General features: G+C 69.0%; 54 protein-coding genes (1 of these 54 cut by a window edge). 39 read left to right on the forward strand and 15 right to left on the reverse strand.

Annotated elements, in window-relative coordinates; all coding sequences use genetic code 11:
- Positions 1-135: 135 nt before the first annotated feature.
- Positions 136-1,230 (reverse strand): alkene reductase, encoded by a 1,095-nt coding sequence (locus VEC11_RS07055; RefSeq protein ID WP_464129935.1) that lies wholly within the window; start codon positions 1,228-1,230, stop codon positions 136-138.
- 59 nt (positions 1,231-1,289) lie between these two features.
- Here VEC11_RS07055 and VEC11_RS07060 point away from each other — a divergent pair, with 59 nt between their 5' ends.
- The 4 genes from VEC11_RS07060 (at position 1,290) to ssb (ending at position 5,535) form a co-directional block, all read left to right on the forward strand.
- Positions 1,290-2,192, forward strand: a complete 903-nt coding sequence (locus tag VEC11_RS07060) for a DMT family transporter (protein ID WP_464129936.1) — start codon at positions 1,290-1,292, stop codon at positions 2,190-2,192.
- A 24-nt stretch (positions 2,193-2,216) separates the two neighbouring features.
- On the forward strand, positions 2,217-2,858 hold the full coding sequence (locus tag VEC11_RS07065; protein ID WP_464130023.1) for a COQ9 family protein: 642 nt from the start codon (positions 2,217-2,219) through the stop codon (positions 2,856-2,858).
- Positions 2,859-3,045: 187 nt separating this feature from the next.
- Positions 3,046-4,983: an FTR1 family protein gene (locus VEC11_RS07070; protein WP_464129937.1), complete on the forward strand. Its 1,938-nt coding sequence runs from the start codon at positions 3,046-3,048 to the stop codon at positions 4,981-4,983.
- A 60-nt stretch (positions 4,984-5,043) separates the two neighbouring features.
- Positions 5,044-5,535, forward strand: a complete 492-nt coding sequence (ssb, locus tag VEC11_RS07075) for a single-stranded DNA-binding protein (RefSeq protein ID WP_464129938.1) — start codon at positions 5,044-5,046, stop codon at positions 5,533-5,535.
- Here the strand turns inward: ssb and VEC11_RS07080 are convergent.
- Positions 5,532-6,068: a YceD family protein gene (locus VEC11_RS07080; RefSeq protein WP_464129939.1), complete on the reverse strand. Its 537-nt coding sequence runs from the start codon at positions 6,066-6,068 to the stop codon at positions 5,532-5,534. The two genes, ssb and VEC11_RS07080, sit on opposite strands and share 4 nt — an antisense overlap.
- Complete coding sequence (locus VEC11_RS07085) at positions 6,065-6,580, reverse strand: ubiquinol-cytochrome C chaperone family protein (RefSeq protein ID WP_464129940.1); 516 nt, start codon at positions 6,578-6,580, stop codon at positions 6,065-6,067. Before VEC11_RS07085 ends, VEC11_RS07080 begins: the two co-directional genes overlap by 4 nt.
- A gap of 124 nt (positions 6,581-6,704) precedes the next feature.
- On the opposite strand from VEC11_RS07085, the gene VEC11_RS07090 reads away from it, so the two are divergent.
- Positions 6,705-7,187, forward strand: a complete 483-nt coding sequence (locus VEC11_RS07090) for an outer membrane protein assembly factor BamE (RefSeq protein WP_464129941.1) — start codon at positions 6,705-6,707, stop codon at positions 7,185-7,187.
- A gap of 108 nt (positions 7,188-7,295) precedes the next feature.
- Here the strand turns inward: VEC11_RS07090 and VEC11_RS07095 are convergent, their stop codons facing one another.
- Complete coding sequence (locus tag VEC11_RS07095) at positions 7,296-9,560, reverse strand: NADP-dependent malic enzyme (protein WP_464129942.1); 2,265 nt, start codon at positions 9,558-9,560, stop codon at positions 7,296-7,298.
- A 115-nt stretch (positions 9,561-9,675) separates the two neighbouring features.
- Between VEC11_RS07095 and mutS the strand changes: the two genes are divergently transcribed.
- Together mutS and VEC11_RS07105 are read left to right on the forward strand one after the other, a co-directional pair.
- Positions 9,676-12,240 (forward strand): DNA mismatch repair protein MutS, encoded by a 2,565-nt coding sequence (mutS, locus tag VEC11_RS07100; RefSeq protein ID WP_464130024.1) that lies wholly within the window; start codon positions 9,676-9,678, stop codon positions 12,238-12,240.
- Complete coding sequence (locus tag VEC11_RS07105; RefSeq protein WP_464129943.1) at positions 12,237-14,978, forward strand: [protein-PII] uridylyltransferase; 2,742 nt, start codon at positions 12,237-12,239, stop codon at positions 14,976-14,978. The genes mutS and VEC11_RS07105 overlap by 4 nt, the downstream gene beginning before the upstream one ends.
- Before the next feature lie 81 nt (positions 14,979-15,059).
- On the opposite strand, the gene VEC11_RS07110 is transcribed toward VEC11_RS07105, so the two are convergent.
- The 3 genes from VEC11_RS07110 to thrS all read right to left on the reverse strand — a co-directional run bounded on the left by VEC11_RS07110 (position 15,060) and on the right by thrS (position 20,872).
- On the reverse strand, positions 15,060-17,927 hold the full coding sequence (locus VEC11_RS07110) for a TonB-dependent receptor (protein WP_464129944.1): 2,868 nt from the start codon (positions 17,925-17,927) through the stop codon (positions 15,060-15,062).
- A gap of 276 nt (positions 17,928-18,203) precedes the next feature.
- Positions 18,204-18,746: a translation initiation factor IF-3 gene (gene infC, locus VEC11_RS07115; protein ID WP_464130026.1), complete on the reverse strand. Its 543-nt coding sequence runs from the start codon at positions 18,744-18,746 to the stop codon at positions 18,204-18,206.
- Positions 18,747-18,865: 119 nt separating this feature from the next.
- Positions 18,866-20,872 (reverse strand): threonine--tRNA ligase, encoded by a 2,007-nt coding sequence (gene thrS / locus VEC11_RS07120; RefSeq protein WP_464130028.1) that lies wholly within the window; start codon positions 20,870-20,872, stop codon positions 18,866-18,868.
- 439 nt (positions 20,873-21,311) lie between these two features.
- On the opposite strand from thrS, the gene VEC11_RS07125 reads away from it, so the two are divergent.
- From VEC11_RS07125 to VEC11_RS07140, 4 genes are read left to right on the forward strand one after another with little or no spacing between them, the layout of a single operon-like run.
- Positions 21,312-21,782: a hypothetical protein gene (locus tag VEC11_RS07125; RefSeq protein ID WP_464129945.1), complete on the forward strand. Its 471-nt coding sequence runs from the start codon at positions 21,312-21,314 to the stop codon at positions 21,780-21,782.
- Between the two features lie 10 nt (positions 21,783-21,792).
- Positions 21,793-22,398 (forward strand): hypothetical protein, encoded by a 606-nt coding sequence (locus VEC11_RS07130; RefSeq protein WP_464129946.1) that lies wholly within the window; start codon positions 21,793-21,795, stop codon positions 22,396-22,398.
- 47 nt (positions 22,399-22,445) lie between these two features.
- On the forward strand, positions 22,446-23,183 hold the full coding sequence (locus VEC11_RS07135; RefSeq protein ID WP_464129947.1) for an alpha/beta hydrolase: 738 nt from the start codon (positions 22,446-22,448) through the stop codon (positions 23,181-23,183).
- Position 23,184: 1 nt separating this feature from the next.
- The gene (locus tag VEC11_RS07140; RefSeq protein ID WP_464129948.1) at positions 23,185-24,015 is read left to right on the forward strand and encodes a tetratricopeptide repeat protein; all 831 of its coding nucleotides are present in this window, start codon (positions 23,185-23,187) and stop codon (positions 24,013-24,015) included.
- 9 nt (positions 24,016-24,024) lie between these two features.
- On the opposite strand, the gene VEC11_RS07145 is transcribed toward VEC11_RS07140, so the two are convergent.
- Entirely contained in the window at positions 24,025-24,768 is a 744-nt protein-coding gene (locus tag VEC11_RS07145) for an SIMPL domain-containing protein (RefSeq protein WP_464129949.1), read from the reverse strand.
- Between the two features lie 96 nt (positions 24,769-24,864).
- A complete protein-coding gene (locus tag VEC11_RS07150; RefSeq protein WP_464129950.1) occupies positions 24,865-25,956 on the reverse strand; it encodes a lysozyme inhibitor LprI family protein in 1,092 nt (363 codons plus the stop codon).
- A gap of 125 nt (positions 25,957-26,081) precedes the next feature.
- Here VEC11_RS07150 and VEC11_RS07155 point away from each other — a divergent pair, with 125 nt between their 5' ends.
- Genes VEC11_RS07155 through gloB form a run of 3 tightly spaced genes read left to right on the forward strand, consistent with a single transcriptional unit; the run spans position 26,082 to position 28,268 of the window.
- A complete protein-coding gene (locus tag VEC11_RS07155) occupies positions 26,082-26,495 on the forward strand; it encodes a VOC family protein (protein ID WP_464129951.1) in 414 nt (137 codons plus the stop codon).
- A complete protein-coding gene (locus VEC11_RS07160) occupies positions 26,492-27,532 on the forward strand; it encodes an NAD(P)H-dependent flavin oxidoreductase (RefSeq protein ID WP_464129952.1) in 1,041 nt (346 codons plus the stop codon). The genes VEC11_RS07155 and VEC11_RS07160 overlap by 4 nt, the downstream gene beginning before the upstream one ends.
- 10 nt (positions 27,533-27,542) lie before the next feature.
- Positions 27,543-28,268: a hydroxyacylglutathione hydrolase gene (gloB, locus tag VEC11_RS07165; protein WP_464129953.1), complete on the forward strand. Its 726-nt coding sequence runs from the start codon at positions 27,543-27,545 to the stop codon at positions 28,266-28,268.
- A 93-nt stretch (positions 28,269-28,361) separates the two neighbouring features.
- Here the strand turns inward: gloB and VEC11_RS07170 are convergent, their stop codons facing one another.
- Positions 28,362-30,152, reverse strand: coding sequence for an AMP-dependent synthetase/ligase (locus tag VEC11_RS07170; protein ID WP_464129954.1), 1,791 nt, complete (start codon positions 30,150-30,152; stop codon positions 28,362-28,364).
- Positions 30,153-30,299: 147 nt separating this feature from the next.
- On the opposite strand from VEC11_RS07170, the gene VEC11_RS07175 reads away from it, so the two are divergent.
- Positions 30,300-32,015: a gamma-glutamyltransferase family protein gene (locus VEC11_RS07175; protein ID WP_464129955.1), complete on the forward strand. Its 1,716-nt coding sequence runs from the start codon at positions 30,300-30,302 to the stop codon at positions 32,013-32,015.
- Here VEC11_RS07175 and VEC11_RS07180 read toward each other — a convergent pair.
- Positions 32,012-33,097 carry a quinone-dependent dihydroorotate dehydrogenase gene (locus tag VEC11_RS07180; RefSeq protein WP_464129956.1) on the reverse strand — a complete coding sequence of 362 codons (1,086 nt, stop codon included), beginning with the start codon at positions 33,095-33,097 and terminating at the stop codon, positions 32,012-32,014. The two genes, VEC11_RS07175 and VEC11_RS07180, sit on opposite strands and share 4 nt — an antisense overlap.
- A 168-nt stretch (positions 33,098-33,265) precedes the next feature.
- Here VEC11_RS07180 and VEC11_RS07185 point away from each other — a divergent pair, with 168 nt between their 5' ends.
- The 13 genes from VEC11_RS07185 to dapD all read left to right on the forward strand — a co-directional run bounded on the left by VEC11_RS07185 (position 33,266) and on the right by dapD (position 43,454).
- Complete coding sequence (locus VEC11_RS07185) at positions 33,266-33,679, forward strand: RrF2 family transcriptional regulator (protein WP_464129957.1); 414 nt, start codon at positions 33,266-33,268, stop codon at positions 33,677-33,679.
- The gene (gene sufB / locus VEC11_RS07190) at positions 33,676-35,148 is read left to right on the forward strand and encodes a Fe-S cluster assembly protein SufB (RefSeq protein WP_464129958.1); all 1,473 of its coding nucleotides are present in this window, start codon (positions 33,676-33,678) and stop codon (positions 35,146-35,148) included. The genes VEC11_RS07185 and sufB overlap by 4 nt, the downstream gene beginning before the upstream one ends.
- Positions 35,145-35,540 (forward strand): hypothetical protein, encoded by a 396-nt coding sequence (locus tag VEC11_RS07195; protein WP_464129959.1) that lies wholly within the window; start codon positions 35,145-35,147, stop codon positions 35,538-35,540. Before sufB ends, VEC11_RS07195 begins: the two co-directional genes overlap by 4 nt.
- Before the next feature lie 13 nt (positions 35,541-35,553).
- A complete protein-coding gene (gene sufC, locus VEC11_RS07200; RefSeq protein ID WP_464129960.1) occupies positions 35,554-36,390 on the forward strand; it encodes a Fe-S cluster assembly ATPase SufC in 837 nt (278 codons plus the stop codon).
- Positions 36,387-37,448, forward strand: coding sequence for a SufB/SufD family protein (locus VEC11_RS07205; protein WP_464129961.1), 1,062 nt, complete (start codon positions 36,387-36,389; stop codon positions 37,446-37,448). Before sufC ends, VEC11_RS07205 begins: the two co-directional genes overlap by 4 nt.
- A complete protein-coding gene (locus tag VEC11_RS07210; protein ID WP_464129962.1) occupies positions 37,436-38,650 on the forward strand; it encodes a cysteine desulfurase in 1,215 nt (404 codons plus the stop codon). Before VEC11_RS07205 ends, VEC11_RS07210 begins: the two co-directional genes overlap by 13 nt.
- A gap of 10 nt (positions 38,651-38,660) precedes the next feature.
- Positions 38,661-39,122 carry an SUF system Fe-S cluster assembly protein gene (locus VEC11_RS07215; RefSeq protein ID WP_464129963.1) on the forward strand — a complete coding sequence of 154 codons (462 nt, stop codon included), beginning with the start codon at positions 38,661-38,663 and terminating at the stop codon, positions 39,120-39,122.
- Entirely contained in the window at positions 39,119-39,478 is a 360-nt protein-coding gene (locus tag VEC11_RS07220) for a HesB/IscA family protein (protein ID WP_464129964.1), read from the forward strand. Before VEC11_RS07215 ends, VEC11_RS07220 begins: the two co-directional genes overlap by 4 nt.
- Before the next feature lie 66 nt (positions 39,479-39,544).
- On the forward strand, positions 39,545-39,823 hold the full coding sequence (locus VEC11_RS07225; RefSeq protein WP_464129965.1) for a hypothetical protein: 279 nt from the start codon (positions 39,545-39,547) through the stop codon (positions 39,821-39,823).
- Positions 39,824-39,892: 69 nt separating this feature from the next.
- Positions 39,893-40,897, forward strand: a complete 1,005-nt coding sequence (locus VEC11_RS07230; RefSeq protein WP_464129966.1) for a DUF4424 domain-containing protein — start codon at positions 39,893-39,895, stop codon at positions 40,895-40,897.
- Between the two features lie 11 nt (positions 40,898-40,908).
- Positions 40,909-41,886: a DUF4424 domain-containing protein gene (locus VEC11_RS07235; protein ID WP_464129967.1), complete on the forward strand. Its 978-nt coding sequence runs from the start codon at positions 40,909-40,911 to the stop codon at positions 41,884-41,886.
- Between the two features lie 66 nt (positions 41,887-41,952).
- Positions 41,953-42,636 carry a pyrimidine 5'-nucleotidase gene (locus tag VEC11_RS07240; RefSeq protein ID WP_464129968.1) on the forward strand — a complete coding sequence of 228 codons (684 nt, stop codon included), beginning with the start codon at positions 41,953-41,955 and terminating at the stop codon, positions 42,634-42,636.
- On the forward strand, positions 42,633-43,454 hold the full coding sequence (gene dapD / locus VEC11_RS07245; protein ID WP_464129969.1) for a 2,3,4,5-tetrahydropyridine-2,6-dicarboxylate N-succinyltransferase: 822 nt from the start codon (positions 42,633-42,635) through the stop codon (positions 43,452-43,454). The genes VEC11_RS07240 and dapD overlap by 4 nt, the downstream gene beginning before the upstream one ends.
- Here dapD and VEC11_RS07250 read toward each other — a convergent pair.
- Positions 43,432-43,932, reverse strand: coding sequence for a MarR family winged helix-turn-helix transcriptional regulator (locus VEC11_RS07250; RefSeq protein ID WP_464129970.1), 501 nt, complete (start codon positions 43,930-43,932; stop codon positions 43,432-43,434). The two genes, dapD and VEC11_RS07250, sit on opposite strands and share 23 nt — an antisense overlap.
- 81 nt (positions 43,933-44,013) lie before the next feature.
- Here VEC11_RS07250 and VEC11_RS07255 point away from each other — a divergent pair, with 81 nt between their 5' ends.
- A complete protein-coding gene (locus VEC11_RS07255; protein WP_464129971.1) occupies positions 44,014-45,063 on the forward strand; it encodes a S41 family peptidase in 1,050 nt (349 codons plus the stop codon).
- Between the two features lie 102 nt (positions 45,064-45,165).
- Positions 45,166-46,110: a DMT family transporter gene (locus VEC11_RS07260; RefSeq protein WP_464129972.1), complete on the forward strand. Its 945-nt coding sequence runs from the start codon at positions 45,166-45,168 to the stop codon at positions 46,108-46,110.
- A gap of 155 nt (positions 46,111-46,265) precedes the next feature.
- Here VEC11_RS07260 and VEC11_RS07265 read toward each other — a convergent pair whose 3' ends face one another.
- Positions 46,266-46,550: an ASCH domain-containing protein gene (locus VEC11_RS07265; RefSeq protein WP_464129973.1), complete on the reverse strand. Its 285-nt coding sequence runs from the start codon at positions 46,548-46,550 to the stop codon at positions 46,266-46,268.
- Complete coding sequence (locus VEC11_RS07270; RefSeq protein WP_464129974.1) at positions 46,550-47,176, reverse strand: TlpA family protein disulfide reductase; 627 nt, start codon at positions 47,174-47,176, stop codon at positions 46,550-46,552. Before VEC11_RS07270 ends, VEC11_RS07265 begins: the two co-directional genes overlap by 1 nt.
- A gap of 28 nt (positions 47,177-47,204) precedes the next feature.
- Between VEC11_RS07270 and argH the strand changes: the two genes are divergently transcribed.
- From argH to VEC11_RS07290, 4 genes are read left to right on the forward strand one after another with little or no spacing between them, the layout of a single operon-like run.
- Complete coding sequence (argH, locus tag VEC11_RS07275; RefSeq protein WP_464130030.1) at positions 47,205-48,581, forward strand: argininosuccinate lyase; 1,377 nt, start codon at positions 47,205-47,207, stop codon at positions 48,579-48,581.
- Positions 48,578-48,877, forward strand: a complete 300-nt coding sequence (locus tag VEC11_RS07280; protein WP_464129975.1) for a hypothetical protein — start codon at positions 48,578-48,580, stop codon at positions 48,875-48,877. The genes argH and VEC11_RS07280 overlap by 4 nt, the downstream gene beginning before the upstream one ends.
- Entirely contained in the window at positions 48,874-49,740 is an 867-nt protein-coding gene (galU, locus tag VEC11_RS07285) for a UTP--glucose-1-phosphate uridylyltransferase GalU (RefSeq protein ID WP_464129976.1), read from the forward strand. The genes VEC11_RS07280 and galU overlap by 4 nt, the downstream gene beginning before the upstream one ends.
- Positions 49,740-50,693 carry a zinc transporter ZntB gene (locus tag VEC11_RS07290; protein ID WP_464129977.1) on the forward strand — a complete coding sequence of 318 codons (954 nt, stop codon included), beginning with the start codon at positions 49,740-49,742 and terminating at the stop codon, positions 50,691-50,693. The genes galU and VEC11_RS07290 overlap by 1 nt, the downstream gene beginning before the upstream one ends.
- Positions 50,694-50,699: 6 nt before the next feature.
- Here VEC11_RS07290 and VEC11_RS07295 read toward each other — a convergent pair whose 3' ends face one another.
- Positions 50,700-51,266 (reverse strand): HNH endonuclease, encoded by a 567-nt coding sequence (locus tag VEC11_RS07295; RefSeq protein ID WP_464129978.1) that lies wholly within the window; start codon positions 51,264-51,266, stop codon positions 50,700-50,702.
- Between the two features lie 178 nt (positions 51,267-51,444).
- On the opposite strand from VEC11_RS07295, the gene gluQRS reads away from it, so the two are divergent.
- The 5 genes from gluQRS to egtD form a co-directional block, all read left to right on the forward strand.
- Entirely contained in the window at positions 51,445-52,308 is an 864-nt protein-coding gene (gene gluQRS, locus VEC11_RS07300) for a tRNA glutamyl-Q(34) synthetase GluQRS (protein WP_464129979.1), read from the forward strand.
- 10 nt (positions 52,309-52,318) lie between these two features.
- On the forward strand, positions 52,319-52,528 hold the full coding sequence (locus tag VEC11_RS07305; protein ID WP_464129980.1) for an HIG1 domain-containing protein: 210 nt from the start codon (positions 52,319-52,321) through the stop codon (positions 52,526-52,528).
- A gap of 10 nt (positions 52,529-52,538) precedes the next feature.
- Positions 52,539-53,096: a cob(I)yrinic acid a,c-diamide adenosyltransferase gene (locus VEC11_RS07310; protein WP_464129981.1), complete on the forward strand. Its 558-nt coding sequence runs from the start codon at positions 52,539-52,541 to the stop codon at positions 53,094-53,096.
- Between the two features lie 71 nt (positions 53,097-53,167).
- Positions 53,168-54,412 (forward strand): ergothioneine biosynthesis protein EgtB, encoded by a 1,245-nt coding sequence (gene egtB / locus VEC11_RS07315; protein WP_464129982.1) that lies wholly within the window; start codon positions 53,168-53,170, stop codon positions 54,410-54,412.
- On the forward strand, positions 54,412-55,111 hold the 5' portion of the coding sequence (gene egtD, locus VEC11_RS07320; RefSeq protein ID WP_464129983.1) for an L-histidine N(alpha)-methyltransferase. The gene runs 269 nt beyond the window's last position; 700 of the gene's 969 nt are visible here — the first part of the coding sequence; its start codon is at positions 54,412-54,414; its stop codon lies off the right edge, out of view. Before egtB ends, egtD begins: the two co-directional genes overlap by 1 nt.

Genomic DNA, 55,111 nt, shown 5'->3' on the forward strand with positions numbered 1-55,111 from the left:
CGCGGCTTGTCCGGAAGCAACGGCGCAATCAGCCGCCACTCCGCCTCGCTCAAATCATAGCGTCCCATCCAAGGCTCCTCCCAGCAACCTTGAATCAAGCCTCAAACAAATCAGCAAGCTTTATGAGTACAGACTCTAGGCGGCCTCGCTGGCCTCGTTCGCAAGCGCCGGATAGTCGACATAGCCTTCCGGTCCCTGGCTGTACCAGGTCGCCATGACGTCGGGCGCGAGGTCCGCCCCGCGCCGCAGCCGGTCGACCAGGTCCGGGTTGGAGATATAGGGCCGGCCGAAGGCGATCGCGTCCGCCTCGCCGGCGTCGAGCGCCTGCTGCGCGCGGGCGCGCGTGTAGTCCGAGTTCAGCACCAGCGGGCCCTTGAAGACCTTGCGGATATGGGGATGGACCGGGTCGACCTCGGCCTTGCCGAACGTGCCGTCCGGGGCAGGTTCTCGCAGCTCGAGGAAGGCGATGCCGATCTCCGAGAGCGCGGCGGCGGCGGCCGGGAACAGGCTGAACGGATCGCTGTCGTTCACGCCCTGCGACTCGCCATTGGGGGAGAGGCGCACGGCGGTGCGGTCGGCGCCGACCGTGTCGGCCACGGCCTGCGTCACCTGGCGGAGCAGGCGGATGCGGTTCTCGACCGGGCCGCCATAATCGTCGTCCCGGAGGTTGGTGCCGTCGCGCAGGAACTGGTCGATCAGATAGCCGTTCGCCGCGTGGATCTGGACGCCGTCGAAGCCCGCCTCGATCGCATTGGCCGCGGCATGCTCATAATCGCCGATCAGATCGGGGATCTCGTCGAGGCGAAGCGCGCGCGCCTCCTCATAAGGCTGGCGGCCGTCATAGGTATGCGCCTTGTGCGGCGCTATGGTCGCCGAGGCGGAGACGGCCTGGCCGCCGCCCAGGCTGGAATGGACGAGCCGGCCCATATGCCAGAGCTGGGCGAAGATCCGCCCGCCCGCCGCGTGCACGGCGCCGACCACCGGCTTCCACCCCTCGACCTGCTCCCGGGTCCAGAGCCCCGGGGCATAGGGCCAGCCGAGCCCCTGACGGCTGATCCCGGTCGCCTCGGTAATGATCAGGCCGGCGGCGGCGCGCTGGCTGTAATAGGTCTGCATCAACGCGGTGGGCACATGCTCCCGGGTCGAGCGGCCACGGGTCAGCGGCGCCATCAATATGCGGTTGGGCGCCTCCACGGCGCCGAGCTTGATCGGATCGAAGAGCGAGGGCATGGGCGAAACCTATCGGATTATGCTGCGGGTGCGAAAGGATATAAGGGTTGCAAAGTGAAATGCATCACCCCGCGCGCCGCCTCGCTTTCCCTGCGCTCATCTTGGCAAATCTGTTCCTCTCGGCGGGCCCCTGGATGGTTCGTCTTGCTCAGGATGTGGGCCATATCGGGCCGGTTTCTGCCGGCTTCTGGCGGTTGGCGCTGGCCGTGCCCTTCCTCTTTTTCCTCGCTTTGCGGCAGGGCAAAGGCGAGCCCTTCCCGCGCCGGGCCCTGATCGGCGCCGTGGCCGCGGGCGGCATCTTCTTCGCCGCCGACCTCGCCGCCTGGCATGAGGGCATCCTCATCACCAAGCTCGCCAATGCGACCCTGTTCGGCAATTTCGCAAGCTTCCTGTTCGCGATCTACGGCTTCTTCCTGCTCCGCCGCCTGCCGCGCGCCCCGCAGGCGCTCGCCCTCGGTCTGGCGGCGATCGGCACGATCCTGCTGCTCGGCAGCAGCTACGAGCTCTCGCCCGAGCATTTCGCCGGCGACCTGCTCGCCTTGCTCGCCGGCCTCTTCTACACCTTCTACCTGATCGCGGTGGACCGGGCGCGGCGGGCGATGAAGCCCTGGCCGGTGCTCGCCATCGCCACCGCCGCGGGTGCGCTGCCCCTGCTCGGCTTTGCCCTGCTGCAGGGCGAGACGGTGACCCCGACCGACTGGACCCCGGTGATTGCCCTCTCGATTTCCAGCCAGCTCGTCGGGCAGGGCCTGCTTGTCTACGCGATGGGCCACCTCTCGCCGGTGCTCGTCGGCCTCTGCTTCCTGACCCAGCCCATCGCCTCGGCCGCGATCGGCTGGCTCGTCTATGGCGAGGCGCTCGGCGCCGGCGACCTGCTCGGCGCCCTTCTGGTCTGCGCGGCCCTTGTCCTGATCCGCCTCCCCGACCGCAGGCTTGCCAGCCTGCCCGTCGAGGGCCAATGAGGGCCGATGGTCGAGCCACTCGACATGAACCTGGACGAGCTGAAGGCGGCCCTGGCCCCCCGGCTCGGCGCACATGCCGCCTTTGACGGCTGGGGCGAAGCCGCGCTGGCCATGGCGGCAGGCGAGCTGGGCGTGCCGGCCGACCGGGCAAGGCTGGCCTTTCCGGGCGGCGCCGCGGAGATGATCGACGCCTGGTTCGACTGGGTCGACAAGGCGATGCTGACCGCCTTCCCGCCGGAGAAGATCGCGGCGATGAAGATCCGCGACCGGATTCGCAACCTGCTCCTCTTCCGACTGCAGACGCTTGCGCCCTATCGCGAGGCGCTGCGCCGCGCGCTTGCCATCCTCGCCATGCCGCGCAACGCCCCCAACGGCGCCGCTCTGGCCTGGCGAAGCGCCGACCGCATCTGGCGCCTCGCCGGCGATACGGCGACCGACTTCAACCATTATTCGAAGCGCCTCATCCTGATCGGCGTCTACGGCTCGACGACGATGGTCTTCCTCGACGATGCCAGCGACGACCTCGCCGACACCAGGGTCTTTCTCGACCGGCGGATCGAGGACGTGATGCGTTTCGAGAAGACCAAGGCGCGCTGGAAGGGCGCGGCCGGCCAGCATTTTTCGCCGAGCCGCTTCCTCGGGCGGCTGCGCTATCCGGCCATATAGCGGCTCCGTTTCGCTACCGAGGCGCCCGATCAAGGCTTAGACCTCGCCTTTAGAGCCCCGCGCGAAAAGGTGGGGAAAGCGAAGTGAAACTCGAAACCGGCGGCTCGTTGCCGCCGCCGCCTGAGCACGCTATTGATAATCAGTCGCAGCGCCGCTAGGCCGAAACCCCAAACCTGCGTGGGGGATCATGCGTCTGAATCCCGGTGTCGTTCGACGGCTGCTTGTGCCGCTCCTCCTCCTGCTGATCGCCTTGCCGGCCCCGGCCCGCGCGGACACGGCAGCGGTGCAGACCACCTGGCGGCTGCTCGACTATATCGCGGTCGACTATCGCGGCGCGGTCGCCGACGGACGGGTCATCTCGCCGGGCGAGTATGCCGAGATGCGCGAATTCTCGGCCTCCGTCACGCAAAGGCTCGAAGCGCTCCCCGCCCATCCGGCCAGGACACAGCTCGTGACCGGCGCGCGGGCGCTGCAGGCGGCGATTGCGCGCATGGCGCCGCCGGGGGAGATCGATCGCATGGCCCGCGATCTTGGCCGGCGCCTGCTTGGCGCCTATCCGGTGCCGCTCGCCCCCGCTGCGACGCCCGATCTCGCCCGCGGCGCCCGGCTCTATGCCGAGCAATGCGCCTCCTGCCACGGCGCCACCGGAGCGGCCGACACACCCATGGCGCGCCAGCTCGATCCGCCGCCGATCGCCTTTACCGACCGCGAGCGGGCGAACGAGCGCAGCCTGTTCGGCCTTTACCAGGTGATCGAGCAGGGGCTCGAGGGCACGGCGATGGCCAGCTTCGCCTCTCTGCCGCCGGCCGACCGATGGGCGCTGGCCTTCTACGTCGGCACGATCGCCTGGCGGGGCGAGCTCGCTGCGGAAGGCGAGCGCCTGTGGGCTGCCGATCCCGCATTGCGGGCGCGCATCCCGGATCTGGAGCGGCTGGTGTCGCTGACCCCGTCGGCGCTCGCGGCCGAACTCGGCACGTCGCGCGCGGCGGCGCTCACCGCCTGGTTGCGCGCGCATCCCGAGGCCCTGAACCGCGGCGAGGGCGCGCAGTCGCTGGCGGTCGCGCACGAACTGCTCCGTCAGGCTGTCGCCGCCTACCGGGCCGGGGACCGGTCGCGCGGCGCCGAGCTGGCTCTGAACGCCTATCTCGACGGCTTTGAACCGGTCGAGGCCGTGCTCAACGCCCGCGACGGCGGCCTCGTTGCGGAGGTCGAAACCGCAATGGGCCGACTGCGCGCCGCCATGGCCCGCGGCGCACCCGCCGACGAGGTCGCGCGGGAAGCGGAGGCGGTGCAGGCGCTCTTCACCCGGGCGGAGAGCGCGCTGGCGCCGGAGTCGGCAAGCGCCGCCTCGACTTTCCTCGGCGCGCTCGCCATCCTGCTGCGCGAAGGTCTCGAGGCGCTGCTGATCGTCATCGCGATGATCGGCTTCCTCAGGAAGGCTGACCGCCGCGATCAGCTTCGTTATGTCCATGCCGGATGGGCCGGCGCGCTCGTTGCCGGGTTCGCCACCTGGTGGGCAGCGACCAGCTTCATCACGATCAGCGGCGCGAGCCGGGAGCTAACCGAGGGCTTCGGCTCGGTCCTTGCGGCGGCGATCCTGCTCTTTGTCGGTGTCTGGCTGCACGGCAAGGCGCAGGCGGGCGCCTGGCAGGCTTATGTCCGCGACAAGCTGGATGCGGCCCTGTCGAAAGGCTCCTCCTGGTTCCTCTTCTTCCTCGCTTTCATCGCCGTCTATCGCGAGGTGTTTGAGACGATCATCTTCTTCGCGGCCATGGGCGCGGAGGGGAATGGCGCGGCGCTCGCGGCCGGCATTGCGGTGGGCACCGCCCTGCTGGCCCTGATCGCCTGGGCGATGTTGCGCCTGTCCGCCCGCCTGCCGATCGCGAAGTTCTTCCAATATTCGGCCGCGCTCATTGCAGTCCTCGCGGTGGTGCTGGCCGGCAAGGGCGTGGCGGCGCTGCAGGAGGCGGGCATGATCGGCGTGAACCCGCTCGCCGGCTGGCCGCGCAGCCCGCTGCTCGGCATCTATCCGACGGTGGAAAGCATGACGGCGCAAGGGGCGATGATCCTGCTGCTTGTCGCGGGTTTCCTCTGGAGCAACCGCCGCCGGCCGGCCGCCGCCTGAGCCGCTTGGCGGCAGGGCACCATTGTCCTATGCCGAAGCCGATTCTTCGGGAGATTGACGATGGCGGGCGTGAACAAGGTGATCCTGGTGGGCAATCTCGGCGACGAGCCCGAGGTGCGCTCCCTCAACAATGGCGGCGAGGTCGTGAACCTGCGCGTCGCTACCTCGGAGAATTGGAAGGACCGCGACGGTAACCGCCAGGAGCGGACCGAATGGCACCGCGTCGTCATCTTCAACGAGAATCTCGGCCGGGTCGCCAAATCCTATCTGCACAAGGGCTCGAAGGTCTATCTGGAGGGCCAGCTGCAGACCCGCAAATGGACCGACCAGTCGGGCGCCGACCGTTATTCCACCGAGGTCGTGCTGCAGCGTTTCCGCGGCGAACTCGTGCTGCTCGATTCGCGCGGCTCCGGCGGTGGCGGCGGCGGCGGCGACGATTATGGCGACAGCTTCGGCGGCGGCAGCGATTTCGGCTCGACCGCGCCGCGCCAGCAACAGCGCCCGGCCCCGGCCACGTTCGACAACGACCTGGACGACGACGTGCCGTTCTAGGGCTTGAGCTTGTCCTTCAGCCCCGCCAGCGCGGCGAAGGGATTTTCCTTCTCCTCCTCGCCCTCGCGCTGCACGCCCGCCGCGCGCAGCACCGCGTCGGCCTCGGGCGCCCGCGGATAGGGGTCGAGGTTCAGCGACAGAGTCTCGGCCACCGCCTCGCCGAGGTCGATCTCCGCCTTGTCGTAGAAGACAACGTCCATCTCGCTCTCGCTGAGCTCGACCTCCTCGTCGGGACGGCCGTCGGCGGGCTGCGGGCGGAAGAGGATCTCGAAGGGCACGATCAAAGCCGCCGGCACCGGCGCGCCGCTGGCGACGCAGGCTTGGGCCAGCTCGGCCTGCAAGGTGCCGCCGACGGCGATCTCCTCGCCTTTGCGCGAGAGGACGAGCGCCGCCTCCAGCCGGTCGAGGCCGAGCAGGCCGAAGCGCCGGGCAAGCGCCGCGCGCTCCGCCGGTTCGGCCGCGACCTCGATCTCCCTCGGCTGCTCGCCAAGCGTGTCGATGCGGACCCGCCGGCTGAATTCGGGCCCTGTCACGGTAATTCGCCGGCCAGGATGGTCTCGGCGGACAGGCCGTCCAGCGCCGCGGCGAACCGCTCCAGGCCTTGGGCGACGAGGGCCAGGGCCTCGTCGGAAGGCGGCGCCTCGTGGAAGATGTTGCGCTCCACGGCCGGCGCCAGCGCGCCGTCCGCCAGGCCCTGGCGGAAGGCGGTCAGCCGGCCGCCGACCGCGCCCATCATTCGCCCGACATGCTTGCCGACCACATAGTCGCCGATGCCGAGCTGGCGGAGGGTGCCGTCCATATCCTCGATGAAGATTTCGGTGAGCAGGACGGACGGCCCCTTGCCGCTCTCGCCCTCCCGTTCGAGGCGGAGCAGCACCAGCGACAGGATCGCCGCGATCATGTCGAAGCGCCCGTTCAGCGTGTCCGGCACCTGCCCGTCGCGATACCAGGCCGGCGCGCGGCCCCTGGCGACGATGGCGGCATAGAGCGGCTGCAGCGGCGCGCGCTGCTTCGTCTCGCCGAAAATCCGCTGAAAGAGGGACAAGGATCGTCTTCCAAGAATAAGCCTGCGGCTTGCGCCGGTTAGCCGATGTTCATATTGGAGGGGCTAGTCAAGGCCGGCGCCCCGCTCCGAGGTGGCTGTCCCGGCGTTCAGGAGTTCCAAATTCATGACCTTCCGTCCCGGATCACGCGCCCTGTTGGCGCTCAGCCTGGGGGCCGCGCTCACCGCCGGCTGTTCCTCGATCCGCGAGCATCAGGGCTATTTGGTCGACGAGCAGCTGGTCGCCGCGATCCAGCCCGGCGTCGACAACAAGGAATCGGTCGCCGGCACGCTCGGCCGCCCGAGCTTCACCGGCCAGTTCGACCGCGAGCAGCGCGACTGGTATTATGTCTCCCGCCAGACCCGGGCCGCCGCCTTCACCATGCCGCGGCCGCACACGCAGACCGTGCTGCACGTCCGCTTCGACGATGCGGGCAACGTCCAGTCGGTGCAGCGCACCGGCGTCGAGCTCGCGGTCAACGTCCAGCCTGACAGCCGCGAGACGCCGACCCTGGGCCGCGACCGCAGCCTGCTGCAGGAGCTGTTCGGCAATATCGGCGCCGTCGGCCAGCGCGGCCAGAGCGCGCCGACCGCGGACAATCCGGGCTAGGCGGCCGGATCAACCCAGGTCGTCGTTGCGAAAGTAGCGAAGCAATCCAGTGCGGCCTCCACGGCCCACTGGCGTGCTTCGTCGCCCTGCTCCTCGCACTGACGAGACCTAACGGACGATCCGGCCCGCGCCGAGCACGGCGAGCGTCACCAGGTCCGAGGCGCTCGCGCTCATCGGGGCGATCTGCACCTGCTGCTTCATGCCGACCAGCATCGGCCCGATCACCGAATCGCCGCCGAGCTCGCGCAGCAGCTTGGCCGAGATGTTGGCGGTCTGCAGGCCGGGCATGACGAGCACGTTGGCAGGGCCGGTCAGGCGCATGAACGGGTAGAGCTTCTGCAGCTCGGGATCGAGCGCCGTGTCGGGCGACATCTCGCCCTCATATTCGAAATCGACGTCGTCGCGCCGGTCCATGACCTTCACGGCGTCGCGGATCCGCTCGAGGAAGCTGCCCTCGGGATTGCCGAAATTGGAGTAGGAGAGGAAGGCCACGCGCGGGTCGTGACCCATGCGCCGGGCGACCTGCGCGGTCTGGATGGCGATCTCGGCGAGCTGCTCCCCGCTCGGCCGCTCGGTCACCGTCGTGTCGGCGATGAACACCGTATGGGTCTGGCCGACCATCAGGTGGATGCCGAAGGGCGTGACCCCGTCCTGCGGGTCGAGCACCCGGCGGATCTGGCGGAAGCTCTGCGCATAGGGGCGGGTGACGCCGGTGATCATCACGTCCGCCTCGTCCATGGCGAGGAGCAGGGCGGCGAAGATGTTGCGGTCCTGGTTGACCAGCCGCTCCAGCTCGCGGTGCATGTAGCCGCGCCGCTGCAGCCGGTCGTACAGATAGTCGACCATCTCGGGCACACGCGCATAGTTTCGGCTGTTGAACACCTCGAAGTTCTGCGGGTCCTCCACGCCGAGCTCGCGCAGCCGGTCGTAGACGTCGTCGCGGCCGACCAGCAGGGGAATGCCGTAGCCGCCGTCGCGGAATGCGATCGCGGCGCGCAGCACGACATCCTCCTCGCCCTCGGCGAACAGGACTCGGCGCGGATTGGCGCGCGCCGCCTCGTAGGCGAGGGTGAGGACCGAGGTGGTCGGGTTGAGCCGGGCGCGGAGGCTCTGGCGATAGGCGAGCATATCCTCGATCGGCCGCTGCGCGACGCCCGAATCCATCGCCGCCTGCGCGACGGCGGCGGGGACGATCTCCATCAGCCGCGGATCGAATGGGGCGGGAATGATATAATCGGGGCCGAACGTATGCGCCATGCCGCCATAGGCCGCGGCGACCTCCTCGGGGACCTGCTGCCGGGCGAGCTCGGCCAGTGCCTGGGCGGCGGCGATCTTCATCTCCTCGTTGATCGCCGTCGCCCGGACGTCGAGCGCACCGCGGAAGATGAAGGGGAAGCCGAGCACGTTGTTGACCTGGTTGGGGTAGTCGGAGCGGCCGGTAGCGACGATCGCGTCCGGCCGCGCCGCCTTGGCCTCGGGCGGGGTGATCTCCGGATCGGGGTTGGCCATCGCGAAGATGATCGGCTTCGGCGCCATCTCGTCGACCCATTCGGCCTTGAGCGCGCCCGCGGCAGAGAGGCCGAGAAACACGTCGGCGCCCTTCAGCGCCTCTTCCAGGCTCCGCGCCTCGGTCGGCACCGCATGGGCACTCTTCCATTGGTCGACGCCCTCGCGTCCGGGATAGATCGGCCCCTTGCGGTCGCAGACGATGACATTCTCGTGGCGGACGCCCATCGCCTTGATCAGGGCGGTGCAGGCGAGCGCCGAGGCGCCGGCGCCGTTTACGACCATCTTCACGTCCTTCATCTCGCGCCCGGTCAGGTAGCAGGCGTTGATCAGGCCGGCGGCGCTGATGATCGCCGTGCCGTGCTGGTCGTCGTGCATCACCGGGATGTTCATCCGCTCGCGCAGGGCCTGCTCGATGATGAAGCATTCGGGCGCGGCGATGTCCTCGAGGTTGATGCCGCCGAAGCTCGGCTCGAGCAGGGCCACGGCCTCGATGAACTTGTCCGGATCCTCGGTGGCGACCTCGAGGTCGATCGAATCGACGTCGGCGAAGCGCTTGAACAGCACCGCCTTGCCCTCCATCACCGGCTTGGAGGCGAGCGCGCCCAGATTGCCCAGGCCGAGAATGGCGGTGCCGTTGGAGATGACCGCGACCAGATTGCCCTTGGCGGTATAATCATAGGCCTTCGCCGGATCCTCGGCGATCGCGCGGACCGGCACCGCCACACCGGGCGAATAAGCGAGGCTGAGGTCGCGCTGGGTCGCCAACGGCTTGGAGGCGACGATCTCGATCTTGCCGGGGCGCCCCATGGAATGGAATTCCAGGGCCTCGGCCTCCGAGAATTTGACGTTGCTGCCTTCGCTCACGGCGCTCTCCCTGTTTGTCGTTCGCTCTAGGGCTTCACTGGTGACGGAGGCAAGGCAAAGCCTTAACGTGCCGACCATGGCCACACAGGCGAAGACAGGCGGGGAGCCGACCCCGATGATGGCGCAATATCTGGCGCTCAAGGCGGAGGCCGAGGGGTCCCTGCTCTTCTACCGGATGGGCGACTTCTTCGAATTGTTCTTCGACGACGCCAGGGTGGCCGCCCAATGCCTGGACATCGCGCTGACCGCGCGGGGCGAGCATGACGGCGCCCCCATCCCGATGTGCGGCGTGCCGATCCATGCGGCGGAGGCCTATCTCGCCCGCCTGATCAGGGCCGGCCATCGGGTGGCCATCGCCGAGCAGATAGAAAGCCCGGCCGAGGCCAGGAAGCGCGGCTCCAAGGCGGTGGTGAACCGCGCGATCGTCCGGGTGGTGACGGCGGGCACCCTGACCGAGGAAGCCCTGCTCGATTCCCGCGCGGCCAACTGGCTCGTCGCCGCGGCGAGGGTCGGCGAGCGCTACGGCCTGGCCGCGGCCGACGTCTCCACTGGCCGGTTCGAGCTGGCCTCGATCCTGCCGGGCGCGCTCGATGCGGAGCTGGCCCGGCTCGACGCGGCGGAGCTGATTGCGAACGAGCCGCTGGACGGCGCGGGTCTGTGGAAGACCGGCTTCGATTCGATCGCCGCGGAGCGTCGGCTGAAGGAAAGGTTCGAGGTCGCGACCCTGGACGGCTTCGGCCAGTTCGACCGCGCCGCGCTCTGCGCCGCCGGCGGCCTGCTCGCCTATCTGGACGAGGTGGCGCGAGACTCGCTGCCTTTCCTCAGGCCGCCCGTCGCCCGGTCGTCTGGCGACCATATGATGATCGACGCGGCGACGCGCGAGAGCCTGGAGCTGACCGTCTCGGCCTCGGGGACGCGCGCGGGCAGCCTGCTCGCGACCGTCGACCGCAGCGTCACCGGCGCCGGCGCGCGTTTGCTCGCGGCCGATCTCGGCGCGCCTCTGCTCGACCGCGCGGCGATCGAGGCGCGGCTCGATCTGGTCGCCCTGTTCGCCGAGGATGCGGGCCTGCGCGACTCGCTCCGCCGCCAGCTCCGCGCCCTCCCCGATGTCGGGCGGGCGCTCGGCCGGCTGGTCGCGGGCCGCGGCAGTCCGCGCGATCTCGGCCAGCTTCGCGACGGGCTGGACGAGGCGCGGCGGCTGCACGACCGCCTTGCCCGCCTTCCCGAGCCGCCGGCCCTGCTGGCCCGCCTGCTGCCCGCGCTGGTCGGCCATGGCGCGCTCGTCGACCTGCTGTCGCGTGCGCTCGTCCCCGCGCCGCCGATCGACACGGCGCAGGGGGGGTATATTGCGGAGGGATATGATGCTGCGCTGGATGCTCTGCGGGCGACGGGGGGCGAGGGGCGGCGGGCGATCGCGGCGCTGGAGGCGCGCTACAGGAGCCAGACCGGCATCGCGACGCTGAAGATCCGGCACAACAATGTGCTCGGCTTCCATATCGAGGTGCCCGCGCGCAACGCGGACAAGCTCATGGTTGCGGATTCGGGCTTCACCCACCGCCAGACGCTCGCCGGCGTCGTCCGCTTCAACGCTCCCGATCTGCACGAGCAGGCGATGCGCGTCGGCCAGGCCGGCGCCCATGCTTTGGCCGCCGAGGCCGCGCATTTTGCAGAGCTGACCGGCGCGGCGCTGGCCCGGGCCGAGGCGATCGCCGCCAGCGCCGACGCGCTCGCCCGGCTCGACGTCGCCGCGGGCCTGGCCGAACGCGCGGCCGAGGGCGGCTGGTGCCGGCCGGGCTTCGAGGACCATGCCTGCTTCGAGGTCGAGGGCGGCCGCCATCCCGTGGTCGAGGAGGCGCTGAAGGCGAGCGGCACACGGTTCGTCGCCAATGACTGCAAGCTCTCCGAGGAGTCCCGGCTCTGGCTGGTCACCGGCCCGAACATGGGCGGCAAGTCGACCTTCCTCCGCCAGAATGCGCTGATCATCCTGCTCGCCCAGGCCGGCTCCTTCGTCCCCGCCGTCCGCGCCAGGCTCGGGCTGGTCGACCGGCTGTTCAGCCGGGTCGGCGCCTCGGACAATCTCGCGCGCGGCCGCTCGACCTTCATGGTCGAGATGGTCGAGACCGCCGCCATCCTCGCCCAGGCGGGACCGCAGAGCTTCGTCATCCTCGACGAGGTCGGCCGCGGCACTTCCACCTATGACGGGCTCGCCATCGCCTGGGCGGTGGTCGAGGCGATCCATGACCGGGCAAAATGCCGCTGCCTGTTCGCCACCCATTATCATGAGCTGACCCGGTTGGCCGAGCGGCTGGACGCGCTGACCCTGCACCATGTCCGCGCCCGCGAATGGAAGGGGGACCTGGTGCTGCTGCACGAAGTCGCCACCGGCCCGGCCGACCGCTCCTACGGCATCGCCGTCGCCAAGCTGGCCGGCCTGCCGCCGCCGGTCCTCGCCCGCGCCAGGGCGGTGCTCGGCAAGCTGGAGGAGGGCAGGGCGGCGACCGGGGGCATCGCCGCGGGCCTGGACGACCTCCCGCTCTTCGCCGCCGCGGTGCAGGAGGAGGTTGCGCCCGACGCCCTCCGTGCCGCCCTTGCCGAAGTGGAGCCCGATGCGCTCGCCCCGCGCGAGGCGCTGGAGCTGGTCTATCGGCTGAAGCGGCTGGCCGAGGACAAGGCCGGATGACCGCCCGCGTCCACGCTGTGCCGCACCAGCGCGAGATCATCGACCGGCGCGCGGTCATGGCCCGGCTGGAGGGCGCGGACCGGGCGGGCTGCGCGGCGATCCTCAAGGAAGCGCTCGGCGAAGGGCGCGCCGAGATCGCGCGGCGGCTCGAGAGCAAGCCCTATGCCGGCATGGAAGCGGCCGCGGCCTATGCCTTCCTGACCGACCAGATCCTGCGCCTCGCCCATGATTTCGTGACGGCGCGGCTCCACCCGCTCGCCAATCCGACCACCTCGGAGCGGCTGCTGCTGATGGCGGTGGGCGGCTACGGGCGCGGCGAGATGGCGCTCCATTCGGACGTCGACATCGCCTTCGTCACGCCCTGGAAGCCGACCGGCTGGACCGAGACGGTGGTCGAGGCGATCCTCTACCTGCTCTGGGACCTGGGCCTGAAGGTCGGCCACAGCATGCGCAGCGCCGACGAGCTGGTCGGCGCCGCGGTCGCCGATCAGACGGTGCGCACCGCCATCCTCGAATCCCGCTATGTCTGGGGCGACGAGGCGCTCTACGACCTGGTCAATGCGCGCTTCTGGAAGGAGGTGGTGGCCGGCAAGGTGGCGGGCTTCGTCAAGGAGAAGCTGGACGAACGCAACGAGCGGCACCAGCGCATGGGCGACAGCCGCTACGTGGTCGAGCCGAACGTGAAGGAAGGCAAAGGTGGCCTCCGCGACCTGCACGCGCTCTTCTGGATCGGCAAATATGCCTATCGCGTGCGCGGCGTTGCCGAGCTGGTCGAGGTCGGCCTGTTGTCCCCGGCCGAACTGCGCCAGTTCCAGAGCGCGGAGCGCTTCCTCTGGGCGGTGCGCTGCCATCTCCATCTGATCGCCGGCCGGGCCGAGGAAAGGCTCACCTTCGACTATCAGCGCGAGATCGCGGCGCGGATGAACTATGCCGACCGGCCGGGCAAGAGCGCGGTCGAGCGCTTCATGCGCCATTATTTCCTGCACGCGAAAACCGTCGGCGACCTGACCGGCGTGTTCCTCGCCCATCTGGACGAGCAGTTCGCCGGGCGCGGCCGGCGCTTCGGCTTTCCCGCCTTCCGGCGCCGGCCGGGGAAGCTCGAAGGCTTCCTGCTGGACCGGGGGCGGCTGGCGTTGCCCGACGATGCCTTCCTGGCGGCCGACCCGATCCGCCTGATCCGCATGTTCGCGCTGGCCGACAAATATGGGCTCGAAATCCACCCGCTGGCGATGCGGGCAGCGGCGCGCCACGCGAAGCTGATCGATGGCGCCGTGCGCGCCGACCCCGAAGCCAACCGGCTGTTCCTCGGCGTGCTGACCTCCGAGCGCGATCCGGAGGCCGTGCTGCGCTGGATGAACGAGGCCGGCGTGTTCGGCCGCTTCATTCCCGATTTCGGCCGGGTCGTCGCGCAGATGCAGTTCGACATGTATCATCATTATACGGTCGACGAGCACAGTATCCGGGCGATCGGCCTGCTCTCCCGGCTCGAGCGCGGCCTGCTGAAGATGGAGCACAAGCTCGCCACCGCCTTGTTCCGGCAGATCGCGTCGCGGCGGACGCTCTATGTCGCGGTGCTGCTGCACGACATCGCCAAGGGGCGCGGCGGCGACCACAGCCTGTTGGGCGCCGAGGTCGCCCATGCGCTCTGCCCGCGCCTCGGGCTCGACGCCGCCGAGACCGAGACCGTGGCCTGGCTGGTGCTCAATCATCTGCTCATGGCCAAGACCTCGCAGCGGCGGGACCTGGCCGATCCCAAGGCAATCGACGATTTCGTCGGCGAGGTGAAGAGCCTGGAGCGGCTGCGGCTGCTCTATCTGCTTACCGTGGTCGACATCACCGCGGTCGGGCCGGGCACCTGGACCGCGTGGAAGGGCCAGCTCCTCAAGACCCTGTTCGACGCGGCCGAGGAACGGCTCCGGCTCGGGCACAAGGAGAAGGGCCGGCGCGAGCGGGTCGATGCGATCCAGCACGAGCTCGCGGAGAAGCTGGGCTGGCCGGCCGAGCGCTTCGCCGCCTATGCCGCCCGCCTCTCGGATTCCTACTGGCTCGCCGAACCGGCCGAGGCGCTGGTGGACAATGCCCGGCTGGTCGCCGCGGTCGAGGCCGATCCCGAGGCGCCGCCGCTCCTGCTGAAGGACCGGGAGCATCGCGGCGCCACTCTGGTCAGCATCTACGTCAACGACCAGCCGGGCCTGTTCTGCCGGCTCGCGGGCGCGATCAGCCTCGCCGGCGGCAACATCATCGACGCGCGCATCCACACCACGTCGGACGACATGGCGCTGGACAATTTCCTCGTCCAGGACGGGCGCCGCGGACCGCTGCGCGACCGGCACCAGGTCGAGCGGCTGCAGGATGCGGTGCTGAAGGCGCTGGCGGGGCAGGAGCCGTCGGCGGAGCGGCTGGCGGCGCGGGCCTTGCCCTTGCGCCGGGCCGAGGCCTTCTCCGTCCAGCCCGCCGTGTTCGTGAGCAACCAGGCCTCGAACCGCTATACCGTCGCCGAGGTCAACGCCCGCGACCGCTCCGCCCTCCTCTACGAGCTCACCCAGGCGCTCTACGACTGCGGCGTCGTCATTCGCTCCGCCCATATCGCGACCCATGGCGAGCGCGCGGTCGACGTCTTCTACCTGACCGGGGCCGACGGCCGGAAGATCGAGTCGACTGCCCTGCTCAGGCGGCTGGAGGCGGCGCTGCAGAAGGCGGCGGCGGGCGCGGGCCCGGCAGGGCGCAAAGCGGCCTGAATCCGGCCAGGCAGATGCCGCCGCCAGGAGAAAAGGCCCCCGCCGTCGCCGGCGGAGGCCCTTTCCGTCCGGGCTTCGCGCCTAGAAGCGGAAGCGGCCGGTAATGCCCCAGGTCCGCGGCTCGGCCAGGAAGCTCGAGAAGAGCTGGTTGGCCGTGGCGAAGCTCGGCGCGCCGAAGTTCGTGATGTGCGCGCGGCTGTTGGAGCCTTGGAACGGCGTGTTGAACGCGACCTGCTGATAATCCTGGTCGAACAGGTTCTGCGCCCAGAGCTCGACCGACCAGCGCTGGTCCGGCCCGCGCAGGCCGAGACGGGCGTTGATCACCGCATAGCTGTCCTGCTCCTTCTCCGGGAAGAGGTCGGAGCCGGTATTGTAGTCGGCGGTCAGGCGCGCATCCGCATAAACGAGGAGCGAGAGGCCGCTATTGCCGATCTCCGGCGTCCAGGTCGCCGAGGCGGTCGCCGTATAGCGCGGCGCGTTGGACAGATTGTCGCCCGGCAGCAGGAACAGGGCCGGATCGAGCGGCGTGCCGTTGTCGCGGCCGACCAGGTCGTTGCGATAGCTGGTGTCGGCATAGGTGAAGCCGGCGGTGAACTGCAGGTTCGGCGCCGGGAAGATCGCCATCTCGATCTCGACGCCGGTCGAGGTCACGCCGGAGCGGACGTCGTCCTCGGCGCAGCCGCCGGACCCCGCCGGGTTGATGCCGCCGACCGGATCCGAGTCCGTGCCGCTGCCGCCGTTCAGGGCCGAGCAGCCGTTGATGTTCTGGACGAGGAAGACCGAGCCGTTGAACGTGTTCAGCTGGAAGTTGCTGAAGCTCTGGTGGAAGGCGGCCACGTTGAGTGTGAAGTTGCGGCGGGTCCATTTGAACCCGACCTCCCAGGCATTCACCGTCTCGGCGTCGAACTCGAGATTGTCGGTGTTGAAGCCGGCATTACGGCCGCCGAACTGGCGCGGATCGGTCGGCGAGAAGATCGGCTGGCCGAGCGCCGAGCGGTCGAGGTTGAAGCCGCCGGCCTTGTAGCCCCGCGAGTAGGAGGCGTAGAGCAGCAGCGACGGGACCGGCTTCCACGACAGCACGCCGGTGCCCGTCCACTCGCCCTCGCTGCGCTCGTCGGCGAGGTTGAGCGCGTTGAGCGAGCTCGACGAATTGCCCTGGCAGGTCAGGTTGACGATGCCCTGAAGGAACGCGGAGGCCGTCGCCGGCACTGCGCCCGCATTGGCGCCTCCCGGAAGGAAGGACGAGAAGGCGGCCTGCTGGACCGGGCAGATCGTGTTGGTGTTGTTGAAGCTGGCGTCGAACTCCTTGCGCTCGTGCGTGTAGCGCAGGCCGAGCGTAAGGCTCAGATTGCTGGTGAAGTTGATGATGTTGTGGGTGAAGATCGCCCAGTTCGTGCTGTCCTGGTTGTAGGTCGAGAAATTGTCACCGACATTGTTGACTGTGGAGAGCCGGTCGAGGCCGCTGAGCACGAGGGGACCAAGCAGCGGCCCGAAGGCCTGCGGAGAGACCACCGTGGCGCGGCCGGCCGCGCTGAGGCAGCCTGGCAACGCCGGGTTGCGCAGGGCGGGATTGGGGTTGAGCGTCGCGACCAGGCGACAGGAGGCGAAGGCGCCATATTGGCTGCCGAAGCGCAGATTGTCCCGGACCTCGAGGTCCTCGCTCGCGAAATAGCCGCCGATCAGCCAGTCGAGCACGCCGTTGAAGGCCGAGCCCTGCAGCCGCAGCTCCTGGGTGAAGGTGCCGAACTCGCGGAAGGCGTTGCCGTCGTCGTCGCGGCGGAGGATGTCGACATTGCTGTAGTCGGTGTCGGAGGGCTGCTCGCTCTTGTAGCGCCGATAGGCGGTGATCGCGGTCAGGTTCGCCCCGCCCAGATCCCAGTCGAGCTGGCCGGAAATGCCCCAGTCATTCGTCTCGCCCCGATAGGTCGTGCCCGGGGTCATCGAGATGTCCCGGCGGAACGGATCGCCGGCCGACGGGAAGGTGCCGCCGAGGCTGGTCAGGACGTCGACGATACGGTTGCCGCTCGGCGAGCCGCCGGCGCCGGGCTGGCGGACGGCGAAGTCGCCGGGCACGCCAGGAGTCGGGTCGAAGGTCTCGAGCAGGCCGACATAGACGGCGCCGCAGCAGGATTCGTCGCGCCGCGAATAATCGCCGATGATCCGGACGCTGACCGCGTCGCTGGGTTCGAACAGCAATTGGCCGCGGACGAAGAAGCGGTCGCGGTCGTTGACGTCGGATTCGGTGCCGCCGGAGGCGTTCACCACGTCGTAGAAGCCGTCGCGCCGCGTGTAGATCGCGTCCAGGCGGAAGGCGATCTGCTCGCTGATCGGACCGGTGACGCCGAGCTGGCCGCGCACATAATCGTAATTGCCGTAGGACAGGTCGACATGGCCGCCAAAGTCGAAGCGGGGCCGGGCGCTGATGACGTGGATGAGACCCGCGGAGGCGTTGCGGCCGAAGAGCGTGCCCTGCGGGCCGCGCAGCACCTCGACCCGCTCGATGTCGCCGAGCTCGTTGAGGCCGATGCCCGAGCGCGAGCGGTAGACGCCGTCGATGAACACGGCGACCGAGCTTTCGAGGCCGGGATTGTCGCCGACCGTGCCGATGCCGCGGATACGGGCCGAGCCGTTGGCCTCGGTGCCGGTCGAGGAGACGAGCAGCGACGGGGCGAGCTGGTTCAGCTGGCGGATGTCGGTCGCACCCGAATTCTGCATGCTCTCGCCGCCGACCGCGGTGACGGCGAGCGGAACGTCCTGCAGGATCTGGCGGCGGCCCTGCGCGGTCACGACGATATTGTTGTCGTCGGCCTGCTCGTCAGTGGTCTGCACGGCCCCCTGCTCGGTGCCGCTGCCGGTGGTCGGCTGGGCCGGATCGTCCTGGGCCTGGGCGACGCCGGGAATGGCAAGGGCGGCGACGCTGGCGGACAGCAGCCAATATTTCCTGGACATGTAGATTCCTCCCCGAAATCCGATTGGTTTCTTGTTTGGCGCGAAAGCTAACGTGCACGGAAACCTTACGCCAGCGGAAACGCCGCGGTTTCCCGCCGGTTTGCGGGGCTTTATGGCAAATCCGCAACAGATGAGTTGCAAGCTGAAACGGGCAATTTTGCTTGCCGTTACGGAAAGGCTGGCTTTCCATTTGCGGCGCAGGAGCGGGCCGGACAACACGACGGCGCCGAAGCGGGGCTCCGGCGCCGTGCGAAGGCGTTTTCGAGAGGCGGACGCCTATTTCGGAGCAAGCACCATCAGCATCTGGCGGCCTTCCATCCGCGGATGCTGCTCGACCTTGGCGGTCTCAGCGACATCGGCCTGGACGCGCTGCAAGAGGCGCATGCCGAGCTCGCCATGGGCGAGCTCGCGGCCGCGGAAGCGCAGGGTCAGCTTCACCTTGTCGCCCTCGGCGATGAAGTCGTTCACCTTGCGCATCTTCACGTCATAATCGTGATCGTCGATGTTCGGACGCATCTTGATCTCCTTGATCTCCTGCGTCTTCTGCGACTTGCGCGCGAGGTTGGCCTTTTTCTGGGCCTCATATTTGTACTTGCCGACGTCCAGGAACTTGCAGACGGGCGGATCGGCATTGGGAGAAACCTCGACGAGGTCGAGGCCGACATCGGCAGCCTGCTCGATCGCTTCGGCGGTCAGCAAGACCCCAAGATTCTCGCCATTCTCATCGATCACGCGCACCTTGGGCGCGGAGATGAACTCGTTATAGCGGGGGCCGTTGAGCGGCGGCGCGGCGGGACGCCGGTTGAGAGGGGGTCGTATCGTCGTTTCTCCTGTTGCCTGAAGCAGCGCTTCACCTAGTCAATAACATCGCTGAATGAAAGATGGACGAAGGCGAGGAGGGCGCTTTTCGCGCCCTCCTGCCAAATTTTCCGTCGCGCTCAGCCGCGCAGGTCGGGCGGCAGCGCCTCGAGCGCGAGCCGTTCGGCGACCTGGTCGAGCGGCAGCATCTCCTGCCGGGCGTCGGCGCCGAGCGGGCGAAGCGCGACGGTGCGCTCCTCGGCCTCGCGCTTGCCGACGACGAGCAGATAGGGCGTATGGGCGAGGCTGTGCTCGCGCACCTTGTAATTGATCTTCTCGTTGCGCGCGTCGAGCGCGACCCTGAGGCCCTTCGCTTCCAGCGCCGCCGCCACTTCGCGGGCATAATCGTCCGCGTCGGAGACGATCGTCGCCACCGCCGCCTGCACGGGCGCCAGCCAGAGCGGGAAGCGGCCGGCATGATGCTCGATCAGGATGCCGATGAAGCGCTCGAACGAGCCGAGGATGGCGCGGTGGAGCATGACCGGGACATGCTTCTCGCCGTCCTCGCCGACATAGGCGGCGCCGAGCCGTTCCGGCATGACATAATCGAGCTGCAGCGTGCCCACCTGCCAGGTCCGGCCGATCGCGTCCGTGAGGTGGAATTCGAGCTTGGGCGAATAGAAGGCGCCCTCGCCCGGCAGTTCCTCCCAGCCATAGACCTCGGTGGCACGGCCCGTTGCGTGGACGGCGTCGCGCAGATCCTGCTCCGCCTTGTCCCACATCTCGTCCGTGCCGAAGCGCTTCTCCGGGCGGAGCGCCAGCTTGATGTGATAATCGGGGAAGCCGAGATCGCGATAGACCGCGTCCAGCAGGTCGCAGAACAGCCGCACCTCCTCGACGATCTGGTCCTCGCGGCAGAAGATATGGGCATCGTCCTGCGTGAACTGGCGCACGCGCAGGATGCCGTGCAGCGCCCCGTGCGGCTCGTTGCGATGGCAGCAGCCATATTCGGAGAGGCGGATCGGCAGGTCGCGATAGGATTTGATCCCCTGGCGGAAGATCAGGATGTGGGCCGGGCAGTTCATCGGCTTCAGCGCCATCAGTTCGGCCTTGCCCGAGAGAATCGGCTCATCCTCCTCCGTCCCCGGAATCTCGTCGGGGATGACGAACATATTCTCGCGATATTTGCCCCAGTGGCCCGATTGCTCCCACTGCCGCGCGTCCATGATCTGCGGCGTCTTCACCTCGCGATAGCCGGCCGCATCCAGCCGGCGGCGCAGATAGGCCTCGAGCTGGCGCCAGAGAATGAAGCCGTTCGGATGCCAGAAGACCGAACCGTGCGCCTCCTGCTGGAGGTGGAACAGGTCCATCTCCTGGCCGATCTTGCGATGGTCGCGCTTCTGCGCCTCCGCGAGCCGGACCAGATAGGCCTCGAGCTGCTTCCTGTTGAGCCAGCCCGTGCCGTAGATGCGCGAGAGCTGCGGATTGTTCTGGTCGCCGCGCCAATAGGCGCCCGACACGCGCGTCAGCCTGAACGCTTCGGGATCGAGCTTGCCCGTCGAGGCCAGGTGCGGGCCGCGGCACATGTCGAGCCAGGCGTCTTCGCCCTCGCCGGCGCGGTAGACCGTCAGCTCCTCGCCCTCGGGCAGCTCCGCCGCCCATTCGGCCTTGAACGTCTCGCCCTGCTCCCGCCAGCGCCGGATCAGATCCTCGCGCGACCAGACCTCGCGCTTCAGCGGCTTGTCGGCGCGGATGATGCGCCGCATCTCCTCCTCGATCAGGGGCAGCTCGTCGTCCGTGAACGGGCCGCGGCCGGGGGCCGGGGCGAAATCGTAATAGAAGCCGTCGTCCGTCGCCGGACCGAAGGTGATCTGCGTGCCCGGAAACAGGCTCTGCACCGCCTCGGCGAGGACGTGCGCATAATCGTGGCGGGCCAGCGCCAGCGCATCCGCCTCGTCGCGCGCCGTGACCAGGGCCAGCTCGCTGTCGCCGTCGAACGGCCGGCCGATGTCGCGCAGCTCGCCATTGACGCGCGCTGCCAGCGCCGCCCTGGCGAGCCCCGGCCCGATCGCGGCGGCGACATCCGCCGGCGTCGCCCCGCGCTCGACCTCGCGGACCGATCCGTCGGGAAGTTTGATGGAAAGCATGTTCATGACCGTTCCTGTTCGTTGCGCGCCTAATGCACGGCTCGGCGGCCCAGGGAAAGACCGGAACGGGAGAGAGGCGCCGGCTCACCCGTTCCCGGGCGAGCCACCGGCGGCGTCAGCTTGCGACGCGCAGCGCGGCGGCCCCCGGAAGCCCGGGGGTGGTAGTCGTCGTCGCACAGGCGATGAAGCAGCGCATGCGCGCCATATAGAATGGCGGGGCCCAGGAATCCAGCCGCCGGCCCGGGATCGAGGCGGGTTCGCGGGCGGCCCGGACCGACTAATTGTTCTCCGTGGAAAACCATTCGCAAGGCTAATCCCGGACGAAATCAGGCCCCGGAGGCGCTGCGACGGCCCGGCTTTTCGTTCCGGGCGCTTCACGAACATGGTATGAGCGCCTGCCTCCCGAGTCCTGGGGAGGCAGACACGAAAGGGGGATGTCATGGTAAGGAAGATCGTTTCCGCGACCGTCTCGGCCGCCCTTTGTATGATGAGCGTCGCGCCGGCCATGGCGCAGGAACACCGCTTCACCGGCTTCGATGCGCCGCGCGGGGCGAGTATCGCGCTTAACCTCAGGATCCCGCTCGGCAACGCGCAGCAGAGCCGCGAGCGGATGAGCTACGGGCTGACCCTCGGCTATGGCCAGAGCGTCGGCAGCCCGACGCTGGATGGCACGACGATCACGCGCCGGGTCAATTTCGCGGACATCCGCCTCAACCGCGAAGGTGCGCTGCGCACTGCCCGCTTCGCCGGCTTCGATCTGGCCAATCTGGACCGCAGCCGGGCGATGAACCTGGTCGGCGGCGGCAAGAAGACCTGGCTGCTCATCGGCGGCATCATCGTCGCCGGTGTCGTCATCTGCCTCGCGGCCGATTGCTTCGACGGAGACGACGATTCGCCGTCGGACAGCTGAGGCGGCGCCCGTGACCGGGCTGGCCTCGCCGGCCCGGTCGTGCGGCAAAAGCGGGAGGGCAGACAAGGGCTGGCGACGGCTGCGCCACCTGCTCGCCTGGATTGCGTTCTGGTTTTGGGCGGGCACCGCCCAGGCCGCGGTCGAGATCCGCTTCCACTCCAAGGATTTCGGCGCGACCTTTCCGCACGCCTTCATCGTCCTCACCGGCACGCTCGATGCCACCGGCGAGCCGGTCGATGCCAATTTCGGGTTCACGGTCCGCAACCTGATCGGTCCTTCCGCCCTGTTCGGCGCCGTCGAGGGGATCGTGGAGAGCGCGGAGCCGCCCTATATCGAAAGCGCGAATTTCCACTTCGCCCTGATGCTGAGCGACGACGAATATCGGCGGGTCATGGCGCTGGTCGAGCGCTGGCGGGCCCTGCCGCAGCCTTCCTACCGGCTGATGCGCCGCAATTGCGTCAGCTTCGTCGCCGAGATCGCGACCCTGCTCGGCCTTTCGGCGGATCCGCGCGGGCTGATGCGCCGCCCCCGCGCCTTTCTCGACCGTGTCCGCCAGGCCAATGCCGCCACGATCGCCGCCCGCGCGCCGCGCGGTGCGGCAAGCGCAGGCCGGTAGCTGCCTCCCCTCGCCATCCGGACGCGCCCCTGCTAGGCGCCGCGGCCATGATCCGCATCGACTATGCCGCCGCCCGCGAGGGGGTCCAGCTCGCCTATCAGCATCGTCCCGGCCGCGGCCCGACCCTGATGTTCCTGCCCGGCTATGCCTCCGACATGAGCGGCACCAAGGCGAGCGCGCTCGCCGACTGGGCCCAGCGCACCGGCCGCGCCAGCCTGCTGTTCGACTATGGCGGCTGCGGGCTCAGCAGCGGCGACTTCGAGGCGCAGAGCTTCCGCGACTGGCTCGGCGATGCGCTCTACCTGATCGATCATGTCGTGCCCGAGGGACCGATCCTGCTCGTCGGCTCCTCGATGGGCGGCTGGCTGATGCTCCATCTTGCCATCGCCCGTCCGCACCGCGTGACGGCCCTGGTGGGCATCGCCGCCGCGCCCGACTTCACCGGCTGGGGCTTTACCCTGGAGCAGAAAGCGCAGATCGCCCGCGACGGCCGGCTGGAGGAGCCCAATCCCTATGGGCCGGAGCCGACGGTCACCACGCGGACCTTCTTCGAGAGCGCCGAGGCGCACCGGCTGCTCCATGTCGAGATTCCGGTCGACTGTCCGGTCCGTCTCATCCACGGCATGCGCGACAGCGACGTGCCGCCGCAATATGCGGCCGAACTGATGGCGAAGCTCCGTTCAGGCGACGTGCAGACCATCCTCGTCAAGCAGGGCGACCACCGCCTCTCGCGCGGGCAGGACATCGACCTGCTGATCGAAACCGTCTCCAACCTGCTGGACTGACATGCTGCTTTCCCTTCTCGCCCTTGCCGCGCTCCAGACGCCGGCCCCGCCCGCCGCGCAGAGCGCCAACGACCGGCTGCGGGCCTGCATCGCGCTCGTCCGCACCGCGCCGCAGCAGGCGGCGAGCGAGGCTCAGGCCTGGCTCGAGGAGCAGGGCGCCGTCCGGCCGATGGCGCGGCGCTGCCTCGGCCTCGCTTATGCCGCGCTGGAGCAATGGGCCGCCGCCGCCACCGTCTACGAGCAGGCGGCGCAGGAGGCCGAGACGACAAGCGATCCCGGCCGGGCCGGCTTCCGGGCCCAGGCGGGCAATGCCTGGCTTGCGGCCGGCGAGGCGCAGCGGGCGCTGCAGGCGCTCGACGCCGCCCTGACCACCCCGGGGCTCGACCAGGCGCAGCGCGGCCAGGCCCTGCTCGACCGGGCCCGCGCCCAAGTCGCGCTCGGCCATCCGGACCGGGCCCGCGCCGACCTGGACAGCACGCTGCAGCTCATCCCGGGTGAGAGCTTCGCCTGGTATCTATCGGCGGCGCTCGCCCGCCGCACGAACGACTTGGTGCGCGCCGCCAGCGACGTCGCCCGCGCCCGCCAGCTTTCGCCGAACGATCCGGACATATTGCTGCTCGCCGGCACGATCCTCGGCCAGGCGGGCAATATGAACGAGGCCTACACGCTCTATCGCCGCGTGGTCGAGCTTGCGCCGGACAGCGAGGCGGGGCGCCAGGCTGCCGCCAGCCTCGCCACCGTCCGCGAGTTCGAGGAGGCGGCGCCCCAGCAGACACCGGCGCCGGCGCCTTCTCAGGCCCCGGCGCCGGCTCCGGCGCAGCCCCCGCGCTGAGGACTCAGCTCAGTTCAGGTAGAATTCGATCGTCGTCACGACCCGCACCTTCTGGAAGGGCGAGTCGCCGCCGCCGCCGCCGCCTTCCCCGGTCGAGTCGCCGTCGCGGGCGCCGATCGAGAAATAGCCCTGGGTCGCCGAGCGGATGCCGCCGACGCCCGTGCCGCTGTCGCGGGCGAATTGCTCGGCGGCGCGGCGGGCATCCTGCGTCGCCTGCGCGATCATGTCCGGCTTGACCGTGTTGAGCTGGGTGAAGCTGTACTGCACGCTCGAGCCTTCCTGGAGGGCGACGCCGCCGCGGATGAGCTCAAACTGCCGCGCATAGGCCTGCCGCGCCCGCATCACGTCGTTGGTCCGGAGTTGGATGCGGCGGTTGACCGTGACCTGGTTGGCGCCGCGATTGGTGTCGTAGAACTGGTTCACCGAGCCGCCGCCGTCGGTCACTGCCTGCGCGGGAAAGCCCGCCCGGCGCAGGAAGTTCAGCACCGTGGCGGCGTCCTGGTCGCTCTCGGCGCGGACGGCGTCGAGCTCCGTCCCCTGGGCGGTGAAGCTGATCGTCCAGGTGGCGAGATCGGCGGTGACATTGCGCTCGGCGAGGCCGCGCATGGTGACGGCGCGGTCGGCCAGATGCGCACGCTTCAGCCCGTCGCCGAGCAGATAGCCGCCGGCGACGATGCCGACCGCCAAGATGACGGCCGCGATCAAGACAAGCCTTCGATTCCCCCTGGTTTCCCCTTTGACGTCCTCTGCCATTTCACAGACTCCCACGTCCGCGCGAACCGAGCCGCCGGACGGAGACGCCTATCGCATGTCGGCGATGAACCGTGCATTTATAACGATGAACTGAGTTCAGATCCCCGGGATGATCTGCGAGCGGTTCTGCGTGATCCAGGCGGCGAGGCTGTCGCGCGTCACCCGCGGATATTTGGCCGCGGCGAAGGCGAGGAAGGCGTCGCGGTAGCGCAGCCAGGCACGCTGCGCATTCTGGATCGACTCGGGCGAGATGCCCGGCGCGTCATATTGCCGCTCGTCGGCGAGCCGGGCGCGATAGGCCTGGTTGAGCTGCAGGTCCTCGGTGCGGAACTGCCCTGCCGTAAAGCTTGGCGCGCGGCCGTCCTCGAGCCGCTGGAGCATCTCGGCGAACTGGTCGCGCAGGCCCTGCTCCAGCCGGGTGCGGAGCGAGGCGTGCGAGGAGCCGCTCCGGGCGAGGTCGCCGCTCGTGGAGGCGGCGACGAACTCCTCGAAGGCGCGGCGGAGCGGCTCATAGGCGGCGCGCTGCTCGGGCGACCAGCGGGCGATCAGGGCGCGCTGCGCAGCCTCGCGCTGCGGCCGGGCGAGCGCCGCCCGGTGCGAGGCGCAGAGGCCGGTGCCGAGGCCGGGATCGATATCGTCGCAATAGGAGAAATTGCTACCCCGCCAGCCCCGCGCGCGCAGGTTGGCGAGATGGATGACCCTGCGGTCATATTCGGCAGGCTCGGCGCCCTCCAGGGTGCAGGCGAGGCGGATGGCGACGTCGAGATTGCGCGCCGCGCCCTCGCCATTGGCGTAGATCGTCATCAGCATCGCCCGGCCGGCAAAGGGCTCGAGCATCTGGTCGGTCGGCTGCTGGGTGAAGGCGCATTGCCGCGCCCGCGCCGGATCGCGCGTAACGCCGATCCCGTAATAGAGCGCCTCGGCGTCGCAGCCCGCGAGCGACCGGGCGGTGTTCGCGTCCGGCCGGTCGGCGGCAGGCGGCTGGCTGCCGGCCACCGCGCGGCACAGGGCCTGCGAACGGGCATAGCGGGTCTCCTGCGCCAGCTCCCCGCCCGGATTGCCCCAGTCGAAGCCGGCGACCCGCGTCGGCCCTGCCGCCGCCTGGTTGGCCTGGGCGGCATTGTTCTGCTCGGAGCCGCCTGGCCGGCAGGCGGCCGTCAGCGCGAGCCCGGCCAGGACCACTGCCATCCGCATGCGATTGCCCCTCGACACGTCGGACATGTATGAACCCCTTCGCTGGTTCTCCGGCGGCGAGTCCATCAGCACGGCGCCGATGAACCGTGCATTTATAGCGATGAGTTGAAAGGGCTTCAATGCGCTACCTGCACACGATGATCCGCGTGTCGGACCCGGCCGAGACGATCCGCTTCTTCGAGGTGATCGGGCTCAGGGAGCTCAGGCGGATGGACAGCGAGCAGGGCCGCTTCACGCTCATCTTCCTCGCCGCGCCGGGCGACGAGCAGGCGCAGATCGAGCTGACTCACAATTGGGACGAGCAGGGCTATGGCGAGGGCCGCAATTTCGGCCATGTCGCCTATCGCGTGGAGAATATCTACGAGAGCTGCCAGCGGCTGCTGGACGCGGGCTACACGATCAACCGCCCGCCGCGCGACGGCCACATGGCCTTCGTCCGCACGCCCGACAATATCTCGATCGAATTGCTGCAGGACGGCCGGCTCGAGCCGGCCGAGCCCTGGGCCAGCATGCCGAATACGGGCCACTGGTGAGCGGCTGGCCGGACCGGCGCTTCCTCGCGCTGTCGGGGTCGCGGCTGCCGATCGTGCAGGCGCCGATGGCGGGCGCGAGCGGGGTTGCGCTGGCCGTCGCGGCGATGAAGGGCGGGGCGGTCGGCTCGCTGCCCTGCGCCATGCTGACTCCGGACGAGGTGCGGGCCCAAGTCGCCGCGGTGCGGGCGCAGGCTGAGGGGCCGCTCAACCTCAATTTCTTCTGTCATGAGATGCCGGACGAGGTGGACGACGCCGAATGGCAGGCGCTGCTCCAGCCGCTTTACGACGCGGCGGGCGTCAAGGCCGGGTCCGGCCGGGGCCCGGTGCGGCGGCCGTTCGGCGAGGCGATGGCCGCGGTCGTCGAGGAGGTCCGGCCGGATTTGGTCAGCTTCCATTTCGGGCTGCCGGAGGAACGGCTGCTCGAGCGGGTCAGGCGGACGGGGGCGCGGCTGATCGGCAATGCCACCACCCTGGCCGAGGCGCGGGCGCTGGCGGCGCGCGGCGTGGATGCGATCATCGCGCAGGGCTGGGAAGCGGGCGGCCATGCCGGGCGCTTCCTCGCCGATCCGCCGGACGAACAGATGGGGCTGATGGCCTTGCTGCCGCAGGTCGTCGATGCCGTGGACGTGCCGGTGATCGCGGCGGGCGGGATCGGCGACGCGCGCGGGATCGCGGCTGCGTTCATGCTCGGCGCCTCCGCGGTGCAGCTCGGCACGGCCTGGCTCCATTGCCCGGAAAGCCTGGTCGGCGCGGCGCACCGGGCCGGTCTCGCCGGCGAGGAGGCGGAGCATACCGCCTTCACCAATCTCTACAGCGGCGGCCTCGCCCGGGGCCTGCCGACGCCGCTGACCGAGGCGCTCGGCCCGATCCGCGAGGAGGCGCCGCCTTTCCCGCTCGCCGGCGATGCGCTCGCCCCGCTCGGCCTGCGCCCGCACTGGGCCGGGCAGGCGGCGCGGCTGGGCAGCGCCGAGGGTGCGCAGGCGCTGACCGAGCGGCTCGGCCGCGAGGCGCTGGCGCTGCTTTCGGGAAAGGCGTAATCCGGCCGCCATGCCTCTCGAAGTCGCCCGCGTCCCGGTCCTCTCCGACAATTATGTCTGGCTGCTTCACGATTCAGAGAGTTGCGAGACGGTGGTGATCGATCCGGCGGTGGCCGAGCCCGTGCTCGCCGAGGCCGGGCGGCGCCACTGGCAGATCACCCAGATCTGGAACACCCACTGGCACCCGGATCACATCGGCGGCAACCAGGCAATCAAGGCGGCGACGGGCTGCGAAGTCACCGCGCCGGCGGCGGAGGCGGCGCGGATCCCGACGCTCGACCGGGCGGTTGCCGAGGGCGACATCGTCTGCCTCGGCGATCATGAGGCCTGCGTGCTGGAAGTCCCGGCGCATACCGCCGGGCATATCGCCTATCACCTGCCCGATGCCGGCCTGATCTTCGTCGGCGACACGCTCTTCGCCATGGGCTGCGGCCGGCTGTTCGAAGGGACGCCGGCGCAGATGCACGCCAACATGCAGCGCCTGGCGAAGCTGCCGCCGGACACGCTGGTCTATTGCGCGCACGAATATACGCTCGCCAATGGCCGTTTCGCGCTGACTGTGGAGCCGGACAATCTCGCGCTGACCGAGCGGATGGCGGAGGTGGAGGCGCTGCGCGCGCGGGGCATCCCGACCGTGCCGACGACGATCGCGCTCGAGCGCGACACCAACCCCTTCATGCGCGCCGCCTCGGTCGAGGAGCTGGCGGCGCGAAGGGCGGCGAAGGACGCATTCTAGGGCTTTGTCGTGCTCCTGCGAAGGCAGGAGCTCCGGGTGATTGGCCGCTGTGTACGAGACGCAGCGCTCCGGCCTTCGCCGGAGCACAATCCCTCAGCGCTTGTAGAGCGCGTCCAGCCGTTCGCCGTAGACCTCCTTGATCACGTGCCGGCGGATCTTGATCGACGGGGTGAGCTGCGCATTCTCCACCGTGAACGGCTCGTCGGCGATGATGAAGCGGCGGACCTTCTCGATCACGCTGAGCTCGGCATTGACCCGGTCCACGGCGACCGAGAGCGCCTTCACATAATCGGGATCATGGGCGAGCTCCGAGAAGTCGCACCGGCGGCCATGATGCCCGCACCAGTCGGCGGTCCATTCCGAATCGGGCACGATCAGGCCGACAATGTACGGGCGCTTGTCGCCGACCACCATCGCCTGCACGATCTCGGGCTGCAGGGTCAGCATGCCCTCGACCTTGGCCGGGGCCACGTTGTCGCCCTTGTCGTTGACGATCAGGTCCTTCTTGCGGTCGGTGATGACGATCCGGCCCTTGCCGTCGATATGGCCGACATCGCCCGTGTGCAGCCAGCCGTCGACGATCGTCCGTTCGGTCATCGGCTCGTTGCGCCAATAGCCCATCATGACCAGCTCGCCCCGGCAGAGGATCTCGCCATCCTCGGCGATCTTCACCTCGGTGTTCAGCAAAGGCGGGCCGACCGTGTCCATCTTCAGGCCGACGCTCGGCCGGTTGCAGGAGAGGACCGGGCCTGACTCGGTCTGGCCATAGCCCTGCAGCAGGGTCAGGCCGAGCGACTGGAAGAAGATGCCGACCTCGGGATTGAGCGGCGCCCCGCCCGAGACCAGGGCCTTGACCCGCCCGCCGAACCTGGCCGCGACCCTGGGCCGCAGCGTCCTGTTGAGGAAATAGTCCATCGGCTTGTCCCAGAGCGGCACCCGGCCCTTATAGGCCTTGGCGCCGATGCTCTGGCTGCGGCGCATCAGATAATTGGCGAAGGCGCCCTGCTTCTCGACCTGCTTCAGGATGCGCTGGCGAAGCACCTCGAACAGGCGCGGCACCACGACCATGATCGTCGGGCGGACCTCCTCGATATTGGAGGCGAGCTTCTCCAGCCCTTCCGAATAATAGATCTGGCCGCCCAGCCCGATCGGGAACATCTGGCCGCCGCTATGCTCGTAGGCGTGGCTGGCCGGGAGGAAGGACAGGAAGACCTCGTCGTCCCAGCCGAAATCCTCGGAGATGAGCGCGGTGCAGCCCTCGATATTGTGCAGGATCGAGCCGTGATGCTGCATCACGCCGCGCGGCGCCCCGCCCGTGCCCGAGGTGTAGATGATGCAGGCGAGGTCGCCCCGCTGGAAGTCGGCCGCGGCCGCGCAGGCGCCCACGTCCGCCCGCTGCGCGGCGATCAGGGCGCTCCAGTCGTGGAAGGAGACGGTGCCGGTCTGCCCGCCGGGCAGGGGCTCCATCCCGATCACCGCCTCGCAGCTGTTCGAGCGGATCGCGGCCGGCAGCAGGGTCTTGGCCAGCTTCTGGGTCGAGACGATCACCGCGCGGGCGCCGCTGTCGTCCAGGATATGCTGGTGGTCGCGCTCGGTATTGGTCGTGTAGGTCGGCACGGTCACGCAGCCCGAGGCCATGATCGCGAGGTCCGAGATCAGCCATTCCGGCCGGTTCTCGCCGACCAGCATCACCCGGTCGCCCCGCTCCAGGCCGAAGCCCTTCAGCGCGGCGGCAAGCGCGGCGACCTTCTCCGCCGCCTCGCGCCAGGACATGCTCTGCCACTGTCCCTGCTTCTTGGCCCAGAGGAAGGGCGCATCGCCCTTCTCCTTCGCCCGGGCGAAGAACATGGCGACGAGATTTTCGAATCGTTCGAGGTGGCGCATTCTCTCCCCTGCACGGTTTGCCCGTGTCCCGGCCGGCAGGCGGCCGCCCGGCCCTCAATGGACCATCGAGTGCCGTAAGGGAAGGCGCTGCTACGCCTGCCGGCGCGGGCGTGGACGGCGCGCCGGCCATTGGCTAGGGCCTTGCCGATGAGACTGCGCCTGCGTTCCCCGTGGCTGATCGCCTGCCTCGCCGTCGCCGCCTGCACCACCGCGCGAGCGCCTGCCCCGCAGCCGGCGCCGCAGCAGCAGCGGCAGATCTTCGTCACCGCCGCCAACCCGCTCGCGGTCGAGGCCGGGATGAACGTGCTGCGCCGGGGCGGCAGCGCGGTCGACGCCGCAATCGCGGTGCAGGCGATGCTCTCCCTGGTCGAGCCGCAAAGCTCGGGGATCGGCGGCGGCGCCTTCATGACCTATTATGACGGATCGTCGCGCCGGGTGACCGTGTATGACGGCCGCGAGACCGCGCCAGCCGGCGCGGCGCCCGGCATGTTCCTCGACGAAGCGGGCCATCCGCTGCCGTTCGGCCGGGCGGTGCTCAGCGGCCGTGCCACCGGCGTACCCGGGGCTGTGCGCATGCTCGCCGTCGCCCATGGCGACCATGGCCGCCTGGCATGGCGGGAGCTGTTCGGGGACGCCGAGCGCACCGCGCGCAATGGCTTCATCATCAGCCCGCGGCTCGGGCGGATGATCGCCGGCCGCTACCCGCAGAACAGCGCCCCCGACGTCCGCGCCTATTTCGCCGAGGCGGACGGTACCTTGCTCGATCCGGGCGATACGCTCCGCAACCCGGCTTATGCCGATTTCCTGCGCCGGCTGGCCGCCGAGGGCCCGGACGCGCTCTATCGCGGCGCCACGGCCGCGCGGATCGTCGCGCGGGTCCATGAGGGCGAGCTGCCGGGCGCGATGACGCTCGCGGATCTGGCCGGCTACCGGCCGGTCATCCGCCAGGCGCTTTGCCGGACCTATCGTGTTACCCTGATCTGCGTGCCGCCGCCGCCGTCGAGCGGCGTCGCCGTGCTTCAGCTCATGCTGCTGCTCGAGCGGACCGACATCGCCGCGCGCGCCCCGACCGATCCCCACGCCTGGTTCCTGTTCGCCGAGGCCAGCCGGCTGATGTACGCCGACCGCGACCAATATGTCGGCGATCCCGCCTTCGCGGGCGTGCCCGTCGCCGGGCTGCTCGACCCGGCCTATGTCGCTGGGCGCGCGCGCCTGATCCCGGACCGCGCCGGGCCGCCTCCGGCCCCGGGCACGCCGCCCGGCGCGCCGAGGGCCGGCATGGACGCGACCGTGGAGCCGGGCGGAACCAGCCATTTCGTCATCGGCGACGCCGAGGGGAACGTCGTCTCGATGACGACGACGGTCGAATCCATCTTCGGCTCGGGGCGGATGGTCGACGGCTTCTTTCTCAACAACCAGATGACCGACTTCAACTTCCAGCCGCGCGACGCGGCGGGGCGGCTGACCGCCAATGCGGTGGCGCCCGGCAAGCGGCCGCGCTCGTCCATGACGCCCGCGATCCTGCTGCAGGGTGGGCGCTTCGTCGGCGCGATCGGCTCGCCCGGCGGCAGCGCGATCCTCGCTTATGTCGGCAAGGCCCTGGTCGGGCTGCTCGACTGGGGGCTGGAGCCGCAGGCGGCGATCGACCTGCCCAATCTGATCGCACGCGGTGCCGTGTTCAACGGCGAGGTCGACAAGTTTCCGGCAGGCGTGCTCGAGGCGCTCGCCGCGCGGGGCATTGCGTTGCGGCCGGGCCAGGGCGAGGATTCAGGCCTGCATGGCGTGATGATCGTGAACGGCCGTCTGGTCGGCGGCGCCGACCCGCGCCGCGAGGGCGTGTTCCGGATCGAACCGGCGCCCTAGGCGGCGGTCCCGACCGCCTCTGCGACATTGGCGAAACCGTCCTGTGCGAGCAGGCGCTTCAGTTCCTTGTTGACCGCCTTCGCCAGCCCCGGCCCGCGATAGACGAGCGCGCTGTAGAGCTGGACCAGGCTCGCCCCGGCCCTGATCCGTTCATAGGCGTCCATGCCGCTGGCGATGCCGCCGGCGGCGATCAGCGGCAGCTGCCCGCCCGTCGCCTTCCGGAAGTCGCGCAGCCGCTCCAGCGCGAGCGGCTTCAGCGGCGCGCCCGAGAGGCCGCCGGCCTGGTCCCGATGGCGGGATCTCAGCGGCGGCCGGCTGGTCGTCGTATTGCCGACGATCAGCCCGTCGATCCCGCGCCCGAGCGCGACAGCGGCGATGTCCTCGATCGCCCGGGCCTCCAGATCGGGCGCGACCTTCAGGAAGATGGACGACCGATCGCGGCCCCGCGTCTCGATGGCCGCGGCGAGCAGCTCATCGAGCGCACCCTTGTCCTGGAGCCCCCGCAGCCCCGGCGTGTTCGGGGAGGAGATGTTGATCGTCAGGTAATTGGCGACGCCCAGCATGACCTTCATGCCGGCGACATAATCGGCGATTCGGTCGAGGCTGTCCTTGTTCGCGCCGAGATTGACGCCGACGATCCCGGGCCGCCGGCACTGCAATTTGTCGATCGTCCCCCGCACGGTTTCGAACAGCCGCCGCCGCGGCGCCGTCAGCCGGATCCTGGCCGCCGCCACGCCCTGATTGTTGAAGCCCATGCGGTTGATCACCGCCTCGTCCTCGACGAGGCGGAACAGCCGGGGCCTGGGATTGCCCGCCTGGGGACGCGGCGTCAGCGTGCCGATCTCGACGAAGCCGAAGCCGAAGCGGAGCAGCTGCCGGAAGACCTCGGCGTCCTTGTCGAAACCGGCGGCGAGCCCGACCGGATTGGGGAAATGGATGCCCGCCACGTCGATCGCCAGCACCGGATCGGGCCGGGGCGGGTGCCCGGCCGGGAGGCGCTTCAGCATCCCGACCGTCCAGCGATGCGCCCGCTCCGCGTCGAGGGCGAAGGCGAGGGGCCGGAAGAGAGGGTAGAGCGCCACGGCGCGGCTATGGCACCCTTCCTCTTGATCGTCACCCCAGCGAAGGCTGGGGTCCATGCTGAGCCCGTCTGGTTGCCAGCCTGTGCCGGCATGACGGGTTGATTCCCTTGCTGTTTGAGGCCACATGCCCAATCGGAACGAATCGCTCCGATTTGAGTAATCCTGTCTATGCGCCTGTCCAGCCTTGCCGATTATGCCGTGGTGATGATGTCGGCCGCCGCGCGCCATTGCGGGCAGGCCAAGGTCAATGCGACCACCCTGTCGGCCGAGACCGGCATCCCCCTCCCGACTGCGCAGAAATTGGTCAGCCGCCTCTCGCTCGCCGGCCTGCTCGAATCCTCCCGCGGCACCGGTGGCGGCGTCCGGCTGGCCAGGCCGCCGGCCGCGATCAGCCTCGCCGACATCATCGAGGCGGTGGAGGGGCCGATCGCGATGACCAGCTGCGTCGAGACCGGCCGGCACGATTGCGCGCTGGAGGGCAGCTGCCACGTCAGCCCGCATATGGGCACGGTGAACAACGCGGTGCGCGGCGCGCTTGCGGCGGTCAGCCTCTCGACTCTCGCTTCGGGAGCGCGCGCATGACCGATGTAAAGAACCGGGAAGCGCTCGAAGCCGCCGAACGCGCGGCCAAATACGAGTTCGGCTGGTCGAGCGAAATCGAGCAGGAGTTCGCGCCCAAGGGCCTGAACGAGGACACGATCCGCTTCATTTCCGCGAAAAAGCAGGAGCCGGAGTGGATGCTCGAATGGCGGCTCAAGGCATATCGCGCCTGGCTCGGCATGGAGGAGGTGACCTGGGCCAAGCTCGACATCCCGCCGATCGATTTTCAGGACGCTTATTATTATGCCGAGCCCAAGCAGAAGCCGAAGCTGGGCAGCCTCGACGAGGTCGATCCCGAGATCCTTCGCGTTTACGAAAAGCTCGGCATCCCGATCGAGGAGCAGAAGGTGCTCGCCGGCGTCGAGGGCGCGCGCAAGGTCGCGGTCGACGCGGTGTTCGACAGCGTCTCGGTGGCGACGACCTTCCGCGAGGAACTGAAGCGGGCCGGCGTCCTCTTCCTCTCCATCTCCGAGGCGATCCGCGAATATCCCGAGCTGGTCCGGAAATATCTAGGCAGCGTGGTGCCGCAGCGGGATAACTACTTCGCCTGCCTCAACAGCGCGGTCTTCTCCGACGGCACCTTCGTCTACGTGCCGGAGGGCGTGCGCTGCCCGATGGAGCTCAGCACCTATTTCCGGATCAATGCCGAGAATACCGGCCAGTTCGAGCGCACCCTGATCGTCGCCGACAAGGGCAGCTACGTCTCCTATCTCGAAGGCTGCACCGCGCCGATGCGCGACGAGAACCAGCTCCATGCCGCGGTGGTCGAGATCTACGCGCACGAGGATGCGGAGGTGAAATATAGCACCGTCCAGAACTGGTATCCGGGCGATGCCGAGGGGAAGGGCGGCATCTACAATTTCGTGACCAAGCGCGCGATGTGCGCCGGGGCGCGGTCCAAGGTAAGCTGGACGCAGGTCGAGACCGGCTCGGCGATCACCTGGAAATATCCGTCCTGCATCCTGAAGGGCGAGGACAGCGTCGGCGAATTCTATTCGGTGGCACTCACCAACAACATGCAGCAGGCCGATACGGGAACCAAGATGGTCCATATCGGCGCCGGCAGCCGCTCGACCATCGTCTCCAAGGGCATTTCCGCGGGCCGCTCGAACAACACCTATCGCGGGCTGGTCCGGGTGAACGGCGGCGCGGAGAATGTCCGCAATTTCACCCAGTGCGACAGCCTGCTGCTGGGCGACAAATGCGGCGCCCATACCGTGCCCTATATCGAGGTCCGCAACCCGACCGCCCAGATCGAACATGAAGCCACGACGTCGAAGATCAGCGACGACCAGCTCTTCTACGCCATGTCCCGCGGCCTCTCGCAGGAGGATGCCGTCGCCCTGATCGTCAACGGCTTCGCCCGCGAGGTGCTGCAGCAGCTGCCGATGGAATTCGCGGTCGAGGCGCAGAAGCTGCTGGGGATCAGCCTCGAGGGGAGCGTGGGATGATCAATTTCTCAGCTATCGCGCTGATGCTTGCCCTCTCGAGCAGCCCGACCGGAGGACCGGACGTGACGCCGATCAACCTAGAGACACCGACCTATACCGCTGCGACGCGGGACCTTGAGGACAGATTCATGGAAGCGACCTACACCGATCTCAACGGCAGGTCTGTCGATTACGGGTCACTCGATGCGTCCGCATTGGCCGCCGTCATCGAGGATTTGAAGGCAAGGCATCGGCAAGCGCTTGAAGCCTTCACGACCGCGTTCGTGCGCGACGAGATCGCCGCCGGCCGAAGCGAAGCGGAGGCCAGGGCGCGAGCAGCCAGATATGTCGACGCTTATTTTGAAGACCTTTTGGACACTCAAGCGGAATTGGCTCGCGATGCCGGCCGCTAGCAAAGAGAACAGCATGCTCCGCATTGAAAATCTCCACGCCAACGTCGCGGACAAGCCGATCCTCAAGGGGATCAGCCTTGCGCTGAGTCCGGGCGAGATCCATGCGATCATGGGGCCGAACGGGTCGGGCAAGTCGACGCTTGCCTATGTGCTCGCCGGGCGGCCGGGCTATGAGGTGACAGAGGGGTCGGTGACCTTCACGCCGCCTCCGTGCTCCGGCGAAGGCCGGAGCGGTGGGTCGGAGGCGCCGGGTGAGGACGCGCAACGCTCCGGCCTTCGCCGGAGCACGGGGGAGCCGATCGATCTCCTAGCGCTCGACCCGCATGAGAGGGCCGCCGCCGGCATCTTTCTCGGCTTCCAGTATCCGGTGGAGATTCCCGGCGTCTCCAACGTCCAGTTCCTGCGCACCGCGCTCAACGCGCAGCGCCGGGCGCGGGGCGAGGCGGAATTGTCCGCTGGCGATTTCCTGCGCCTTGCGCGCGAGCAGGCCGATGCGCTCGGGCTCGACATGGAGATGATGAAGCGGGCGGTGAATGTGGGCTTCTCGGGCGGCGAGAAGAAGCGCAACGAGATGGTGCAGATGGGGATCATCGATCCCCGCCTCGCCATCCTCGACGAGACCGATTCCGGCCTCGACATCGACGCGCTGCGCGTCGTCGGCGAGGGCATAAACCGGATCATGCGCAAACCCGACAGGGCGGTGCTGCTGATCACCCATTACCAGCGCCTGCTCGACATCGTCCGGCCGGACTTCGTCCATGTGCTGGCCGGCGGGCGGATTGTCCGCTCGGGCGGCGCGGAGCTGGCGCATGAGCTCGAGCGCGAAGGCTATGGAGAGATGGCAGCGTGAGCCTGCTCGCGCTCCCGTCGCCCCGCGAGGAGGCCTGGCGCTGGAGCGATCTCTCCGCGCTGCCGGCGCTGGCCGACGCGGCGCCGACCGGCGCCATGCCGGACGATCTGCCCTGGCTGGATTGCGGGGCGGGGCCGCGGCTGCTGTTCGTCGACGGGCAGCTGCGCGAGGGCGATATCGACATGCGGGCGCTCGCCATCGAGACGAGTCATCCGCTGGGCCGCCTCGCCGGCAAGAGCGGCTGGTCGCTGCGGCTCGGCGCAGACCATGCGCCCGCAGGCCCGGTGCAGGTGATCCATGTCTCGACAGGCGCCGCCGACCATCTCGCGGCCGAGATCGTGCTGGCGGAGGGCGCGCAGGCGTCCGTGGTCGAAACCTATATCGGCGACGGCTGGACCAACCGGCTGACAGGTATCCGCATCGGCAAGGGCGCAAGATTGATGCTGAGCCGCCGCATTCTCGGCGAGACTGGCTTCGTCAGCCTGACCGACCAGGCAACGCTCGGCGAAGGCGCGAGCCTCGTCGCGGCGACCCTTGCCGTGGGTGGGCGTGACACGCGGCTCGACGGCGAGATCGATCTTGTAGGCATCGGCGCCTATGCCGAGGCCGCCGGCGCCCTGCTCGCGCGCAATCGCCAGCGGCATGACGCCAATCTGGTCGTCCGCCACCTGGTCCCAGAGGGAATGAGTCGGCAAATCTGGCGCTCGGTCGCTGACGACCGGGCCACCTGCTCGGTGGCCGCCCGCGTCGAGGTCGCCCGCGACGCGCAGAAGACGGACGGCGAGCAGAGCCTGAAGGGCCTGCTGCTCGCCCGGTCGGCGGTGATCAACGCCAAGCCGGAGCTGGAGATTTTCGCCGACGACGTGAAATGCGCGCATGGCGCCACGGTCGGCGAGCTGGACCGCGAAGCGCTCTTCTATCTCGAAAGCCGGGGCGTCGAGCCCGACGAGGCCAGGGGCCTGCTCACCCGCGCCTTCGTCGCCGACGCGCTCGACCGGATCGGGGAGGAGGCGGTGAAGGCGGCGTTCTACAGGGACACGGAAGGATGGTTCGCCTGATGGACATTGCCGCGGCCACCCGCCCGCTCGACTGGCGCCCGGACTTCCCGGCGATCCCGGAGGGCTGGGCCTATCTGGACAGCGCCGCCACCGCGCAGAAGCCGAAGCCGGTGATCGAGGCGATCACCAAAGCCTATGCCGAAACCTATGCGACCGTGCATCGCGGCGTCTACCAGCGCTCGGCGGACATGACCCTGGCCTTCGAGGCCTCGCGGCGGCGGGTCGCCAGCTTCATCAACGCCGCCCGGCCTGAGGAGATCGTCTTCGTCCGCGGCGCGACCGAGGGGATCAACCTGGTCGCGCAAAGCTGGGGCCGGGACAATCTGAAGCCCGGCGACCGCGTCCTGCTCTCCGCGCTCGAGCATCATTCGAACATCGTCCCCTGGCAGCTGGCCGGGGCCGGGGTCGACGTCGTGCCGCTGACGGAAGACCATTGCATCGACCTTGACGCCATGGCCGCGATGATCCGGCCCGAGCACAAACTGGTCGCGCTCGGCCATGTCTCGAACGTGCTGGGCTCGAAGCTCGACGCGAAGCGCGCTGCGGACATCGCCCATTCGGTCGGCGCGAAACTGCTGCTCGACGGCTGCCAGGCCGTCCCGCGCATGCCCGTCGACGTGCAGGACCTGGATTGCGACTTCTACGTCTTCTCCGGGCACAAGCTTTACGGGCCCACGGGCATCGGCGTGCTCTGGGCGCGCTACGACCTGCTTGACGCCATGCCTCCCTGGCAGGGCGGCGGCGCGATGATCGACCGGGTGACCTTCGCGAAGACGACCTACGCCCCGCCGCCCGCGCGGTTCGAGCCGGGGACGCCGCATGTCGTCGGTGTGATCGGACTGCATGCGGCGATCGATTATGTGGCGGCGCTCGGCCTCGACGCCATTGCGGCGCATGAGGCGGCTTTGGTGGCGGAGGCGCGCGAGGCGCTGCGCGGGCTGAACTCGGTGCGCCTGTTCGGGCCGGAGGACAGCGCCGGCATCGTCAGCTTCGCGGTCGAGGGGGTGCATCCGCACGATGTCGGCACCATATTGGACGAGGCGCAGGTCGCGATCCGGGCGGGCCATCATTGCGCGCAGCCCCTGATGGACTATCTCGGCGTCGACGCCACCGCGCGGGCGAGCTTCGGCGTCTATAACGGCCGGGCCGACATCGAGGCGCTGGCACGGGGGATCGAGCGCGTCACGCGCATTTTTGGGTAGGGATATTCGGGTGAACGAGGAACGGAAGATCGCGACCGAGAAAGTGGAGGCGGTGACGCCGCCGCCCAGGGCGCGCGTCTCCGACGCGGACACCTTCGCGCGCAAGAAGGACTATCTCGAAGGCTTCCTCGCGCAAAAGCCGGCGCAGCTCTCCGGCACCGAGCCGGGCGGCGATCTCTACGAAGCGGTGATCGAGGCGCTGAAGGAGATTTACGATCCGGAAATCCCGGTGAACATCTACGACCTCGGCCTGATCTACGGCGTCCAGATCACGCCGGACCATCACGCCAGGGTGCAGATGACCCTGACCACGCCGCATTGCCCCGTCGCCGAGTCCATGCCGGGCGAGGTGGAGCTGCGGGTCGGCGCGGTGCCCGGGATCGGCGATGCCGAGGTGGAACTGGTCTGGGATCCGCCCTGGGATCCGCAGAAGATGAGCGACGAGGCGAAGCTGGAGCTTGGAATGTTATGAGTGCCGAGACCAAAATCCGGGCCCGTCCCACCGCCGTCACGCTGACGCCGGCCGCTGAGCAGCGCGTTGCCGAGCTCATGGGCAGGGCGCCCGCCGGCGCGATCGGGGTCAAGCTCTCGACGCCGCGGCGCGGCTGCTCGGGCCTTGCCTATTCGGTCGATTATGTGACCGAGGAGGCAAAGTTCGACGAGAAGATCGAGACGCCGGGCGGCACCTTCTACATCGACGGCGCCTCCGTCCTCTATCTTGTCGGCTCGACCATGGACTGGCGCGAGGACGACTTTGCCGCCGGCTTCGTGTTCGAGAACCCGAACGCCAAGGGCGCCTGCGGCTGCGGCGAGAGCTTCACCGTCTGATCCGTCCGCTTTGACATCCAGGCGCCGCCGCGCCAGAGCGCCGCGGACAGCAAGGAACCCGCACGCATGACCGAGACCTGGAACGAGATTTACGACCGCGTCTACCGCGAGCCCGTCGACGTGGACGGCAATCACTTCATCAACTGCCGCTTCGAGACCACCCAGCTCCGTTATGGCGGCGGCCAGCTGCCGCGCTTCGAGAATTGCCATTTCGAGAATATCGGCTGGTACTTCCACGACGCCGCGCTGCGCACGATCCAGCTGCTCCAGTTCCAGAACCAGGAAGGCGGCGCGCAGCAGATGCTCGACGATCTCTTCCGCCCGGGGAACATCCTCCGCGAATAGGCTGCCGCGCCGCCCTTTCCATTCCGCGGCCGATCCGGCACCTTCTCCCGAAAAGGGGGAGGTGGGCCCATGAGTCGAACCTTGCTGCCGCCGGCCGGCGCGCTGATCGCATCCCTGCTTCTCGGCCAGGCCGCGGTCGCCAATGACAGCAGCGCGGAGAAGGCGGCGGGCGGGCTCGTCCTGCGCCAGAATAACGACATCGACATGGTCTCGGAGGACCTCTACGTCTCGCCGGCCGAGGTGCGGGTGCGCTACGTGTTCCGCAACCGCGCGCCGCAGGCGCGGTGGATCACCGTCGCCTTCCCGATGCCCGACCGCGACATGCTCTATGAGATGGAGAGCGAGGTCGCCTATCCGGAAGGCTTTCGCACCCTGGTCGACGGCCGACCCGTGCGGATGAGCGTCGAGCGCCGGGCCATGGTCGACGGCGTCGACCGGACCGCCGAACTCACCCGGCTGCGCATCCCGGTCGCGCCCCCGGCCGGCGAGCGTTCATACCAGGTCGCCCGGCGGATCGGACAGTTGCCGCGGGCGGCGCAGGAGCGGCTGGCCCGGCTCGGCCTGATCGATGCCGACGCGCTTCGCGATGCCGAGCGGCAGATCCTGCCGCGCTGGACGGTGAAGGAGACCTGGCATTGGGATCAGGTCTTCCCGGCCGGGCGCGACCTCCGCGTCGAGCATCGCTACCGGCCCGGCCTGGGCGGGACGGCCGGCGTGCCGCTGGCCTCGCGCGATTTCCGCAACAGCGACGATGGCCGCCAATATCAACGCGAATATTGCACCGACGCCGCCTTCCTGGCCGCGCTCGACCGGATCTCCGCGCGGGCCGAGCAGACGCAGCGCGACTATCCGATGGAGAGCAGGCTCCGCTACATCCTGACCACCGGGGGCAACTGGCGCTCGCCGATCGGCGATTTCCGGCTGGTGGTGGACAAGGGCGATCCCAATGCCATCGTCAGCTTCTGCGGCGAGGGCGTGCGGCGGATCAGCCCGACCCAGTTCGAGGTCCGCCACCGCAACTGGCGGCCGGACCGGGATCTGGCCGTGCTGATCGTCTCCGTCCCGCGGAACTGAGCCGCTTGGCGATGCCGCGCGCAGCCTCGCTTGCCCTGTCTGCGGTGCTGTGCCTGGTCGCGACGGCCTCGCTCGCCAATGACAGCACCGCCGAGAAGGCGGCCGGCGGCCTCGTCCTCACCCGGACCGACGCGATCGACATGGTCTCGGAGGATCTCTACGTCTCCCCGGAGCAGGTGCGCGTCGCCTATGTCTTCCGCAACCGCACGCGGGCGCCGATCCGAACCATTGTCGCCTTTCCGATGCCCGACCGCGACCTCGACGAGATGTACAACAGTGACACCAATTATCCGGGCGACTTCCGCACCCTCGTCGACGGCCGGCCGGTGACCATGCAGGTCGAGCGGCGCGCCATGCTGAACGGGGTCGATCATACCGCCATGCTCACCGGCCTCGGCATTCCGGTGCAGACCAGCGATCCGGCGAGCGACGTGCTGATCGAGGCCATCCGCCGCCTTCGCCCCGCCGACCGCCAGCGGCTGGCCGAAATGGGCCTGATCGGCAATGACGCCGGCCTGCACCCGATGTGGACGGTCAAGGAGACCTATTATTGGGAGCAGGTCTTCCCGGCCGGCCGCGACCTCAGGGTCCAGCACAGCTACAGTCCGGGCACCGGCGGCTCGGTGACGGTCGCGCTCGCCTCGCCCGATTTCCGCAATTCGCCGGAAGGGCGCGCCGAGCAGCGCCGCCACTGCACCGACCGCGCCTTCCTCGCCGCGCTCGACCGGATGTCCGCGCGCGAAGGAAACGGCATCGTCCTGACCCAGCAGAATCTGAGCTACATCCTCACCACCGGCGGCAACTGGCGCTCGCCCATCGGCCGCTTCCGGCTGGTGGTCGACAAGCTCAACCCGCGCGCGCTCATCAGCTTCTGCGGCGAAGGCGTGCGCTGGATCTCGCCGACGCAATTCGAGATCCGCCGGCGCAACTGGCGGCCGACGCGCGACCTCCACATCCTGATCGCCACGCCGAACGACACGAATCAGTAAGCGGCTTCGCCGTGGGGCGAATAAGCCGCTTTGCCGTCGGGCCGCGCCTCGGCTAGGGGCGACGGCATGCACGCCGGTCTCGCCCGTATCGACGCCTGGATCTTCGATCTCGACAACAGCCTCTATCCGCACAGCTGCAATCTGTTCGAGCTCGTCGACCGGCGGATCGGCCAATATGTGGAGGAGCTGCTCGGCCTCGACAGCGTCGCGGCGCGCAAGGTGCAGAAGGATTATTTCCACGCCCACGGCACGACCCTCGCCGGGCTGATGGCCGACCATGGCGTAGAGCCGGGCCATTTCCTCGATTTCGTCCACGACATCGACCTCGCCCGCGTCACCGCCGACCCGCAGCTGGTCGCGGCGATGGACGCCTTGCCGGGGCGGAAGTTCATCTTCACCAATGCCGGCGAGGATTATGCGCGGCGCGTGCTCGACCGGCTCGGCCTCGCCAACGCCTTTGACGGCCTGCACGACATCCACGCGATGAACTATGTGCCGAAGCCCGATCCGGCGGGCTATGCCGCGATCTGCGCGGCGCACGGCATCGATCCGCACCGCGCCCTGTTCGCGGACGACATGGTCCGCAATCTGAAGCCGGCCAGGGAGATCGGCATGACCACGCTCTGGATCGACAATGGCTCGGAGCAGGGGCCGCAGGCGACGCCGGCCGAGCTGCCCGAATGGGTGGATCACCGCACCGATTCGATTGCGGGCTGGCTGCACGAGATGCTGGGGGAGAGAATCGCATGACGGGGCAGCTGCAGCATGCAATCGACGCTGCCTGGGAGGCGCGGGAGGGGCTCGGCACGGGGACGGCCGGCGAGGTGCGCGACGCCGTGGAGGAAGCGCTGCGGCTGCTCGATGCGGGGGAGGCGCGGGTCGCCGAGAAGGGCGCCGGCGGCTGGACGGTCAACCAGTGGCTGAAGAAGGCGGTCCTGCTCTCCTTCCGCCTGAACGACAACATCCTGATGCCCGGCCCGGGCGGGAGCTTCTGGTTCGACAAGGTGCCGTCCAAATTCTCGGGCTGGGGAGACGACGCCTTCCGCGCCGCCGGCTTCCGCGCCGTCCCGGGCGCGATCGTGCGCCGCGGCTCCTTCATCGGCCGCAATGCGGTGCTGATGCCGAGCTTCGTCAATATCGGCGCCTGGGTCGGCGAGGGCACGATGGTCGACACCTGGGCGACGGTCGGCAGCTGCGCGCAGATCGGCAGGAACGTCCATATCTCCGGCGGCACCGGGATCGGGGGCGTGCTCGAGCCGCTGCAGGCCGGCCCCGTGATCATCGAGGACAATTGCTTCATCGGCGCCCGCTCCGAAGTGGCCGAGGGCGTGGTCGTGGAGGAGGGTGCGGTCATCTCCATGGGCGTCTTCCTCGGCGCCTCGACGAAGATCGTCGACCGGGCGACCGGCGAGGTGATGTACGGGCGGGTGCCGGCTTATTCGGTGGTCGTCCCCGGGACCTTGCCCGGGAAGGACGGCGGGCCCAGCCTGGCGTGCGCGGTGATCGTGAAGCGCGTCGATGCGCAGACGCGATCGAAGACGGGGATCAACGAGCTGCTGCGGGACTAGCGCGCAGCGCGTCGGCGAGCCTGCCGCCTTCGACAAGGTCGTGCAGCTGCCAGAGCCGGTCGTGCAGGTCCGGGTCGACCTCGGCCAGAAGGGTCGCATAAGCCTCGCCGATCACCTCCGAGAATGCGGCCATCCTTCCCGCTTCGGCGCGGCCTGCCTCGGTAAGCGCCACCAGGGAGCGGCGCCGATCTTCTGGGTCCGAAGATTTCGTAACGAGACCAAGCCGGTGCAGCTGCCTGATCCAGTCGATCACGAGCGGATGGGATTGCTGCAGCGAGGCGGCAATCGCGGTCACGCTTTGCGGCCCTCGGTCGTTCAGCAACAGCATCGTGGAGGCCGTCCGGGGCGGCGCGCGAACACCCCGTTCGGCCTCGAAGGCACCCGCTTCGGCGACCAGGCGATCCGACAATCGGCGCAGCAGGTGGGCGAGAAAAGGCAGGCCGAGCGAGCGAACATAATCGGCGGCCGGGTCGCGCATTCTCATTTCCGATTTCTGAGCCCCGCGACGCCCATTGACAAGAGAAAGGATTTACGTAAAGATTTACATAAAGGAGGAACGATGCCTGAAGTCCAGGTCCTGCGAAGCCTGTTTCTGTTCCTCTGCCTCGGGCTCGCAGCCCCGGCCGGGGCACAGTCGCTCACCGCGCAGCAGAAACGGGAGATCGCCGGGGCGGCGGCGACCGCTTATGCCGACTTCTACGTCTTCGCCGATCGCGGCGCCGCCATTGCCGCGCACTTGCGGCGCGAGGCGGGACGGGGCGCATTCGACCGGATCGACCAGCCCCAGGCCTTTGCCGCAGCGCTGACTGCCGCGATCCGCACCGTCCAGGCCGACCGCCACCTCGAAATCCTGCCGCCGCGCCCGGCGACGTCCACGACCGCGACCGCGGGTCCGCCGAGCCGGGCCGAGCGGCTGTCGTGGATCGAGCCGCTCCGCCGCCGCAATTATGACTTCGTCCGCGTCGAGCGGTTGCCGGGCAATGTCGGCTATCTGCGTCTCGATTCCTTTCCGCCGCCCGAGCTGGCCGCATCGACCGCCGCCGCTGCAATGGCGTTCCTCAGGCACTGCGACGCGATCATCATCGACCTGCGCGAGAATGGTGGCGGCACCGGCGACATGGTGCGCTTCCTCGCCAGCTATTTCTTCGTCGAGCCGACCCGGCTCAGCCGGACCTTCCGCCGCGACCGTAACCCGCAGACCAGCTACGACATGACCCTTCCGAGCATCCCGGGAGACCGGATTCCGATTGCCGACATCTTCGTGCTCACCAGCAATCGCACCATTTCCGCGGCCGAGGCCTTCGCCTTTGCGCTGCAGCAGCAGGGCCGGGCGGTCGTGATCGGAGAAACGACCGCGGGTGCAGGCAATGCCGGCGACTATCTGGATATCGGTCACGGCTTTCGCGCCTTCGTCCCCGACGTTCACGTTTCCAGCCCGGTAAACGAAACGAGCTGGGAAGGCGTCGGCGTGCGCCCCGACATCGCGGCCACTTCCGAGCAGGGACTGGCGACGGCGCATCGCGAGGCCCTGCAGCGCCTGCTCTCGGCCACCACCGACGAGCGGAGGCGCGCGGCCCTGCGCCGGGCGATGGCGAATCCCGCCCGCTGACCCTCGCCGCCCGTTCCGCGACCGCGTATCACAAGCCCAGCTTATCGCTTTGACCGCAGCTTTTGTGACGCGCTGCGAGGAGAAGCCGCTAGAGCCGTCCTCATGAGCAGCAACGGCGCAGGGCAGGCGATGGGGCGGGAGGATTGGGCGATCCTGCTCTTCCTCTCGGTCATCTGGGGCGGCTCCTTCTTCTTCATCGAGATCGCGCTGGAGAGCGTGCGGCCGCTCACCATCGTGCTGATCCGGGTCGCGCTCGCGGCGGCCATGCTCTGGGCCTTCCTCTGGTGGCGCGGGCAGCGTCTGCCCATGCCGCCGGGCGCGGCCTCGGCCTATCTGGTCCTCGCCCTGCTCAACAATGCCATCCCGTTCGTGATGTTCGTCTGGGCGCAGCAGGCGATCACCAGCGGCCTCGCCTCGATCCTCAACGCGACCACGCCGATCTGGGGCGTGCTGGTCGCGCATCTGTTCACCGCCGACGAGAAGGCGACGCCGGGCAAGATCGCGGGCGTCCTGCTCGGCTTTGCCGGCGTGGCGGTCCTGATCGGGACGGATTTCCTCGGCGAGCTCGGCAGCGGCGTCTGGGCGCAGCTCGCCTGTCTCGCCGCCACCCTGTGCTACGCGCTCGCGGGCGTCTGGGCGCGCCGTTTCCGCCGCATGGGGATCGAGCCGACCGCGGTCGCCACCGGCCAGCTCAGCGCGGCCGCGCTCGTCATGCTGCCGCTGGTCCTGCTGTTCGAGCCGCCCTGGCTGGCGGCGGCGCCCTCGGCCGGCGCCTGGCTCGCGCTCGCCGGGCTCGCCCTGTTCTGCACGAGCCTGGCCTACATCCTCTATTTCCGCCTGCTCGCCTCGGCCGGCGCGACCAATTCGCTGCTCGTCACCTTCCTGATCCCGGTCACGGCCATCCTGCTCGGCGCGCTCTTCCTCGGCGAGCGGCTGGAAGCGCGCAGCTTTGTCGGGATGGCGCTGATCGCGGCCGGGCTGGCGGCGATCGACGGGCGGCTGTTCCGGCGGCGGGCGGCTCCCCTGCGCGGGTCGCAACCGGGCTGACCTGCGGAAGTCGACACGCCGGAACCTGACAAAGCTGACACGATAGTCCTACACAAGAGCGGGCCCGGATCGCCGGCCTCGGCGCTGGTCCCGATTGCCCCGCCAATGAGAAAGAGCGGACGAAGTCTCTCACGCGAAATCCTACATTGGAAGGCTCAGGCGTCGGGCGGGAGATATTCGAACTCGACGAGGTAAACCTTCTCGCCACTGCCATGTTTCGCGACCTTGAGCAGGTCGACGACGCCCAAGAAGCCGGAGCGGCGGGCGAGGTCGCCATTGACGTCCCCGAGCGCGATCTCGCGGACGGATTCGACGAGAATATGGCCCTCCTCCATCGGATAGATCCCGCCGGCCTTCACGTGCGGCCGCTGCCAGATGCGGACGGAGCAGGTGATCGACCCGTCCTTCACTCCCTGGCGCAGACGCCTGGTGAACTGCATCAGCCCGCGTCCGCCTCCAGCAGCAGCCGGGCGATGCGCTCGCTCTGCCACTCGGCCATGCCGACCATGCGCCACACCTCCCGGCCCTGGCTGTCGTAGAGGATGGTGGTCGGCAAGGTGTCGGCGCCGACCGCGAACATCAGCCCCATCTCGGCATCCAGATAGGGCTGCAAATTGGGGAGGCGCCGCGCCGCGAAGAAGTCGGTGACCTTGCGGCGGCCGTCGGTCGAATCCTGGCTGATCGCGATGACCTGCAGGCCGTCGTCCGGCTGCGCCGCGGCGAGCCGGTCGAGCGACGGCATCTCGACGATGCAGGGTCCGCACCAGGTCGCCCAGAGATTGACCAGCAGGGGCCGGCCGCGGAAGGCCGAAAGCCGCACCTGGCCGCCGTCCGGCCGCTGGAAGGCGGCGTTCGGCGCGGGCGTGCCGCCACGGCTGCGGTCGAGCCGTCCCGTCGGATATTGCGCAGCGGCGGATTCATTGCCCGCCGCGGACGCGCCCGCCGGCGCGGCGGGGGCGGCCTCGGCCGCCGCATTGGCGCCATTGCCTTGCGGGGCCGGGGGGTTTTGCCTATCGCATCCGGCCAGCAGGAAGGCCAAGGCCAGGCCCGGGAGAATGAAGATCACGCGCCGCAAGGATCAGGACTCCAATGCCATGTGGGGCGGGCGGTTCGCCGAGGGTCCCGCCGCGGTGATGCGCGAGATAAATGCCTCGATCGGCTTCGACAAGCGGCTCTGGCGCCAGGACATCGCCGCGAGCCGCATTCATGTCGCGATGCTCGCCGCCAACAGCATCGTCAGCCAGGCCGACGCCGACGCGATCGAGGAGGGCCTCGACCGGATCGAGGACGAATATCAGCTGCACGGCGTCCCCGAGGACGAGGGCCTCGAGGACATCCACATGCATGTCGAGCACCGGCTCGCCGAATTGATCGGGCCGGCGGCGGGGCGGCTGCACACGGCCCGCTCGCGCAACGACCAGGTGGCGACCGACTTCCGGCTCTGGGTGCGCGACGCAATGGACGCGGCCGATGCCGGGCTGGCGGCGCTGCAGCGCGCGCTGGTGACGCGCGCCGCGGAGCATGTCAGCGCGGTGATGCCCGGCTTCACGCATCTCCAGTCGGCCCAGCCGGTGACCCTGGGTCATCATCTGATGGCCTATTACGAGATGCTGCGGCGCGATCGGTCGCGCTTCGCCGACGCGCGCGTGCGGATGAACGAATGCCCGCTCGGCTCGGCCGCGCTCGCCGGCACCGGCTTCCCGATCGACCGCGAGGCGACCGCGCTGGCGCTGGATTTCGACCGGCCGACCGCCAATTCGCTCGATGCCGTGTCGGACCGCGACTTCGCGCTCGATTATCTGCAGGCGGCGGCGCAGGCGTCGCTGCATCTGTCGCGGCTGGCCGAGGAGTTCGTGCTCTGGGCGAGCCAGATGTTCGGCTTCGTCGCCCTGTCGGACAGCTTCTCCACCGGCTCCTCGATCATGCCGCAGAAGCGCAATCCCGACGCGGCCGAGTTGGTGCGGGGCCATGCGGGGCGGATTCTCGGAGCACTGACGTCGCTCAGCGTGACGATGAAGGGCCTGCCTTTGGCCTATTCGAAGGACATGCAGGACGACAAGGAGCCGGTCTTCGAGGCGCACGATCTGCTGACGCTCAGCCTTGCAGCGATGACCGGGATGGTCGAGAGCGTGACCTTCGACACCGGGCGGATGCGCGCTGCGGCCGAGGCCGGCCATGCCACCGCCACCGATCTCGCCGACTGGCTGGTGCGCGAGGCGAATGTGCCGTTCCGCGAGGCGCATCATATCACCGGGCGCGCCGTCCGCCTCGCCGACGGGGCGGGGAAGAAACTCTGGGAGCTGGGCCTGGACGAGCTCCGGTCCGTCGACGAGCGGATCGAAGCCAGTGTTTTCAATGTGCTTTCGCCCGACGCATCGGTTAAGAGCCGGACGAGCTTCGGCGGGACCGCCCCGGCTTGCGTGAAGAAACGGATCGAGGCCGCAAGGAAAGTGCTGGGAATGGACGAATGAGGGCCACCAAGACGCTCCTGCCCCTCCTCCTCCCGCTCCTTGCCGGCGCCTGCGGCCTGCGCGAGCCGCTGCGCCCCGCGCCCGGGGAATCGATGCCGCCGGCGCCGGCCATGGCGCCAAGGGCGATGACCACGGACGAACTGCTCGCGCCGCCGCCGATCGGCCGGCCCGGCCGCGTCGACGAATTGCTCCGCCGCTCCGAGGAGCGCGAGGACGACCGCTTCGACCTCCCGCCGGGCGACATTCCGGTCGATACGGACGGCGCCAGCAACAGCCAGGACGCGCCCGACCAATGAAGCCCGTCCGCAAGGCCGTCTTCCCCGTCGCCGGGCTGGGGACGCGCATCCTGCCGGCGACCAAGGCGATGCCGAAGGAGATGCTCCCGGTCGTCGACAAGCCGCTCATCCAATATGCGGTTGAGGAGGCGCGCGAGGCCGGGATCGAGCAGATGATCTTCGTTACCGGCCGGGGCAAGGGCGCGCTCGAGGATCATTTCGACATTTCGTACGAGCTCGAGGCGACCATGACCGCGCGCGGCAAGTCGCTCGATCCGCTCGCCGGCACGCGCTTCCCGGCCGGGGCGGTGGTCTCGGTGCGTCAGCAGGCGCCGCTGGGCCTCGGCCATGCCGTCTGGTGCGCGCGCGAGATCGTCGGCGACGAGCCTTTCGCCGTGCTGCTGCCAGACGATCTGATGGTGGGAAAGCCGGGCTGCCTCGCGCAGATGGTCGAGGCCTATGGCAGGGTCGGCGGCAATATCGTCTGCGCGCAGGAAGTGCCGGCGGAGCGGACGGCGAGCTACGGGATCATCACGCCCGGCGCGCGCGACGGGCGGCTGACCGAGGTGATGGGGCTGGTCGAGAAACCGAAGCCGGAGGAAGCGCCGTCCAATCTCGGCGTCGTCGGCCGCTACATCCTGCAGCCGGAGATCATGCCGATCCTGGGGCAGATCGGCAAAGGCGCGGGCGGCGAGATCCAGCTGACCGACGGCATGGCCGCGCTGATCGGCGAGCAGCCCTTCCACGGCGTCACCTTCGACGGCGAACGCCACGATTGCGGCGACGCCAGGGGCTTCGTCCTCGCCAATCTCGCCCTGGGTCTGGCCCGGGACGACCTCGCCCCGGCGATCCGCGCCTTTCTCGCGGAAACAGGCGGCGGCTGATGGAGGGCGCCCTCGTCTCGTGCGACGGGCCGGTCCGACGGCTGAGCGCCGAGGAGGCAGCGCTTTATCAGGGACCGGGGTTCGTCTGGCTGCACCTGCAGGGCCGGGACGAACAGGATCTGGCCTTCATCAAGACGCAGCCCGACATTCCCGACGTCGCCGCCGGCGCCCTTGCCGCGACAGAGACCCGGCCACGCTGCGACCGGATCGAGGATGGCGCGATTCTGAACTTGCGCGGCCCCGGCGATTGCGACCCGGCCGACAGCGACCGGCTGGTCTCGATCCGCCTCTGGGTGACGGCGACCAAGGTCGTCTCGCTCTCCCGCCGGCCGATAACGGCCTTGCCCGAGGTGGTCCGCAAGATGGAGGCGGGCAAGATCAGGGACAGCGGCGATCTCGTGGCGGCCTTCGCCTGGGCGATCTCGACCCAGCTCGATCCCGAAGTCTCGGCGCTCGGCGACCGGCTGGACGATGTGGAGAGCGACCTCGCGCCCAACCATCTTTTCCGGCTGCGGCGCGACATCACCGAGATCCGCTCGGCCGCGATCAGCTTCCGCCGCTTCGTGGCGCCGGACCGGGACGCCCTGCGCGAGCTGGCCGGGCAGGATTTCGACTGGCTGGCCGACGAGGACAAGCTGCACATCATCGAGGCCGCCGACCGCTTCGCGCGCATGGCCGAGGAGCTGGAGGCGGTGCGCGAACGCGCGGCGCTGCTCCACGAGCAGATCACCGACCTCAGGGCGGAGCAGACCGACCAGCGCGCGCTCTACATCTCGGTCGTCGCCTTCATCTTCCTGCCGCTCACCTTCGTGACGGGCCTGCTGGGGATGAACGTCGAAGGCATACCCTATGCCCACAGCCACTGGTCGTTCTGGGGCGTGGTGATCTTCTGCGCCCTGGTCGGCATCTCGGTGCTGCTCTGGTTCCGCTGGCGGAACTGGCTGCGGCGATAACCGCCCCTACGCCTCCAGCTCGATGTCCCAGTAGAGATAATCGCGCCAGCTCGCGTGCAGGTAGTTGGGCGGGAAGCTGCGGCCATGCTCCTGCAGCTGCCAGCTGGTCGGCCGGTAGGGATGGTGGCGGATGCGCATGCGGGCCTGCAGCGGCGTGCGGCCGCCCTTGCGGAGGTTGCAGGGCGCGCAGGCGGTGGCGACATTCTCCCAGGTCGTCCGCCCGCCCTGGGCGCGCGGAACGACGTGATCGAAAGTCAGCTCGTCGAGCGAGCCGCAATACTGGCACTGGAAGCGGTCGCGCAGGAAGAGGTTGAACCGGGTGAAGGCCGGATGTTCGCTGGGGCGTACATATTGTCGCAAAGCGATCACGCTCGGCAGCTTCAGCGCGACGCTCGGGCTATGCACCTCGCGCTCATAGGTCGCGACGATATCCACCCGCTCCAAAAAGAGCGCCTTGACGGCGGTCTGCCAGGGCCACAGGCTGAGCGGGTAGTAACTGAGCGGCGTATAATCGGCGTTCAGCACAAGCGCTGGACAGCCTTCAGGGTGCCGGAGAAGGTCGGGATGATACAAGGCCCACAAGCTCCCGTTTCACGGAGATCACCTCCGAGAAACGCAGCCCCCGACACCTGTCGCACCCAGAACGCGGGAGACCGGGCTCTCGGCCGTCCTCTCCTGGTCCGCCACGCAATCGCCACCTTGCGTGACGCGCTCATGACACCATCCCACTGACTCTGCGTCAAGACTCCGCATGCACCCGGTCACCCGCTTCGCGCCTTCTCCCACCGGACGGTTGCATCTGGGCCACGCTTATTCGGCCCTTCGCGCCCATGATTTCGCGCGCGAGCGGGAGGGGAGCTTCCTGCTCAGGATCGAGGATATCGATCCCGGGCGCGTGCGGGCCGAATATGTCGATGGCATCATCGAGGACCTGCTCTGGCTCGGCCTCGAATGGGATGCGGACATGGTCTACCAGTCCGAGCGGCTCGACCTCTATGCGGCCGCGCTCGGGCGGCTGAAGGAGATGGACCTCGTCTATCCCTGCTTCTGCACCCGCGCGGACATCGCCGCCTCGGTCGCCGCGCCGCATCCCGGATCGGAAGCCGGGACAGGCGGGCCCGAAGGGCCGCTCTATCCGGGAACCTGCCGGGGCCTCGCCGGCGCCGATCTGTCCAGACCGCATGCCTGGCGGCTGGACGTCGCCAGGGCGGCGGCGCGGACCGGGCCGCTGACCTGGTCCAATGACGGGAAGCTGGTGGCGGCATTGCCGGAGACGCTCGGCGACGTGGTGCTGGCCCGCAAGGACGCCCCCGCTTCCTATCATCTCGCGGTGACCGTCGACGATGCCGACCAGGGCGTGACCGACGTGGTGCGCGGGCGCGACCTGTTCGTCTCCACCCATATCCACCGCCTGCTCCAGGCTTTGCTCGAGCTGCCCGTGCCCCGTTATCATCATCACGGCCTGCTGTCCGACGCCGCAGGCGGGCGTCTCGCCAAAAGGCATGGCGCGGCGACGCTCGCGGACCTCCGGGCCGGTGGGATGGATCCGGCTATGCTCGTGGCTGCCCTGCGCCGGGGCCAATTGCCTAGTGGCTATTCGCTGCCGCAGGCGTAAAGGGCGGCGCATGAGAATCTTCCTCGTCATCCTCATCGTCCTCGGCGCGCTCGCCACGCTCTTCGTGCTGGTCCGGGGTGTGATCGGCATGGCCCAGGGCAAGGACATTACCGGCCAGCGCTCGCAGCAGCTGATGCAGAAAAGGGTGATGTTCCAGGCGATCACCATCCTGCTCGCCATTGCCCTGCTCGCCGTCATGAGCAGCAGCGGCGGACGCTGAGCCGAAGGCGATGGTCCGGCTCAACAGGATCTACACGCGGACCGGCGATGCCGGCGAGACCGGGCTGGTCGACGGATCGCGCGCCTCCAAGGCCGATCCGCGCTTCGCCGCGATCGGCGACGTGGACGAGGCCAATAGCGCGATCGGCGTCGCCCTGCGCGCGATCGCGAATGACGAGGCGCGCGCCATGCTCGGCCGCGTCCAGAACGAATTGTTCGATCTCGGCGCCGATCTCGCCACCCCGTCGGGCATGGCGGGCGCGTTGCGCATCCAGCCGGACCAGATCGACCGGCTGGAGCGCGAGATCGACGCGATGAACGAGGCGCTCGAGCCGCTCCGCAGCTTCATCCTGCCGGGCGGCGCCGGCGGCAGCGCCGAGCTCCACCTCGCCCGCGCCGTGGTACGGCGGGCGGAACGGGCGACCGTGGCCGCCGCGTCGTCCTTCAGCCCCGAAGCGCTGCGCTATCTGAACCGGCTTTCGGACCATTTGTTCGTGCTCGCGCGTTGGTTGGCGCGAGAGCAGGGCGGAGACATCCTCTGGGAACCGGGAGCGACGCGCGGCGGGTGATCGTCTGTTCACCTTTTGTGCTGGCGCTCGATTGCGCTTTGCGTTAACGGCCCGAAAACGGGAGGAAGGCAATGGCGACACAGGTCCGCAATGCGACCGGCGACAGCCTGGCCGGCGCCTATGCGGCCGTCCGCCAGCTCAGCCTGGACATTGCGGCGCCGCTCTCGGACGCCGACGCCAGCCTCCAGCCCATGCCCGACGCCTCGCCGGCCAAATGGCATTTCGCCCACACGACCTGGTTCTTCGAGACTTTCGTGCTGCGCGACCATCTGCCGGGCTACAGGCTGCACGACGAAAGCTACGCCTATCTGTTCAACTCTTATTATGAGGGCGAGGGCGAGCGCCATCCGCGGGCGCGGCGCGGGATGATCGCGCGGCCGTCGCTCGACGAGGTCCGGGCCTGGCGCGCGGCCGTGGACGCGGCGCTGGTCGCGGCGATCGACCGGCTGCCCGCCGACCTGATCACGCTCGGGCTCAACCATGAGCAGCAGCATCAGGAGCTGATGCTGATGGACCTGACCGCGACCTTCTTCGAGAATCCGCTGCGGCCCGCGGTCTGGGCGGCCGAGGCGGCGGCGCCGGCGGCGGTGCCGCTCCCGCACGGCTGGCTGCCCGGACGGGAAGGGCTGGTCGAGATCGGCCATGCGGGCGACGGCTTCGCCTTCGACAATGAAGGGCCGCGCCACAGGGTCTGGCTGGATCCGCACCAGCTCGCCGACCGGCCGGTCACCAATGCCGAATGGCAGGCCTTCATGGCCGATGGCGGGTATGCCAATCCCCTGCTCTGGCTCGCGGACGGCTGGGCCTGGGTGCAGGCCGAAGGGATCGAGGCACCGCTCTACTGGCTGGGCGGGGACGAGGGCTGGCGGCGTTTCGCGCTGGACGGCGTGCGGCCCGTGAATCCGGCCGAGCCGGTCTGCCATATCTCCTATTACGAGGCGGACGCCTATGCGCGCTGGGCCGGCGCGCGGCTGCCGACCGAGGCGGAGTGGGAGGCGGCGGCCGAGGATCTCGATCCGCAGGCCGGCAACCAGCTCGACGCGGCCGGCCCGGTCCGCCCGCTGCCGTCGGCCAAAGGGCAGCTGTTCGGCGACGTCTGGCAATGGACCGGCAGCGCCTATCTTCCCTATCCGGGCTTCCGGCCGGCCGCCGGCGCGGTCGGGGAATATAATGGCAAGTTCATGGTTTCGCAGATGGTCCTGCGCGGCGGCTGCTGCGCGACGCCGCGCGGCCATGTCCGGGCCAGCTACCGCAATTTCTTCTATCCTCACCAGCGCTGGATGTATTCCGGGCTGCGCCTGGCGCGGGACGCCTGATGGCCGATATCGACCCTGCCGTCCGCAGCGTTGACCCGGCCTTCCGCGCCGACGTGCTCGCCGGCCTCGCCGCGCCGATCCCGGCGATTCCGGCGCGCTGGTTCTACGATCATCGCGGCTCCGAGCTGTTCGAGGAGATCACCCGCCTCCCCGAATATTATCCCACGCGCACCGAGACTGCCCTGCTGGAGCGCTATAGCGGCGAGATCGCGGCGCAGGTCGGCAGCGGCGAGGCGGTAATCGAGTTCGGCTCCGGCTCCTCGGCCAAGACGCCGATCCTGCTCCGCGCCGTCCAGCCCGCCGCCTATGTCCCCGTCGACATCAGCGGGGATTTCCTGCGCGAGAGCGCGGCCGGCCTGCAGAGCGCCTTTCCCGGCCTGCCCATCCTGCCGGTCGAGGCCGATTTCACCCGCACGTTCGAGCTGCCCGGCGCGGTGCGGGACGTCGCCAAGCTCGGCTTCTTCCCCGGCTCCACGATCGGCAATTTCGTCGCGCGCAGCGCCGTCGACCTGCTGCGCGCGATGAAGGAGACGCTCGGCGAGGGCGCCCGCCTCGTCATCGGCATGGACCGGATCAAGGACGTGGACATATTGATCCGCGCCTATGACGATGCGGCGGGGGTGACCGCGGCGTTCAACCTCAACCTGCTCCACCGGATCAATGCCGAACTGGACGGCGATATCCCGGTCGACGCCTTCC

The sequence above is a fragment of the Allosphingosinicella sp. genome, from assembly GCF_035626655.1.
Taxonomy (GTDB): Bacteria; Pseudomonadota; Alphaproteobacteria; order Sphingomonadales; family Sphingomonadaceae; genus Allosphingosinicella.

Coding starts and splice junctions, on each gene's coding strand:
- VEC11_RS07185 (WP_464129957.1), top strand. CDS start 33,266: ATGCGCCTGTCCAGCCTTGCCGATTATGCCGTGGTGATGATGTCGGCC.
- gluQRS (WP_464129979.1), top strand. CDS start 51,445: ATGCACCCGGTCACCCGCTTCGCGCCTTCTCCCACCGGACGGTTGCAT.
- VEC11_RS07090 (WP_464129941.1), top strand. CDS start 6,705: ATGACCTTCCGTCCCGGATCACGCGCCCTGTTGGCGCTCAGCCTGGGG.
- VEC11_RS07250 (WP_464129970.1), bottom strand. CDS start 43,932: ATGCGCGACCCGGCCGCCGATTATGTTCGCTCGCTCGGCCTGCCTTTT.
- VEC11_RS07225 (WP_464129965.1), top strand. CDS start 39,545: ATGACCGAGACCTGGAACGAGATTTACGACCGCGTCTACCGCGAGCCC.
- VEC11_RS07260 (WP_464129972.1), top strand. CDS start 45,166: ATGAGCAGCAACGGCGCAGGGCAGGCGATGGGGCGGGAGGATTGGGCG.
- VEC11_RS07265 (WP_464129973.1), bottom strand. CDS start 46,550: ATGCAGTTCACCAGGCGTCTGCGCCAGGGAGTGAAGGACGGGTCGATC.
- VEC11_RS07195 (WP_464129959.1), top strand. CDS start 35,145: ATGATCAATTTCTCAGCTATCGCGCTGATGCTTGCCCTCTCGAGCAGC.
- VEC11_RS07125 (WP_464129945.1), top strand. CDS start 21,312: ATGGTAAGGAAGATCGTTTCCGCGACCGTCTCGGCCGCCCTTTGTATG.
- VEC11_RS07175 (WP_464129955.1), top strand. CDS start 30,300: ATGAGACTGCGCCTGCGTTCCCCGTGGCTGATCGCCTGCCTCGCCGTC.
- VEC11_RS07220 (WP_464129964.1), top strand. CDS start 39,119: ATGAGTGCCGAGACCAAAATCCGGGCCCGTCCCACCGCCGTCACGCTG.
- VEC11_RS07065 (WP_464130023.1), top strand. CDS start 2,217: ATGAACCTGGACGAGCTGAAGGCGGCCCTGGCCCCCCGGCTCGGCGCA.
- VEC11_RS07210 (WP_464129962.1), top strand. CDS start 37,436: ATGGTTCGCCTGATGGACATTGCCGCGGCCACCCGCCCGCTCGACTGG.
- VEC11_RS07310 (WP_464129981.1), top strand. CDS start 52,539: ATGGTCCGGCTCAACAGGATCTACACGCGGACCGGCGATGCCGGCGAG.
- VEC11_RS07230 (WP_464129966.1), top strand. CDS start 39,893: ATGAGTCGAACCTTGCTGCCGCCGGCCGGCGCGCTGATCGCATCCCTG.
- VEC11_RS07255 (WP_464129971.1), top strand. CDS start 44,014: ATGCCTGAAGTCCAGGTCCTGCGAAGCCTGTTTCTGTTCCTCTGCCTC.
- VEC11_RS07240 (WP_464129968.1), top strand. CDS start 41,953: ATGCACGCCGGTCTCGCCCGTATCGACGCCTGGATCTTCGATCTCGAC.
- sufB (WP_464129958.1), top strand. CDS start 33,676: ATGACCGATGTAAAGAACCGGGAAGCGCTCGAAGCCGCCGAACGCGCG.
- galU (WP_464129976.1), top strand. CDS start 48,874: ATGAAGCCCGTCCGCAAGGCCGTCTTCCCCGTCGCCGGGCTGGGGACG.
- VEC11_RS07170 (WP_464129954.1), bottom strand. CDS start 30,152: ATGCGCCACCTCGAACGATTCGAAAATCTCGTCGCCATGTTCTTCGCC.
- VEC11_RS07070 (WP_464129937.1), top strand. CDS start 3,046: ATGCGTCTGAATCCCGGTGTCGTTCGACGGCTGCTTGTGCCGCTCCTC.
- sufC (WP_464129960.1), top strand. CDS start 35,554: ATGCTCCGCATTGAAAATCTCCACGCCAACGTCGCGGACAAGCCGATC.
- VEC11_RS07290 (WP_464129977.1), top strand. CDS start 49,740: ATGGAGGGCGCCCTCGTCTCGTGCGACGGGCCGGTCCGACGGCTGAGC.
- VEC11_RS07150 (WP_464129950.1), bottom strand. CDS start 25,956: ATGGCAGTGGTCCTGGCCGGGCTCGCGCTGACGGCCGCCTGCCGGCCA.
- VEC11_RS07140 (WP_464129948.1), top strand. CDS start 23,185: ATGCTGCTTTCCCTTCTCGCCCTTGCCGCGCTCCAGACGCCGGCCCCG.
- VEC11_RS07235 (WP_464129967.1), top strand. CDS start 40,909: ATGCCGCGCGCAGCCTCGCTTGCCCTGTCTGCGGTGCTGTGCCTGGTC.
- VEC11_RS07135 (WP_464129947.1), top strand. CDS start 22,446: ATGATCCGCATCGACTATGCCGCCGCCCGCGAGGGGGTCCAGCTCGCC.
- gloB (WP_464129953.1), top strand. CDS start 27,543: ATGCCTCTCGAAGTCGCCCGCGTCCCGGTCCTCTCCGACAATTATGTC.
- VEC11_RS07105 (WP_464129943.1), top strand. CDS start 12,237: ATGACCGCCCGCGTCCACGCTGTGCCGCACCAGCGCGAGATCATCGAC.
- VEC11_RS07055 (WP_464129935.1), bottom strand. CDS start 1,230: ATGCCCTCGCTCTTCGATCCGATCAAGCTCGGCGCCGTGGAGGCGCCC.
- VEC11_RS07110 (WP_464129944.1), bottom strand. CDS start 17,927: ATGTCCAGGAAATATTGGCTGCTGTCCGCCAGCGTCGCCGCCCTTGCC.
- dapD (WP_464129969.1), top strand. CDS start 42,633: ATGACGGGGCAGCTGCAGCATGCAATCGACGCTGCCTGGGAGGCGCGG.
- VEC11_RS07280 (WP_464129975.1), top strand. CDS start 48,578: ATGAGGGCCACCAAGACGCTCCTGCCCCTCCTCCTCCCGCTCCTTGCC.
- VEC11_RS07060 (WP_464129936.1), top strand. CDS start 1,290: ATGCATCACCCCGCGCGCCGCCTCGCTTTCCCTGCGCTCATCTTGGCA.
- mutS (WP_464130024.1), top strand. CDS start 9,676: ATGATGGCGCAATATCTGGCGCTCAAGGCGGAGGCCGAGGGGTCCCTG.
- VEC11_RS07155 (WP_464129951.1), top strand. CDS start 26,082: ATGCGCTACCTGCACACGATGATCCGCGTGTCGGACCCGGCCGAGACG.
- VEC11_RS07145 (WP_464129949.1), bottom strand. CDS start 24,768: ATGGCAGAGGACGTCAAAGGGGAAACCAGGGGGAATCGAAGGCTTGTC.
- argH (WP_464130030.1), top strand. CDS start 47,205: ATGTGGGGCGGGCGGTTCGCCGAGGGTCCCGCCGCGGTGATGCGCGAG.
- thrS (WP_464130028.1), bottom strand. CDS start 20,872: ATGCTTTCCATCAAACTTCCCGACGGATCGGTCCGCGAGGTCGAGCGC.
- ssb (WP_464129938.1), top strand. CDS start 5,044: ATGGCGGGCGTGAACAAGGTGATCCTGGTGGGCAATCTCGGCGACGAG.
- VEC11_RS07305 (WP_464129980.1), top strand. CDS start 52,319: ATGAGAATCTTCCTCGTCATCCTCATCGTCCTCGGCGCGCTCGCCACG.
- egtB (WP_464129982.1), top strand. CDS start 53,168: ATGGCGACACAGGTCCGCAATGCGACCGGCGACAGCCTGGCCGGCGCC.